Here is a 57,671-nt window from a genome sequence, read left to right as displayed (position 1 = left end):
GCCTGCATAGTCTTTGTAGTAACGCACACAACGATAACATGCGATACAACGGTTCATCTCATGCGCAATAAACGAACCTAACTCTTGGTTATGATGGGTACGTTTAGTAAAGCGATAGCGACGACGATCATGCTGTGTCATGACGGTCATATCTTGTAAATGACAGTGACCACCTTCTTCACAAACTGGACAGTCATGTGGGTGGTTCGTCATCAAGAATTCAACAATCGATGCACGAAACTCTGTTGCTTCTTTATCTTCAATCGAAATATAAGTATTGTCAGCGGCTGGTGTCATACAAGACATCACCAAACGCCCACGTGTGTCCTCAGGATTCGCGTATTGAGTTACCGCACATTGACGACAAGAACCAACAGAACCTAAGGATGGGTGCCAACAAAAATACGGGATATCGATGCCAAGGCTAAGACATGCTTGTAGCAAGTTTTCTGAGCCGTTGACTTCATACGATTTTCCATCGACATGAATTGTAGCCATAGTCGAATTCCTTAAACCTGTTCTACATCACGAGTTGCTGCATGGGTACTTACCTTTGCTTCAAACTCATGACGGAAATATTTTAATGCGCCCATCAGTGGCTCCATCGCACCAGGTGCGTGGGCACAGAAAGTCTTACCAATCCACAACTTTTTAGTAAGTTCAGAGAGATGTTGAATATCCTCCATCTTCCCTTCACCATTTTCGAGTGCTTTCAGTGCTTTAACAGCCCACGGTAAACCATCACGACATGGTGTGCAGAAACCACAAGACTCACGCGCAAAGAATTCTTCTAGATTACGGGTCGCTGAAACCATACATTGCGTTTCATCTACCACCATCAACAAACATGTTCCTAAACGAGAACCTGCCTTCATGATGCTTTCAGCATCCATTGGCAAGTCAATATGTTCAGCAGCCAAGAAATCTGTTGATGCGCCGCCCGGTAACCATGCTTTCAGTGTTAAACCATCACGCATACCACCCGCATGATCTTCAATTACTTCACGCGCTGTTGTACCAAATGGCAATTCCCAAAGCCCAGGGAACTTCACCTTACCTGATGCACCGTAAATTTTAGTTCCAGGATCTTTAGACTTGTGTGCAGACAAATTGATGTACCATTCAGGTCCACGCAACATAATCGCAGGCAAGTTATTGTAGGTTTCAACGTTGTTGACAATCGTCGGACGACCCCATGCACCCGCAACTTGTGGGAATGGTGGTTTAGTACGTGGATTGGCACGGCGACCTTCAAGTGAGTTAATCAATGCGGTTTCTTCACCACAGATATAACGACCTGCTCCTGTGTGAACATGCATTTCAAAGTTCCAGCCGGTACCAAGGATATTTTCACCTAAGTAACCTTTGGCACGGATTTGCTCTAATGCTTCATTTAAGTATTGAGCAGCTTCGATATATTCACCACGAATGAAGATATAACCATGCGTTGCTTCTAAGGTATAACCTGCAATCAACATCCCTTCGATCAATTGATGAGGAAGTTTTTCCATCAACAAACGGTCTTTGAAGGTACCTGGCTCCATTTCGTCGGCATTACAGATCAAATAACGAGGACCAGAATTATCATTTGGCGCCATCAATGACCATTTAATACCCGCAGGGAAACCTGCACCACCACGGCCTTTAACCGTCGCAGCTTTGATGATTTCAAGGACATCTTTTGGCGGCATGCTGAGTGCTTTTTTAAAGCCTGCATAACCCTCAAGTGCTTCGTAATCATCAGCATTGCGTACCGCATCTTGCTTACTCAAACGCCAAGTCAGCGGATGAGTTTCTGGATTACCGTCGCCATAAATTGGTTTTGGTTCAGTATTCATACATACTTCTCCAATAACTGTTTAACTGATGATACGTCCACTAAACCGTGGGTATCTTCATCAATCATTAACGTTGGACCTTTGTCACAATTACCTAAACAGCAAATTGGGAGCAAGGTAAAACGACCATCAACTGTAGTTTGCCCATACTGGATACCCAACTCACGTTGGAACGCTTCTGCAAGCGTTTCCGCACCCATCAAGAAACAAGCAATTGAGTCACACAATAAAATTACATGACGTCCCACAGGTTGGCGGTAGATACGGTTATAGAATGTTGCTACACCTTCCAAATCTGCCACGCTCATGCTAAGCAATTGTGCAATTGCATTCATTTGTGCATCATCTACCCAACCATTACGGCGTTGTACACACTTGAGCGCATCTAGTGATGCTGCACGTGGGTATGGGTAATGACCAATGTGATGTTCAATGTCATGGATTTCTTCAGCAGTCAAAATCCCTTCAACATTCACACGAGGTTTTTTATCAGTCAAAATCATCATAATCGTTTACCCCTAGCGATCCACGTCAGCCATAACCACATCAATGGTCGCCAAATAAATGATCAAGTCAGATACCAAGCTGCCGTTAATCACGGAAGGAATTTGCTGTAAGTGCGTGAACGTTGGTGTACGAATACGGGTACGGTAACTCATCGTCGACTTATCCGAAGTGAGGTAATAGGTACTCGCACCTTTCACCACTTCAGTCATAAAGGATGCTTCACCTGCAGGCATTACAGGACCCCATGACACGCTCAAGAAGTGCGTAATCAAGGTTTCAATATCTTGTAATGTCTTATCTTTCGGTGGTGGAACAGCCAATGGATGATCCGCTTTATATGGACCAGAAGGCATGTTATCCAAGCACTGTTGAATGATTTTCAAAGACTCAGTGATTTCACGGAAATGTACCAATACACGTGCATATGCATCGCCTTCATATTCCACTGGAATATCAAAGTCGAAGTTTTCATAACCACTGTATGGACGATATTTACGAACGTCAAAATCAATACCCGTCGCACGTAAACCTGTACCTGTCACACCCCAAGCCAACGCAGATTTAGCATCATATTGCGCAACGTTACGCGTACGACCGATAAATACTGAGTTTTTAAGTGCAGCTGTGTAGTACTCGTTCAAACGTTTCGGCATCCACTCCAACAATTCCTTAACTAGCTTTTGCCAATTGTTTGGAAGGTCGTGTGCTGTACCGCCGATGCGGAACCATGCTGGGTGCATACGGTAACCCGTAATCGCCTCAACGATGTCGTAAACTTTTTGACGGTCAGCGAACATATAAAATACTGGCGTCATACCACCCGCATCCTGAATCGCTGTACCACAGTAAAGTAAGTGGTTATTGATACGGAATAATTCGTTCAACATGACACGAATGACTTGCGCACGCTCAGGAACTTTAATCCCTGCAAGCTGCTCAACCGCCATCACATATGGCATGTTTTGCGCACAACCACCTAAGTAGTCAACACGATCCGTATAAGGGATGAATGAATGCCAAGTTTGACGTTCAGCCATCTTTTCCACACCACGGTGGTGATAACCAATATCTGGCACACAGTCTTTGACTTCTTCACCGTCCAACTGTAAAACCACACGGAAAGCACCATGCGCAGATGGATGGTTAGGACCCAAGTTCAAGAACATGAAGTCTTCGTCGTCATTGCCGCGTGTTAGACCCCAATCTTCTGGTACAAAACGCAAATGCTCTTGCTCGAAATCTTGCTTGGCTTGATCTTGCATATACGGCGTATATTCTGTCGCACGGGCAGAATATTCTTTACGTAATGGATGACCTTCCCAATAAGTCGGCAATAAGATACGACGAAGCATTGGATGCCCGGCGAAATCAATTCCAAACATATCGTAAGCTTCACGCTCGTACCAGTTGGCATTTGGCCAAATATTGGTTGCCGTTGGAATGCTTAAATCATTTTCATTCAACGCAACTTTGATACGAATATCACTATTACGCTCCAGCGATAATAAGTGATAGAACACAGTGAAGTCAGATGGTGGCAACCCATCACGGTGAACACGTAAACGCTCATCCACCGCAGATAAGTCAAACAACATCACATAAGGACGTTCCACTTTACGGAGGAACATAAGGACTTCTTGCACGCGTGCGCGCTCAACCCAGACTGTTGGAAACTCTTCACAAGTCGTCTGCACGTAAAAGTTCTCACCAAATTTGGTTTTGAGCTCTTCTACAATTGCAAATGCTGGGCGTGAATCGACTTGAGTCGATTCTGGCATAGCAATGTCAGTTTCAGCCATTGGCTTGGCTTCCTATTTAATACAAATTCTGGCAATTCTTTCCGATGACCATATCCATCAGGGATATGTCAAAAACTCATCGTTAAAATTATTTAATTTCATCCATAGAGCGTAAGTTTTTCACCGCAATACGTTCAGCATTTTTACGGTCACGTTCTGGCATCATCTTTGGCTTATACACAGGCTGAAGATCATCACCAATAACCGCTGAAAGTGGACGGCGCTCTAGTTGAATTTGGTCTTGAAGTAACATCAATGCTTGAATCAATGCTTCTGGACGTGGTGGGCAACCTGGGATGTACACATCAACAGGAATAATTTTGTCTACACCTTGAACCACTGAATAGATGTCGTACATACCACCTGAGTTAGCACAAGCACCCATTGAGATCACCCATTTTGGTTCCAACATTTGTTCGTACAAACGCTGAATAACAGGTGCCATTTTAACGAAGCAAGTCCCTGCAACAATCATCAAGTCAGCCTGACGTGGTGAAGCACGAATAACCTCAGCACCAAAACGTGATAAGTCATGTACGCCTGTCAAAGTTGTTGCATATTCAACGTAGCAGCATGATGTACCAAAGTTAAATGGCCATAATGAGTTTTTACGTCCCCAGTTGACTGCGGTATGCAACACATCTTCAAGACGTGTCATCATCACACTTTTATTCACTTCTTCCTCAAGTGGATCAGTGACGATTTGACGATCTTGCAATGGATATTGATCGGCATCTGGATTCGCACGGGTTAAAGTATATTTCATCCCGACTTACTCCTGTTCAAATGATGATGTAGTCGGTGTTTTAGATTTAACACGACCAGAAGACTGTGCTGGAATTTGACCAGTAGGATCGACAACGAGTTCTTCGATATTATTGAATCGAGTAATGTCAGCGATATTCATATTTGGTGAACCAATTTTTGTTTTGATCCCTGCTGCTTTACGACGATCCGAAGGTGCCCAATTCAGTCCACCAGTTGAAAGTTCGTAAATCAAACCAATCAATAAAATCAAAATAAAAATTGCAGCAGCTGCAAAGCCAACCCAACCTACTTCACGCACAGAAGTTGCCCACGCGTAGAGGTAAAGTGCTTCTAAATCAAAAACGACAAAGAAAATTGCAACTAAATAGAATTTGGCTGACAAGCGAATACGGGCACCACCCGCACTCACTACACCTGATTCAAACTGTTCTTGCTTGGCACGTCCCCATGCTTTACCCCCAAGGAGTAAAGGAACGGTCAGCATAAAAACGCAAAGAAATGTAACGCCGATCACGAAGGCAATAATCGCCCAATCGTATGGAGTAATGGCACTCATGCGGGGATAACTCCTGGCAGGCCTATTTTTAACAAAGAATGTATGTATTGGCCTTCAAATACACCAAACACAAAATTAATTCCGCCAATTGTACCTGATTTCTAATTTCTCATGCTAGTTGAAGCGCTTTAGTCTTTCGGATGATTTTGTCCTTAAATTTACAAATATATCCAATAACACGGTTAATTCACCCTCAAAAATCGAATTAACTAATCAAACACCAGAAGTTAATCATTTTTTTCTTTACTCGTGCGCCAAAAACATCCGCCTTTCGCACCCTATGCGCAAAAATATTGCAGCATGAACTAAATCATTGCATTGCGATAAATTTATGATGAAAATTTAAACAAAATTTATATAATAGCGCGACCCAATTCCCCCTTATGGAAACGCGTCAGAATGCCTCACCCCAAAGCAGCATTAAAACCCCACTCGCTCTTCCAACTCTTTCTACTTTTTGCTGGGGTTATTTTTCTGTGTTGCCTACTTGGGATTGCCACACGACACCTTACATTTCTTGCTTCTTTTTGGCCTGCAAATTCGGTGCTACTTGGCTTATTAATTCGCTTTCCACAAACACGCCACCCAATTAGTTTTATAGGGGCAATTGTTGGCTACCTGATTGCCGATACTACTCAAGATACTCCTTTTATATTAAATATTTGTTTAACAACCGCAAATCTACTTTATGTCATCACAACACTAGCCTTGTATGTTCGTTTTAGTCAAATTATTCGCTCAATGCATCATGGCTATTTTTATTTATTCTTATTTAGTTTTTGTTGTATTGGAGGGCTGGCTAGTGCCCTATTTGCAGCAATTTTACTGCCTTATTTAGACACGCCTTTTGCTTTAGGTTCATTTTGGGAGGACTTCGGCTATTGGTTTACATCCGAAATTCAAAATGCCTTACTGTTGCTACCTGCACTCATCAGCATGCCGAATCTAACCGCCTTCAAACAGTGTTTGAAAGAGCTAAAAGATACCGCTATTCAAACCGTTTTGCCTTTGGTTGCCGTAGTCGTTTCGATTGTGATCGCTTACTATGATGCGGGTCCCGGCTCTTTACTTTACCCAATTGCCCCCTTAATTTGGTGCGCACTGCGATATCAACATTTTTCCGTGACCATCATTAGCTCGATCAGTTGTGCCTTTATTATTTATCATGTGTCTCAAAACTATTTACTGCTTTATCCCGACAATTATTTAAACAACACGATCTCAACGCGTCTTGGGCTGATCATGATGACAATTGCCCCACTCACTGTTTCCAGTATTAATAAAGTTCGATCCAAACTCATTGAAGAACTACAACATACTATTGCTCACGATGAGTTGACCTCCAGCCTAACACGTCGTCAATTTCTTCAATCACTGCAAATTCTACAAGAACAAGCCCAAAATGCAGGCCATACAAGTGCTTTCTTGATGCTTGATATTGACCACTTTAAACACATTAACGACAGCTACGGCCATCAAATCGGTGACCGTGCCTTACAACACTTTGTTAAAACCACTCAAACGCTCTTAAACCCTCAAGACTTGTTTGGACGCTTGGGAGGTGAAGAGTTTGCAATTTTCATTGCTAACACCAATGAAAGTGTGGCCTATCAATGTGCCGAAAAAATCCGCCAACATGTAAGTGAATCTCCAATTCAACTAGAGCACGCACAAGTTTTCTCAATTCAAACTAGCATTGGTATCTGCACCAACACACCAGAAAAAAACTACTCGACTGAACAATTATTCAAACATGCCGATGATGCGCTTTACCGTGCCAAGCGGCAAGGACGAAACCAAGTGGTCATTTCGACATAATCTGTTGCAATTCAGCTAAATACTTTAATTATCTTTATACACAGCTTTAGCAATAGATCGGTATTCTAAAGATAGACAAGAAGGAGAATAAATATGCAGCTAAAATTCGCACATGACTCAGATTATTTCTTTTTTTTCACAACTCCTCATGCGCCATATTGAAAATTATGTTCGAAAGCATCCAGATGCGGATAATGCGATTTTTGATTTAAGAGATATTTATGACGTATTTCGAGAAGACTTTGCATCAACAACAACCAATCTTGAAGGTATTCTAAATATTGCTGATGCCTATCGAGTTGAGACATTGAATGGAGATGAACGACTGATTCAAAGCTATAAAATTGATGTCAAAAACAACTCTTTATTGATTGATTTCAATGCAGATGCATTACAAAGTTTGAGATCTGGTCGCCCATTAATCGAACCTGATTCTTCGCTACAAGAATAATCAACCTTGGTTGCATCGCTTTAAATATTCTTTCGCCAAAGCTCAACTACGCTTTGGCTTTTGTTATGATTTTTAAACTCTTTTACACATTGATAATATCTAGGAGGCTGCACCGAATTAAGCCCCCTAGGTTGCTATCATTTTTTGGTGGTTTGCTTATAACGCTTCGCTGGCCAAGTCATAATAAAACGCGCTCCACCCAAGTTTGGACTTTGATCGACCTGAATTGTCCCACCAAACCAATATGCAATACGACTCACAATAGATAAACCCAAACCATAGCCACCTGAAGCACGAGTACGACTGTCATCGAGACGAGCAAAGGCTTCAAAAATTCGAGAGCGATCTTCTTCTGGAATCCCTGGACCATCATCCTCAACACAGACATAAGCTTGACCATCTGCACGAACACCACCGCTGACACGTACCTTGTTATCGCAATAACGTACTGCATTACCCACAAGGTTTTGTACTACACGATGTAAATAGCGACGTTCTGCATCAACTTTCAATACCAACGAAGGTGCAATCAATTCTATTTCTTTTTGTGTTTTTAGCGCCTCAGTTTCCATTGCCACTTGATCAAGCACTTCAACCAATACAACTTCTTCAAAATCTAACGAAGGGGTTCCCTGCTCCAACTTGGCATAAGTCATGATTTCATCAATCAAGGTATTCAACGCCTCAATATCCTTATCAATCATATCGACCTGCTGAATACGATAATTATAATCATCTTCTTCAGCCAACATTTCCATGCCAAAACGGATTCGTGCCACTGGCGTTCTGAGTTCATGCGAAACAGCACGCATCAACTCTCGCTGCGCCTCGATCAAACGTTGAATATGATCCGACATATTGTTATAGCTTGAAGCTAGATTTGCCATTTCATCGCTACCTTCGATCGGTACACGCAGTGACAAATCACCAGACTTCATTTTATTTAAAGCATAACGAACCTGACGGATTTTTCGTTCTAATGGCAAGATCAGCCCATAGACACCTAAACTCAACAAGAACAAGCTAAATAAGGTAATGCCTGCGGAAAGCTGGAAAGGCATCCAGTTAAACATCGGCACAGGACCCAAGATCAAGACTCGTGCAGGATAGTTCGGCATCGGGGAAACAATCGAAATCGTGGTGCCGCGTATGGTCGCGCTATCTTTATATAGCAACACGCTTTGGTCTTGGCGTAGACGTCCTATTTGTTCTGAATCTAAATTCACATCTCGGATATCCATGATTTCAATAGGATAATAAAAATGTTGTTTGATTCGTTCCAAATACTCACTTTCTTGTCCCGGATAAAACATCAAATAATCCAAGACAAAAATTGGCAACGCCTTCATCTGGCGTTCACCTATCTTATCGACTTTGATATAGAGAAAATGCTGCGGATCATCTTTCAAACCGATGATGATATAGCCCACGCCATGATTCGCATCATATCGAACCACTGACTTTTGTTCAGCAATTCGCTTTTTTTCAGTCCGAGACAATTCAACTCGTGCCGCATCTACATAATAAATCGGCAACTCCAACAGATCAGAAGCATCAGAAATCCAATCTAATTTCTGCTGTTTCTCTGGTTGGCGAGATACCCCCTCACTAATAACGTAGGAAATACCATCTGTAAGAGACTCTCGATATTCTTGCGCACGCTGATAGTTAATGATTTGGACCAGCAAATAACAAAATGCGGCAACCACAACCACCAATACAACCAATCCAGCATAAATTCGCAAGAATATGCTGTTCTTCAGTACTCGACTCACCATAAGGGATATGATTCCAAATTATTCAACAGCTTCTCCTTTCCAAAAGAAGAAACCCTCCTTGTAAGAAGGAGGGGCTGAATTTTACATCCCATTGGTTTCTTTAACGAATAAGTAACCTTTACTGCGTACTGTTTTAATACGTTTCGGGTTTTCTGGATCATCACCAATTTTTGGACGAATACGAGAAATACGAACATCGATCGAACGGTCTTGACCGTCATATTCAATACCACGTAAACGCTCAAAAATATCTTCACGAGACAAGATACGACCCGCATTTGATGCTAATAGCCATAACAAGTCATATTCTGCACTGGTAAAGTCAACCAACTCACCATGCAAAGTGACTGAACGACCGCCATTATCAATCACAAGATCATCAAATTCGATACGTTGTGCCACTTCATCTTCAACGGTTTTGTCAGTACGACGTAACAAAGCACGGATACGCGCCAATAACACACGTGGTTGAACAGGTTTAGCAACATAGTCATCTGCCCCCATTTCCAAGCCAAGCACTTGATCCATATCTTCGGTACGCGCAGTAAGCATCAGAATCGGTTGGTGATAGTGTGGACGCACCTCACGGCAAACAGTCAAACCATCCGCACCAGGTAGCATCACATCTAATACCACTAAATCTGGTTGCTCACTAATGATTCGACGGATTGCGCGATTACCATCTGTTTCAACCCCAACTTCTAAACCGTTACGGATCAAATACTCTTGTGTTAATCGTGCTAAACGCTCGTCATCTTCTACGATTAGAATCTTCGGTAACTTTTCTTCTTGGCTCATTTATTTGCCCCTAATAATCTTACAGATACATTGGTTTATGTTTTGCAATATACACACGTTTACATTGTAAACAAGTGGCCGTCACCAAACTGATACACGCCTAGCCAGTTTTGTTATCTTTTTATTAAAATTATGAATTTTAATACCTTTTTCAGTTTTATCTGGGTTTTTTCAGCAAAATGAAAATTAAGTATATTTTTTGTGCCAATGTTAAACAATTTGTTTCTTCCTTCATCAAACAAAATTTAAGTGTTTGTTTTTTGAGTTATCCACAGAGTTATCTATACGTGTTTTTAAATCGCTTTGTTATGCTATGTCCCTGTGAAATCAGCAGTTAAGACATGAAAAAAAATTTAGTAAAATGTCAAGGATTGATCTGCTGGTAAAAATCCCGTATCTTGTGTTTAAAACAAACTTTAACCACTAAGTATTGTGTTTATCCCTCAAATATCGTGGCATACTTTTTGCTCGATTCAAACGGTCTATGAACATAAAAATAGATGATAATGGAGCTATGCTGACATGAGCATCATCACTTCTACTCCTGGCCAACTTCAGGTCATTAAACGCACCGGAGAGATTGCGACATTTAATGCCGAGAAAATTTCTGTTGCGATAGGGAAAGCATTTCTGGCAGTTGAAGGTCAACAAGGTGCAGACTCTAGTCGCATCCATGACCGTATTACGCAATTGACCGAAATGGTAATGAACACATTTAACCGTCGTTTACCTTCGGGCGGCACGATTCATATCGAAGAAATTCAAGACCAAGTTGAATTGGCTTTGATGCGCACTGGAGAACAAAAAGTTGCTCGTGCCTATGTGATTTATCGTGAACAACGTGCAACTGCTCGTCAGCAAACTGGTGCAAATCATCACCCGACCCTACAAATCACGGATGCCAAAGGACAGCTCCAACCTTTGGATCTCGATGCACTTACTGCGACAATTGAAACCGCAAGTGCAGGTTTAGAAGGCATTGATGTTCAAGCGATCGTGGATGAAACCGTTAAAAACTTATATAACGGCGTAAAAGAAAGCGATGTTGCAACCACCATGATGATGGCAACGCGTACCCGTATTGAGCAAGAACCAAACTATACCTATGTGACTGCACGTTTATTATGTAATGAACTGCTCAGCACTGGATTAGAGTTCTTGGGTCTACCAACAGACACTTTAGAAGGCGACGCATTAGAAACCTTCTTGAAAAAAGGGATCGAACTCGACCTTCTATCTCCTGACCTTCTGAATTTTGATCTTGCAAAATTGGCAGCAGCAATCCAACCAGAACGCTCAAACCAATTTACCTATTTAGGTCTTCAAACTTTATTCGATCGTTACTTCATTCACTCAAATGGCGTACGTTTTGAATTGCCACAACTTTTCTTTATGCGTGTGTCGATGGGTCTTTCACTCAACGAAGAAAATAAAGAAGAGCGCGCAATCGAGTTCTATAACTTATTATCTAGCTTCGATTACATGGCATCTACGCCTACCCTATTTAACTCAGGTACATTACGTCCACAATTATCAAGCTGTTATTTAACAACAATTGGTGATGACCTGTATGACATTTATGGTGCGATGCGTGACAACGCAATGCTTTCTAAATGGGCGGGTGGTTTAGGTAATGACTGGACACCAGTACGTGCTTTGAACTCTTATATCAAAGGCACCAACGGTAAGTCTCAAGGTGTTGTGCCATTCCTTAAAGTAGCGAATGATACCGCAGTTGCTGTTAACCAAGGTGGTAAACGTAAAGGTGCGGTTTGTGCGTACTTAGAAACTTGGCACTTGGACGTTGAAGAATTCCTAGAGCTACGTAAGAACACAGGTGATGACCGTCGTCGTACCCACGACATGAACACAGCAAACTGGGTTCCTGATTTATTCATGCAACGTGTATTTGAAGATGCTGAATGGACACTATTCACGCCTTCTGAAACACCAGACTTGCATGACTTAACAGGCGCTGAATTTGCTGAGCGTTATGCGCACTACGAAGCAGTCGCAAAAGAACAAAACATGCTCCACAAGAAAGTACGTGCGAAAGACTTATGGCGCAAGATGCTTTCGATGTTGTTTGAAACAGGTCACCCGTGGATCACATTCAAAGACGTATGTAACTTACGTTCACCGCAACAACATGTGGGCGTGGTGCACTCATCGAATTTATGTACAGAAATCACGTTAAACACCAACCAAGATGAAATCGCGGTATGTAACTTAGGTTCAATCAACCTTGTACAACACGTTCAAGGTGGTGTGTTAGATCGTGAGAAGTTAGCACGTACAATTAAAACAGCAGTTCGTATGCTCGATAACGTAATCGACATTAACTACTACGCTGTACCACAAGCGAAAAACTCAAACCTGAAGCACCGCCCTGTCGGTATGGGCATCATGGGCTTCCAAGATGCACTCTATGAAATGGGTATTGCTTACGGTTCGGATGCGGCAGTTGATTTTGCTGACGAATCAATGGAAGTGATCAGCTACTATGCGATTCAAACATCAAGCGATCTTGCGCTTGAGCGTGGTGCTTACTCAACATTTAAAGGTTCATTGTGGGATCAAGGCATCCTACCAATCGACTCTTTAGAAATCGTTGCGAAATCACGTCCAGAACGTATGTTCGAAGTTGACCGTACCCAACGTTTAGACTGGGACACTTTACGTGCCAAAGTTCAAAAAGACGGTATGCGTAACTCAAATGTGATGGCGATCGCTCCAACTGCAACTATTTCAAACATTTGCGGTGTTTCTCAGTCGATTGAGCCGACATTCCAGAACTTGTATGTGAAATCTAACCTTTCTGGTGAATTCACTGTGATTAACCCATACCTTGTGCGTGCATTAAAAGAACGTGGCCTATGGGATACAGTGATGGTGAATGATCTGAAACACTTTGAAGGTTCAGTTCAGAAGATTGCGCGTATTCCTGAAGAATTAAAAGCGATCTTCGCGACAGCGTTTGAAGTTGATACACGCTGGATCGTCGATGCTGCATCACGTCGTCAAAAATGGATTGATCAAGCACAGTCACTTAACCTTTACATCGCTGGTGCAAATGGTAAGAAGCTTGATATCACTTATAAGATGGCATGGTTACGTGGTCTTAAAACCACTTATTACCTCCGAGCATTAGGTGCAACTTCTGCTGAGAAGTCAACCATCAATACAGGCGCGCTCAATGCAGTAAAACCAGCATCAGTTGAAGCTCCTGTGGTTGCAGCTCAAGCAGTTGAAGACAAGAAACCAGAAGCTCAAGTTGAAGAGGATGGTTTCACTACTGCAGCTCCAGTACCAATGGCATGTTCAATTGACAATCCAGACTGTGAGGCTTGTCAGTAATTTAATCTAATAATGAACCCTTCTTTATAATAAGAAGGGTTCAAAGATTAAAATATATTGAGGCAAAGAGTGGGATGAATATGACTCATAACTATATGTTGGGATTAGCTGTTCTGATCTTTGCCTTTATTTTCTTTTATATACCAATGGTCTATGCATTTTTAGCCATTCGTAAACAACAGCGTAAGCAAAATAAGTCTTAAGGGTTGTGAATTTCGATCATCAAGAAATTGAAGCTCAATCAGTAAAACTTAATTTTGCTTACACAATATAAACGTATATTACAGATATCTTTGTTGAGAGATATCGATAACAGCTATATACAACGAAGAGAGAACGAAAATGTCTATCCTAAGTTGGGACGATTTTGAAGATGATACGCAAAAACCGACTACACCTGAACACAAGTCTGCGTCCCTCGACTCGCAAAAAACGGTTAATACGCAGATGGTACCTCCTACAGAGCCATCATCGCCGCGCGTGGCAGCTCCACAACCCGCTGGAACCAATACCAGCAGATCAACAAATCCAACCGATTCGTTGGCTCGAGCATCTGAAGCCTTAGAACATTTGGATGTTGCGCCTGGTTTAGAAGAGTTGGAAATGGGTGCTCAACGCGTACAAGTTGATGATAAAGCGATGATCAACTGTCGTGCGGACTTAAACCAACTTGTTCCATTTAAATATGAGTGGGCTTGGCAGAAGTATCTTGACGGGTGTGCAAACCACTGGATGCCGCAAGAAGTCAACATGAACCATGATATCGCGCTTTGGAAGTCTGAAAATGGCTTAACTGAAGATGAGCGTACCATCATCATGCGTTCTTTAGGTTTCTTCTCGACCGCAGATTCATTGGTTGCAAACAACTTAGTATTGGCGATCTACCGTCATATCACGAACCCTGAATGCCGCCAATACATTTTGCGTCAAGCATTTGAAGAAGCAATTCATACCCATGCATATCAATACTGTATTGAATCATTGGGCATGGATGAAGGTGAAGTCTTTAACATGTATCGTGAAGTTCCATCTGTTGCGCGTAAAGCAGCTTGGGGCTTGAAATATACACAGTCTTTGAGTGACCCTACTTTCCATACAGGCACTCCTGAAAACGATCAGATTTTACTTCGTAACTTGATCGCGTTCTATTGTGTACTTGAAGGCATCTTCTTCTACTGTGGTTTTACACAAATCTTGAGTATGGGTCGTCGTAACAAGATGAATGGTGTTGCTGAGCAATTCCAATACATCTTACGTGATGAATCAATGCACTTGAACTTTGGTATCGACATGATCAACCAGATCAAGATCGAGAACCCGCACTTGTGGACAGCGACTTTCCAACAAGAAGTGATTCAAATGATTCTTGAAGGTACGATGCTTGAGATCGAATATGCGCGTGACACGATGCCACGTGGTGTATTGGGCATGAATGCGAGCATGATGGAAGAATACTTGAAGTTCATCTGTAACCGTCGTTTAGCGCAACTTGGTTTACCTGAGCAGTTTGCTGGTGTGACCAATCCATTCCAGTGGATGTCAGAAATGATGGACTTGCGTAAAGAGAAGAATTTCTTCGAGACACGCGTAACAGACTATCAGACTGGCGGTGCTTTGAGCTGGTAAGCTAAATTAATCGCGTCACGCGACACATAAGTTGTCATTTGCGACACATAAAATGTCATTGCACGACACATAAGTTGTCATTGAGCATCATAAGAAAATATCACTGTAATTAAAATTAATTACTTTGACTAAGGCTGATATTACTTTCGTATATCAGCCTTTTTATTAAAAATAATCTCTGTACACGACAAATTTCATAGGATCCTTGTCCTATCAGGCTTTTTCTTTCTTAAAATTGCTAGCACTTTCTTAAATTCTTCTTTTTTTCCAAAACCAATCAAACGTAGAATAGCCATTTGAACATAGTCCAAACCGTAGCGAAATAAACTTACTGAAAGTCGTCCATGCTTCTTTATTTTTATCGCTTTTTTCCGATCATGTTGCCATTCACCTGTTAAATAGCACCAACAGAAACCGATAGCTAGCACTGCTATCAATTTCTTGACTCGTCTAGGGTCTGTTAAACGAGTATTTTCAAGATTGAATCCACGTCCTTTGAGACAACTAAATAACGTTTCGATTTCCCAGCGTAATGCATAATCACGAATAGCAGAAGCATTAAACATAGGAGAAACAACAAGTAAAAGCTCTCCATCTTCTAATCGTAGCGCACTAATATACAGTTTCACTCGACCAACCCAAATACGTCGTTTACGACATTCAGTTTGACCAACTTGAAGATGACGAAATAAATCACTAATTTTATGATTCTTGGCTAAGTGATTGGTCACAATAAAGTTTTTTTAACACGTATACAGAAGTTAATGTCATTTTCAATTAACCATGTAAACCATTTCTCACCGATAAATTCTCTGTCTGCAAACACATTCACAATACGATCTTTACCAAAAATGGAGATAAAGCGTTGAATCAAAGCAATACGCTCTTTTGTATCTGAATTTCCACGTTTATTGAGCAATGTCCAAACAATAGGTATCGCTATTCCACGATAGACGATGGCTAACATCAAGATATTAATATCTCGTTTTCCCCATTTCCAATTAGTTCTATCCAAAGTTAATTGGACTTTATCGAATGAAAATATATTGAAAATTAACTGAGAAATTTGACGATAATCGAAATACTGATCTGCAAAGAAGCGTTGTATACGTCGATAAAATGATTGTGGTAAGCACTTGATGGGTAAGGCTTTAGATGCAGAAGAAAGATTACATGTCTGTTTTACAATTAATGCAAGCATAATCAGTGTAAAACATTTTGCATGTGACTTGTTCCACTTTAGATATTTGTTTAAGATGAGATGTAACTCATTGAAATGTGTCATCATATTCGTCGTCAGAAAACAAGTATTATGCCATTATTTCAATGAGTTATCTTTTTTTGTCGTGTACAAAGAAAAATAATATTAGGGGGAACAAATTAAATGAAATTAGACACTTTAAGAATTAGCAACTTTCAATCATTTGGACAAGAGCCAACTGAAATTACATTTGAAGATATAACCTATTTAATAGGGCCAAATGGCTCTGGAAAAACTTCTACCTTGCAGGCTATTTCCAGATTATTCGGTTTTGATCCAAGCCTCAGACGAATTTTAAAATCTGATTTCCATATTAATCAAGATGAGGAAACTCCCCCGCTTGAAAGAAATCTTTGGATTGAGGCAAATTTTTTATTTCCCGAATTATTAGATGATGGTGAACACTCAACAATTCCAGAATTCTTTAACCAAATGAGATTAGATGTCGGAGAAGAAATTCCTAGAATCCGCTATCGCTTAACAGCCTCAATGGGAATTAATGGTGATATTGAAGAAAATCTTTACTATATTCTAGATGTTAATGAAAATAATGAACCTGTTACTAAAACATTAGTACCTCGTTCTGATCGAAATCAGATACAAGCTCACTATCTTCCCGCAAGACGTGATCCATCAAACCACATAGGCTTTGGTACGAATGCCTTACTAGGCAGATTATTACGCTCAATAAATTGGGATAATGAAAGAGAAAACATAAATTCATTATCTGAACAAATCAACTCATGTATTACAGGTAACTCCTCCATCTCGTCACTTTGTACAAAGTTAGATGAAAGTTGGGGTTACTTACATACTGGGAAATTCTTTACAAAGCCTCAACTCTCATTCGGTAATTCAGAGGTTGAAGCTTTGTTGAAATACATGTCTATTTCATTTTCACCAGGACACGGTGAGACAAATGTTGACTATTCCAGATTAAGTGATGGTCAAAAATCAATGCTTTATCTTTCCTTAGTAGTATCTTCCATAACACTAAATCGAGAGGTGATTTCTGGAGAAGAGACAGCTTTTGATATAGACAAATTAAATCCACCTGTATTTAGTCTAATTCTCATAGAAGAACCTGAGAATAGTTTATCTCCTCATTATTTAGGGAGAATAAGTAATGTACTTAAAAAATTATTAAGTAAAGATACACAGGCTCTAATTGCTACACATGCTCCATCCATATTAAGACGTGTCGCTCCAGAGAAAATTAGATATTTGTGTTTAAATTCCGAATCTCGTTCGACTAATATTAAGACTATAATACTTCCTGAAAAAACAGGTGAAGCACACAAATTTGTTCGAGAAGCGGTTCAAGCTTTCCCTGAAATATACTTTGCACGGGCTTTGTTGCACAAACCTATCTGTAAAAGCTTTTTCAGCGATATAATTTTCAAATGAAGAAGCCTACACACAAAATCTACCGCACAACCAATTGGCCCGCATATAACCGAGCACTCATGAGTCGCGGAAATATTGCCATTTGGTTTGATCCTGCTACGCAATGGTATGCTCCATCAAAAGGCAAACAAGGGCGAAATCAAACCTACTCCGACGCAGCTATCCAATGCTGCTTAATGATTAAATCCTTATTCCGTCTATCTTTACGTATGGTCACTGGCTTTGTGCAAAGTCTGATTAAACTTTGTGGATTAAATTGGACCGCACCAGATTACAGTACGCTTTGTAGAAGACAAAAGCATATTGATATTGCAATCAGCTACCAAAAAAGTAGCGATGGGCTGCATCTACTCATAGACTCTACAGGCATGAAGTTTCTAGGTGAGGGCGAATGGAAACGCAAGAAACATGGACCTGAATATCGTCGCCAATGGCGTAAACTACATATTGGTATAGATGCTGAAACCCTTCAAATACGCGCTATTCAACTCACTACAAATAATGTCAGTGATTCACAAGTGCTTGGTGATTTACTCGATCAGATTCCACAAGATGAGCAGATTGACTCTGTTTATACCGATGGAGCTTATGACACCAAGCAATGCCGTCAGGTCATTGCAGATCGGCAAGCGCATGCGGTGATTCCACCTAGAAAAAATGCGAAACCATGGAAAGATACAAAGATCAGCTCGCTAGAACGAAATGAATTACTTCGAACAGTTAAACGTTTAGGCAGGAGACTATGGAAAAAATGGTCAGGCTATCATCGACGAAGTTTGGTGGAAACCAAGATGCATTGCATTAAATTATTAGGCGATAAATTAATGGCAAGAAGCTTTCCTAGTCAGGTGAATGAAATTCATGCACGTGTAGCAGTCCTCAACAGGTTTACGGAATTAGGTCGACCACTTACCCAAGTTACGCCTTAAATTTGGCTCAATTAGGGGCGCTTTGCATTTCAAATCTTTGTGCAACAAAACCAGTAAAAGATCAATTCAGCGAAATCAGCAGACAATTTTGGTCAAAATAGCCCATGAAGAAACCAAACAAAGCTATGGCTATGTTCGATTAACCAAGCATTTACAAGCGCAAAGTATCAAAATAAGTATGTATGCTGTGCGCCAAATAAAAAAATCAAATCAGTTGTATTGTAAGCGCCATAAGCGTTTCAAAAGAACCACGGACAGTGATCACAACCGTTCTATTTATGACAATTTACTCAAGCAACAGTTTTCAATGACGAAGCCTAATCTTGCGTGGTCGAGTGACATTACCTACATTTGGACGGCTGAGGGCTGGTTGTACTTGGCAGCTGTCAAAGATCTTTACACGAAACAGGTTGTTGGCTATAGCTTAAATGAGCGCATGACAGCCAAGCTTGTTTGTGATGCATTGAATATGGCTATTCGCAATCAGAAACCTGCTAAAGATCTCATTGTACATTCAGACAGAGGCAGCCAATATTGCAGTAATGAATATCGAAACTTACTTGAGAAATTTGATTTTCAGGGTTCAATGAGCAAAAAAGGCGACTGCTTCGATAATGCACCGATAGAGAGTTTCTGGGGCATACTCAAAAATGAACTAGTCCATCATCGCAACTACAAAACAAGGGAAGAAGCCAAAGCGGATATTACAAAATATATAGAGTTATTTTATAATCAGCGAAGAATTCAAAAAGGCTTGGATTTTAAGACACCAAATCAAATGGCAGAAGACTTTTATCGGTTAGCTGCCTAGAATCTCCCAAGTGAAAGTCTCCTGCTAATTCAGCACACATCAGATTGTATTTGACTCGCTCCACTTGTATTACGAAAAGCATGAATCATGGCCAATTGTAATGGCACAATTAACCCACCTAAAAGACTAACAAAAACATAGTGAATATTTTGCACGTACCAACTCTCTTCTATTGCTTTCAATGCAAATTTATAATGAGCCAATCAAGAAATTTGATATTGGTTGTTCGATAAATATTTAGTGTTATAAACAGTTGAATAGTAGATTCATGATTTTATTTATGCAAACGATATAGATAGATGTTTAAGATGAAAAATGGGATACGAATTTAAAAAAAATGATTAATATATTAATAAATAAAATAAAATAGAAAACTTATGATAAAAATCCAGACATAAAAAAACCGCTAAACTAGCGGAATTTTATCTCATCTTTAAGATGATGGTCGGAGCAGTAGGATTCGAACCTACGACCCCCTGGTCCCAAACCAGGTGCACTACCAGGCTGTGCTATGCTCCGTTTGTGGGGTGAATGACGGGATTCGAACCCGCGACAACCGGAATCACAATCCGGGGCTCTACCAACTGAGCTACATCCACCATAACGTTTGATTCTATGTACCAAGCTACCCATAAATGGCGCGCCTGACAGGATTCGAACCTGTGACCATCCGCTTAGAAGGCGGATGCTCTATCCAACTGAGCTACAGGCGCATAACGATGATAATACTATCAAGCGATACTTCGCCGATCTTAAACCAATGTTTTACAACATTATTTAAATGGTCGGAGCAGTAGGATTCGAACCTACGACCCCCTGGTCCCAAACCAGGTGCACTACCAGGCTGTGCTATGCTCCGATTTCTCTCAGCTTTTATTGTATCGCACATCGTGCGGTACGGTGTGCATTCTAGGCTTGACGCCCTAGAACGTCAACACCTATTTTTCAAAAATATTAAAAACCCTTATCAAATGTATATTTAACAAGCATTTTGGTTGTTTTTAACGCTTCAATGAAGCACTAAAGTTCAACATACGATCTAATGGTAATTTGGCACGTTCAGACAAAGCAGGATCAACGTGTATTTCTTGATCAGCATGTTGTAATACATGCAAAATTCCATCTAGTTCGTTCATTGCCATCCAAGGACAATGCGCGCATGAACGGCAGGTTGCACCTTCGCCTGCTGTCGGAGCTTCAAATAACTCTTTATCTGGCGCCGCTTGTTGCATTTTATAAAAAATACCGCGATCTGTTGCCACGATCATTTGTTTATGAGGCAGAGTCTGTGCTGCTTTGATCAGTTGCGAAGTACTACCCACTGCGTCAGCAATATCAACCACAGATTCAGGAGATTCTGGATGCACTAACACAGCAGCATCAGGATAAAGCGCTTTCATTTGAGCAATACCACGCGCACGAAATTCTTCGTGTACGATACAAGCACCATCCCACAATAACATTTCAGCGCCCGTTTTCTTTTGAATATAACGCCCTAAATGCTGATCAGGTGCCCAAATAATTTTTTCACCCAAGCTATCCAAATGCTCAATGATTTCAACTGCACAGCTTGATGTCACCACCCAATCTGCACGTGCTTTTACTGCGGCTGAAGTATTCGCATAAACAACCACAGTATGATCAGGATGCTGATCACAGAACGCAGAAAACTCATCTACAGGACAACCAATATCTAGTGAACAGGTTGCTTCTAACGTTGGCATGAGAACCGTTTTTTCAGGCGATAAAATTTTTGAGGTTTCACCCATAAACTTCACTCCAGCAACCACAAGTGTTGTTGCTGGATGGTCACGACCAAAACGAGCCATTTCCAAAGAGTCTGAAACACAACCACCAGTTAGCTCTGCAAGCTCCTGTACGTCAGGATCACAGTAATAATGCGCGACAAGCACTGCATCTCGCTTTTTCAGCTCAGCTGCGATTTGAGCAAATTTTTCTTGTTTCACTTCTGGGCTGAGGCTATGGTCCTTTGGCTCACCCAAACGATCTAAATGCGCCTGCACAATGTTTTTGGCTTCGTTCGCAATTAAATTCGCATCATTCATAAAACGTCTTCTCTATCCTGCGTGCTTGCATCACTGCAAACTTATAACGTGGGTATCTGGTGATCATTTGGGATAAATCACATCGTCCACAAACAAGCGATATAAAAAAAGCCTCACTGTGGAGGCTGCATTATAACGCAAATTTACGAACGATAATCGGCATTAATTTTCACATAGTCATAAGATAAGTCACAGGTATACACTGTGTCTTTGGCCTGACCTCGACCTAAATCAACACGAATCGTAATTTCGGTTTTTGCCATAACCCCTGCACCAGCTTCTTCGGTATAGTCTTCGGCTGCACCACCATCTTTACAGATTTGCACATCATCTAGCCATACTTGAATTTTTGAGACATCTAAATCTTGGACGCCCGCATAACCAATCGCAGCCAGAATACGCCCCCAATTCGGGTCTGATGCAAAAAGCGCAGTTTTCACTAAGGGTGAATGGGCAATACTATAGGCAATATCACAACACTCTTGAGTATTTGCACCACCTTCAACGGCAACAGTAATAAACTTGGTTGCTCCCTCACCATCACGAACAATCAGTTGTGCTAAACGGTTCATGACACGTGCCAGTACCTCTAACACTTTGGCATATCGTGCATCATCTTTTGAGGTAATTTCAGTTCCACCTGCTTGACCCGTTGCTACAAGAATACAAGAGTCATTGGTTGAGGTATCACCGTCAATCGTAATTCGATTAAATGAATGTTCAACTGTGGTCTTTAATAAGCTTTGTACCAAATCACGACTAATCGGCGCATCTGTCGCAACGAAACTCAACATGGTGGCCATATTTGGACGGATCATTCCAGCGCCTTTACTGATCCCCGTCATGGTATAGGTGATCCCATCAATTTCAAATTGTTCAGATGCACCCTTTGGTACAGTATCTGTGGTCATAATGCCAGAAGCAGCATCCGCCCAAGCAGACGGTTGTAATGTATTTAGTGCGGGTTGAAGTCCAGCCAACAAGCGCTCCATCGGAAGCTGCTCACCAATAACGCCTGTAGAAAAAGGTAAAACCTCAAAACTGTTTACCCCAGTCAGTTCAGCCAACTGCGCACAAGTATCTTGAGCATTTTTCAAGCCCGTTGGTCCCGTACCTGCATTGGCGTTACCAGTATTAATCACTAAATAACGAGGATTTCCTTGCGCGAGATGAGCTTTGGAAACATGGACAGGTGCAGCACAAAATGCATTTTGGGTAAATACACCCGCAACATTTGAACCTTCTGCCAATTCAAAAATGACTAGGTCTCGTCGATTTGGATAACGTACATACGCCTCAGTTGAGCCAATTTTTACACCCTGCACCACATGCATAAGTGGCATCGTTACGTCACCAACAGCCATTTTTAAACTTCCATTCAATTTGTTATGAAAAAGTAAATGAATACATACCCTATATATGAGACTCGGAAAGGTCATCTACAACCTGCGTGGTGTTTGTAATATCCCGTTTCTGCGATAGATAAAACAAATGCAATAAGTGAACAGGTTTTGTAGATGACAATGCCTTTGGTTACTTTGGGCGAAACCAAAGTAACTCGAACCGAAGGTTATTCCTAACATTGGATTACGCTAAGCAAGACACCGCCCCGCTAATAACTGAGTTACGGTTCAAGTCATAAAATATGTTGATTCATATCTGCTTTGGTAGCTTATTCCAAAAAGAAATGAAAATCGAGTATTAACAATACAGATTATGGAATTTGGTTTTGCTCTAAACTCAGTAAAATCTGCTTCTTATCTAGACCACCTGCAAAACCCACTAATGCCCCACTCGAACCAATCACCCGATGACACGGCGCAATAATCGAAATTGGATTTTTCCCATTGGCAGCGCCCACGGCACGAACAGCTTTTACATTACCAATCTGAAGCGCAATATCCTTATAACTTCGAGTTTGCCCAAAAGGAATTGTCAGTAACGCTTGCCAAACTTGTTGTTGAAATGCAGTTCCTTGAAAATCTAAAGGCAAGTCAAATTGCTGACGTTGCCCTGCAAAATATTCATCTAACTGTTGCTTAACTTTAAGGAGAATGGGATGTTGATTATTTTCAATCAACTGAGCTAAACGTACACGCTTATGATCTTCATTGTCCCACATGACAGCTACTAAGGCCTGATCATGAGCAACCAGCTTTAATGCACCTACTGGAGATTCCATATACATATAAACCAGTTGCATCAACGATTTCCTTTGAGCTATTCCGCCTCTCTTGAAGAGAGCGTATTTTAATTTGAGGAGAGTTTCATCAATACCAAACCAGAAACAATCAACACGGCTGCAATCATCCGCATTGCCGTCATTGGTTCATTCAGTACCACAATTCCTATCACAAACGAACCAATTGCACCAATACCCGTCCAAACCGTATAAGCTGTACCTAGGGGTAAAGTTCTCATTGCAGTTGCAAGTAAGCCAAAGCTCAAAATCATAAAAACAAGGGTGATGACTGTCGGTGTTAAACGGGTAAATCCCTCTGACAGTTTCATTGAATACGCCCAAATAATTTCGAAAATACCTGCCAAAATTAAAATTGCCCACGCCATTTTTTCTCTCATACATAGCAAGGGTTGGGTCGTCCCAACATGATTCTTTAACGAGAGGTCGTCCTACTCGGTGAATTAGTGTAATTTAAAATACGATGATTATGTGAATTGTTATGTATCTAAAACAGGTGATGTTCAAGAATTTTTACACTCTCAATGCCAAACTACACGATCTACTCGCATTAACTCACAGGCGCCACTGCCCGTGTCCTCACGAGACAAGGAACTCCGCCATCGCCAACCATCTGGTGCCTGAATCTCAATTAATGCCCCTTTTAGGTAAACCAAATCATCTTGTTTGATCTGCTTAAGTTGCTTAGCAACCTCTTCAGTTGCAGGTACCAAATGCATATTGGCACTCTGCACAGCGATTTGCCGAAGTGCTATCGGTGGCTCAGAGTCGACTCGCCAGTAATACCAACGATTCCGCTGAGAAATTTCAACTTGCTTATAAATTTCTGGCTTTGCCATATCGCCCCATCCTACAGCTAAATCAATTGGGGAAAACTCTGACTCACGACCAACATGATAATCCTTACGAGCAAGTACCCGAAAAGCTCCCTCATAAGTTTCCAATTCTACAATCTGTACTCCCTGTGCAGTGACTTGAGTAAGATTTGGGACGGGTTTGAGCCAATTGGTCCAAACCAGCCATATTAAAGCAATCCCCATTAAGCCGTAGATCCATCTAGGCATGCTTATTTATCCTTGTTATTTCTGAGCAATATATCCAACCATTGTTTAAATCTGACAACAATAGTACGTATAATTTTTTGAACGATATGTAGATCATTTTCTTCAGACTGAGTCTGACTAGACCATTCTGGATCTGCTTTCGGTATAACAACTTCCAGCGGCTCATAATGCGTTGTTGTTTGTTGTAGTTCAGCACCTAAACTTAAACGTTGTAATGCAACTGTGACCACATCGATCGGATAGTGATGATAAACAGACAAATGTCGCGCTTCATAATCGATACTATGTTCCAATAACAAATCGGCAAATGGAACTAAAGCTGCTCTTACTCGTTGTGCCTCAACTGGACTCGACATGTGGGGAATATGATAAAAACTAACACTCATGCGACCATCAGTAGGAATCAACTCCAGTTGGGAACGATTCAAATGCTGGATATGTTCTTTTTGCAAATTAGGTCGTTTTGTTTTCGCTGTTATTTGATCATCTTGTTGTTCTAAAGCCATTGATGCACCATAAATGACTCAAAAAAGATACTGTTAGTATAAACCAACAGTATCTCGAAAAAATGACATTTCTTAAGATATTTTAGATAAAAATATCAGAACTTTAGCGACAGACCTGCACCATAGAACCAACCCGTTTTAGAATCACTGGCTGTTTGCCAATTGGTTTCTTTACGTCCTTTGCTATAACCATAACCGACATCGATGAAAGGCATCACTCGATTCTTAACAATTTCATAGCGGGTTTTAATCCCCACTTCTGCATCTGCAAGACCCGTTTTGGAAGCATATTTAGATTCATCTCGCAGTACCCATTCCATTTCTAGATAAGGCTGTAGGATTAACTTTTGAGTCAGCAACAAATCTCGTTCTGTTTCCAATACAAAACGCCATTGTTGATCTTGTCCAATATACATATGTGCATCGGTTTCAAAAAAATACTGAGCCATACCATGCAAACCGATGACACCCTCAAATTGTTCCTTATCAACCTTACGATCAGGGTTATATCGGTAATTTACCCCTGCTTGTATATCCCAAAAATCTGCAATATTCCGACTGTATAAGGCAGCCAAACTTTGCTCCGATTTTTCTGACTCAGCTTTGGCATAATCTGCAATGATAAATAATTTATTCTCATCCGTTCCCACCCAAGTTTTCAACTTGGATTTGAGGGTGCCCTGCCCATCCTCATCAAGCAGCCATTGAGTATCTAACTGCGTCGCTTGATAAATCTGTCCGCCATGTTCCTTGAAATGGTCAGCATGCTCAGCTTTCTTCTGCATCTGAGCGGAAATGTTTGGGCTTTGAAGCTGTGAGTGATCCTTCGTCTCTGATACATTCATCGTCAGGTTTTGCTGTGTCGACAGATCCATTTGCATCGAGTGATTATGTCCTTCATGTGCATAGCTCAATGCACTGAAAGTAGAGACGATCCCTCCTATTGCCAATAATTGGGAATAACGTTTCATCTCAGAAGCTCGCTTAATGATGTGCATGGCTTGCTCCTTGAGAAGATTGAATAGATGTTTTCTGTGGAGCTGCATTTGAATCATCGACATTTGCGACAATCAATTTACTCATCATGCCCGCTGACATATGAAACAGTAAATGACAATGTATCGCCCACTCTCCCAATTCATCTGCAGTCAACATTGCTGTGACTGTTTGTCCCGGTGGAACAACGATAGTATGTTTATTGGGCATGTTGGCCACTGTTTGCCCATTTTCAAATTGCATAAACATGCCATGTAAATGCATAGGGTGAGCCATCATGCTTTCGTTCACAAACTTCAAACGAATACGCTCACCATATTTCACTTTCATGGGTTCAAAATCTTTATCGCTAAATTTCTTACCATCAATTGTCCAAATATACCGCTCCATCGTACCGCCAAGACGAATAACTAACTCTCTTTCTGCTGGACGCGTATCGGGTTGAGACGTTAAAGATTTTAGATCAGCATACTGTAAAGCTTTGTGCCCGATTGGCGTTGCTGCATTCGCCCAACCATAAACCGTTTTAGGTTTTGCCTTTTGATTCTCAGTTGATGATTGATGCGACTGATGTGCACTATGATCCATTTGATTATGCTTACTGTGATCCATCTGCTGATGTGCACTATGGTCTATTTGGCCATGCTTACTGTGATCCATCTGTAGATGTGCGCTATGATCCATTTGACCATGCATACTGTGGTCCATCTGCTGATGTGCGCTATGATCCATTTGATCATGCATACTGTGGTCCATCTGCTGATGTGCGCTATGATCCATTTGATCATGCGATCCATGCCCCATATCTTCCATGGTCAATAAAGCACGTGGGCGAGCTGTGGGTATATGAATCTTGTGCTCTGATTGAGAATGCATTTCGTTGTGTAAAGATGCGATTGCAAAACCAGATCGATCGATCGACTCTGCTTCAATTTGATAATGTGCTTGTTGTGGCTCAACAATTACGTCATAAGTCTCCGCAGCGCCAATACGAAACTCATCTACAGATACAGGTTGCACAGGCTGACCATCCGCACTAACGACAGTCATTTTTAAATTTGGAATCCGAACATCAAAAAATGACATTGCTGATGCATTGATAAAACGCAAACGAACTTTTTCACCTGTCTTAAATGCACCAGTCCAATTCTGTTGCGGCGTTTTACCATTGACCAAGAAGGTATAACCAGTGACGTCCGATAAATCTGTTTTAAGCATCCGCATCTGATTCCACATCGAACGGTCTTGCCATGTCGTTTTTAAGCCTTGTTGCTTGATCTGTTTCCAGACATCTCCAACTGTTTCACGTTGATTTTGATAATACTCAGCAGACTTTTTAAGGTTTGCCATGATCTGATCACTTCCCGTTTCATGAAAGTCTGAAAGCATCACTACATAATCACGTTCAGCATTTTCATGTGCTGCAACAGGCTTTTTTCCTTTAGGATAAATGACAAATGCACCATACAAACCATCTTGTTCTTGTCCTTTACTGTGCGCATGATACCAATAAGTGCCATTCTGACGAACCTTAAAACGATACTCAAAACTCCCATTAGGTTTTATCCCTTGGAAGCCATTAAACCCTGGTACACCATCCATCAAACCCGGTAAAAGTAAGCCATGCCAATGCAATGACGTATCTTGATTTTTTAGTTGATTATGTACATGAATAACCGCCTCATCCCCTTCTTCAAACTCTAAAAGAGGCGCTACAAATTTGCCATTTACCGTGATTCTTTTGACAGGTTTACCTGTGATATTGACCATCTCTTGATTGATATTCAGATGATATTCTTTAATTGCAGCCAAACTATAGGGTGCAAACAATAAGCTGACGCTTGCGATAACGCTCGCATAAATTTTGGTAGACATGATCTTTTCCTAATCTGTTAAAAAAATGCTTCTCCTTTCTATGAAAGGGAAAAATTCAACAGATTAGGCTTTGGGTGGGCGTAGAATTTCCTGCCAGTAGCCCGCAAGGTGGCGAGCTTGATAGTCCGTTTTCTTATCTATACTTAACTCAAAAGACACCAATAACGATAAATCTGGAAGCTGTTGATCTAAAGCGAAACTGACAGATTGACAATGGGAGGGATGATTACAGTCCTGACAATGCTGTTGACTCTGCATTTTTTCATCATGGCATTCAAATAAATTACCCATGTCATGCTTTTGCAAATGATGATGTTGATCAATCATTTTTTGGTTATGACATGGCATGGTTGCCGTAGTTGAAACTGAGGATGCTTGATCAGAATGCAATGCTTGCGCTGCAGCAACAGCCACACTACTTCCCCCGATGAAAAATATCATCAGGAATACAAACCATACATGTTTGCATTTTTTCAGTAGTTGCACTGAGAGATCCTTTAGGAAGATTAAAATTTTAGATCAAGGTAGCATAAATTCTTTATTACTTATACACAATCCTCCTTATGTTCTGATTCTGCAATATAGAGTGACCTTATAGATATGAATGCTGATTTATTCAACAACAGCACTCAAACAAGGTCATGAATAAAAATAGAGCAAAATAAATAATTTAGCGCACAAAAAAAGGACAAAAACTTGTCCTTTTTTCATCAATTCGATGTATATATAAACAACTGAAATCATTTTGTTTATTTTAACAACATCTTATCCACGTGGTTATCAACACGGTTATCCACCGAGTTATAAACAAAGTTATCCACATGCAAGACCTTGCGAAACATGTTCCTCATACGCTCGAATGGCGAGTCAAAAAAGCACCCTCTTGCGGAATATTTCCTCATGCTTAAGACGAGAACTTTGCTCGACCAGCGTTTAAAATAGTGTCAAATTTCGATCTGACTCACTTTGGCTAACTCTGCACGCATCTGGTCAATCACCGTTTTGTAGTCAGGTTGACCAAAAATTGCAGAGCCCGCAACAAACATATCTGCACCAGCTTCTGCCACTTCGCGAATATTTGCAGGACCAACGCCACCATCGACTTCTAAACGAATATCACGACCACTCGCATCAATAATTTTACGAGCTTGACGCAGTTTATCTAAAGTCATTGGAATGAATTTTTGCCCACCAAAACCAGGGTTTACACTCATCAACAAGATTTGATCGACTTTATCTAAAACATAATCAAGATAATGCAATGGTGTTGCTGGATTAAATACCAATCCCGCTTTTGCTCCACCAGATTTGATCAATTGCAAAGAACGATCAATATGCTCAGTAGCCTCTGGATGGAAAGTAATAATATCTGCACCTGCTTCTAAAAAATCACCAATCATTCGATCAACAGGTGACACCATAAGATGAACATCAATCGGTGCTTTGATTCCATAACTCTTCAGTGCCTTACAAATATGTGCACCAAAAGTCAGGTTTGGCACATAATGATTGTCCATTACATCAAAATGTACAACGTCTGCACCTGCAGCTAGCACTTTTTCTACATCTTCTCCTAAACGTGCGAAATCAGCAGATAAAATCGAAGGTGCAATTAAATAAGGCTTGGACATGGATGACCTGGCAAACTCTGAAAAAATGATTGATCAAGTATAACAAATTCAACACAGTGAAGTCTGTTATAAAGTGATCAAGATAGCATTTCAAAGATGCAACATCCCGTTGCAGGAATACTATTTCTAAAGCGAAATCGATTTGTTATTTTTATTTGTCTGTCATCAAAAGATTTTAGATCATGAATAGTTCAACACAATTGACAACAAACGAAGGTAAACGTATCAGCAAACGTTTAATAAATCATTGGAAACATAAATTTGAGGTATCTGAAACCGAAGCATATTCGAAAATATTTATGCCAACTGCAACGGTGACATTAACACCTCAAGAACAGCATTTAGATGTACTGATTGAAAATCAACAAGATGATGTTACACATTTAGAGCAAGTGGTGATTGACCATTTAAACCGCATGGCTCAACAAGAATTTATTGTTGAATGGAAACATAACTAAAAAGGAACGCCCAAAACGTTCCTTTTAACCCTACGCTTTTTCTAGCTGTATTGCATGAAACTGCAAATGGTCATCAATAAAACTTTGGATAAAGTAATAACCGTGATCATAACCTTGGTGTAACCGTAAAGTCAGCGGTTGCCCTACATCCAAACATGTTTGTTTAAATTTTTCAGGGTTGAGTTGAGCATAGAACTGATCATCTTTACCCTGATCAATTAATATTTCATCAAACAATTTCCCTTTTTGCTGTACTAATGCCGTCGCATCATGTGCCAACCAAGAGTTTCGATCATCACCTAAATATTGACTAAAAGCCTTTTCTCCCCAAGCACATACGCTTGGAGCACAAATCGGTGCAAAAGCAGACACGGATTTAAATTTTTCAGGATACTTAAATGCTAAAGTCAATGCGCCATGACCACCCATCGAATGCCCGAAAATTCCCACTTGATTTTCGATAATTGGAAACTTTTGCAATACCTGTGCATATAACTCATCCACCAAATAGGACTCCATTTGGTAATGTTCCGCCCAAGGTTGTTGTGTTGCATTGATATAAAAGCCAGCCCCCTGGCCAATATCCCAATGATCGCCTTGTGCAACTTGGTCACCTCTAGGAGAGGTATCAGGCATGATCAAAATCAAACTTAAGCGAGCTGCCATACGTTGCGCATGAGCTTTAATTGCAAAAGTTTCTTCAGTACAGGTCAACCCCGCAAGATAAAATATTGCTGAACATGGTTTCCCTTCCAACGCTGCTGGCGGTAGGTAAACCCCAACTTTTGTCAAACCTTTAAGGTATTGAGACTGTAGTTGATAAATTTGTTGCTCACCGTCAAAACAACGATTTTTTTGCAGTAGTTGCATTTTCATTATCCTGTGTTTTTACTGGTTCAGATGCTACGCGTTGGTTAGGAAATAAGTATGGCTCTAATTGCGGTAACATTAACTCCATATTCCGACCAATTGACCATTGTGGCTCAGAAGGTTCAACGCCCTGTGCGATTTCCCATTTAGTCACTGTTTGCTTAGCTTGCTCAAATGCCATTTTCATTGAGTCTTGTTCACGCATGGCTAAATCAAAAAATGCACGACCAAAATAAGTATAATCCGCTTCGCTATTACAACCAAAAGAAGCCTTATCCGCAGCAGATGCGGTAATGATTAAGGTATCAGGTGACTGTAACGCAGGAATAAAACTGCCAGAATAACAAGCCGAGATCACAATAACACGCCAGCGAATACCAGCCTTATCTAGCGTCTCACGCAACCATTTCGGATCGATCTGCCCTAAATCCAATGGTGCATTTTCAAGCTCAAAATGGTTACGTTCCCCATGTGACGTCATATATAAAAATAAAACATCACTATCACGATTCATCTGCTGACCAATACGGCGCAAGGCCAACTCAATACTGGTTTTTGAAGCAATCGGGATATCTAAGCGTGTCGCTGGATTATTCACCAGCATAATCGAACGACCAAAAGTCCCAAAACGAGTATCAAACTGTTCTTTTATTCGTTCAATTTCAGAACGGAAAACATCAGCATAACTATCCCCTGCTACGCCTAAAAAATACCAATGGCTTGTCGCAAGATCACTAAACTGAATTTGGTCCAATGCATTATTTAACAAATGACTTTGAGCATAAAAAGCATCTTCAGCAAAACTTGCTGGTCTCTCTTCAACTTTCCAAATCGGTTGGTCTTTTACGGAAAGCTGCCAAACAACCAAGGTTGCAATCGTTGCCACAAAAACTAAGGCGCGTTCCCACCATGGCCAATTCAATGCCCGAGAAATCACCCAAATCACGGCTAAACTTTGCCAAACAAAAAGAGCGGCAAATAACGGAGGTAAAAAGCCGTTATATATACTATCTGGAATAAAGTTGAGATAGCCGTTTGAACCAAGATACTGAACGAGGCACTGTAAAAGTAAAATATTGGTATCAAGCACTAACCACAACAATGCAGGCACCAACATTAAACGAGGTTGATTCATCCGTTGAGATAAGAAAATCCCAACGATCAATGCAATAAAAGGCCAAAGCGCGTAACCAATTAAACCTTGAGAATTAAAGTCTCCAACCTGTCCTGCCACTAACCAGCTATAGAGTGAGTTGGTACAAGCCCCCAATATTCCCCATAGAATCAACTGAGCAATGGATGGATGAACCACTTGTAAAGAACGGCGCGAACCTAGAAATAACCACATTCCAGCAATTTGGTTACTTTTAAAATCATGCCAGATATTTATTGATGGTTTGAGGTCTATCATAGAATTCTTCGGGACTAAACTCAAAATATGTCATTCTTTTTATAGAATGAATCTCATTTTTCAGAAAGATATAATGTGCAATGCTAGTGTATGCTGGGGCAGATTTTTTTAGCAATTATGCTTTGGCACTATATCACAAATCTTTACGGAGCATTGACGTAAGCCACACAATCATTTGAACAAAATTTAAAACTAATCTTTTGAAAAATAAGCATCAAAACGACAAGCATCACCTAACCATTGATGATCTGGCATTTGGTCAGCTAGAAAAATTGCATGTCGCGGACGCTTCACAACAACACGTTTAGCGACTTGGCGAGCCAAAGCAAGTAACTCATCACCTAAATCCATTTCTCCATCTTCAGGTAACAATAAATGTAAAAGCTGCATTTGCTTTTTAACTTGGGCTTGTTTTTTGATTGCCTGTTGGTTTTGATCACGCTGTGGAAACATTGGATCTAAATACACAACATCAATAGATTGATCCTGCTGTTTGAGCTGTTGCAAATAACAAGCTGAATCTGAAAATACCAGTTGAATCCTTGACGCTGTTGCTTGCAAATATGTATCTTGCTGCGCCTGACGATGCGCATCTTCCAACAAACTAAATAAAATTGGATTTCGTTCGACCAATTGCACCGTCGCACCTAAGTGCGCCATCAACAAACTGTCATGCCCTAACCCAGCTGTTGCATCAAGCAAACTTGGTTTTTCAGACAACTGACATGCTCGTGCAAGCATTTCCGACTTCAAACTAGCACGCTTTAAACGAGGAATTTCTGCCTGCCAATCTGGTCGCATTTTCATGCCATTGGCACATAACCATAATCCAGATGCATCAACACACAGACCTAATTCAGGATTCAAACGTAAAAAACGAGCATTTAATTGCTCAGTCACACAAAGTTCGACCTGAACGCCACGTAAAGAAAGCACAGCATGATAATGCTGTGCTTTTTCAATATCTGTGGCTTGGTAAAATAAGCGAAACCCGCTTACCATAATTTCCAACCAGTAAAGAACAATAATAAAATCAATAAACCTGAAGCAATGCGGTACCACGCGAAAATCATAAAGTCACGCTTAGCCACATAGGCAACCAATGCACGAATCAGAAGTAAAGCAGAGATAAAGGAAACAACCAGACCTACCGCAATGACAGTCCAATCCTCTAGACCATCAAAGACATGGTAACTCTGATATAAATCTAATAAACCTGCGCCAATAATCACAGGAATACCCAAGAAGAATGAAAACTCTGTTGCCGCTTTACGAGACACCCCTAAATACATTGCACCGATAATCGTTGCACCAGAACGTGAAGTTCCCGGAATCAAAGCGAGCACTTGAATAAGACCAATCCAAACAGCTTGCTTAAAGGTAATATTCTCAACTTCTACTGCATTAATTTTAGGTGGATTCTTCTCAACCCAAATAATAATTAAACCACCAATAATTAAGCCTAAAGCGACAATAACATCATTAAAAAGTACTTCTTTAATGAATTGCCCGAAGGTTAAACCAACCAACACAATTGGAATCGACGCAAAAATAAGACTCAGCCCTAAACGACGACCTTTTTCCTCACCAGTCACCATCCCTGTCGCGGCATTCCACAAACGTGACCAGTATTCATAAATCACGGCTGCAATTGCACCAATCTGAATTGCGACAACGAAAACCGCACTTTTCTCAGTTGTCCAGAAATCCATCAATTCCGATGCCAAAATCAAGTGACCTGTACTTGAAATCGGTAAGAACTCAGTAATACCTTCGACAATACCCATGATCGCTGCTTTAAGCAGCAGTAACAAATCCATACCTAACCCGCTTTACCTTGTTCTGGAATCTTTTTCCATGCATCATCACGTAAATAAACAGGGAGTGCGTATTCTGCATCGACCCATTTCTGCTGTGTTGCATAAACTTTTGCAATACTGGCGATCTCTTGTGCGGTTGCCACAATTGTTTGCAAACTTTCCTGACCAGTTTGGATAAGTGCAGCACCAGAACCAACCGCTATAAATTTACAATACGCCGTCGCTTGCTCGTAATTTAATAGTTTCTCATCATCGATTGCCTGCATGACACCATGTTCATCAAGGCTAAAATTGGCAATATAAACTTCTTGCATACGCGCATCGAGTACAGCCGTAACTTGCTTAAGCCCAATATGGCGAAAAGCTGCTTGTGCTAAAGCCTGTAAACTAGAAACAGGAATTACAGGTAAGTCTTGTGACCATGCCAAAGCTTGTGTCACGGCAGCATTAATTCTTACTCCGCTAAAAGAACCTGGCCCACGGCTAAATGCAATTGCTGTAATATCTTTTAACTGTGTATTTGTTTGTAATAACGCATCTTCAATTAACGGTAAGATCGTTTGGGTTTGTGCTTTGGCACGCCCATCTAATTGAAAATAGAGTTCTTGAGTCATATCAACCAATGATACGGAACACTGCTCATTTGCAGTTTCCAACGCAAGCAACTTCATGCAAAACCTTAAGAGAAGTATGATGAAAAACGAGCGATATCATAACTCACTCCATTCTCATATTCGAGTTGTTCTCTCTATAGATACAAAAAAGCCAAACTTCTGTTTGGCACATTTTCATTGAAGAAAAATATCTATTAAAAGCTAAACGGCTCCAAATCTAAAAAGTTTTTATAATGCTCTGCATAATGCAATGCACTCAACCGTAAACGAGCTGCGCCTTGTTCATCTATGGTTTTTATCACTTTCCCAGGTGACCCCATTACGACAGAATTATCAGGAATGACTTTGCCTTCTGGGATCAACGCATTTGCCCCGATAATACAATTCTTACCAATAACGGCATTATTTAAAACAACTGCATTTATACCAATCAGTGAATTATCCCCGATCGTACAACCGTGTAACATTGCCTGATGCCCAATTGTCACGTATTCACCGATATTGAGTTCAATACCTGCATCGGTATGTAAAACAGCATTCTCTTGAATATTAGAAAAATGACCAATACGGATCACACTATTATCTGCGCGTACAACAGCGCCAAACCAGATACTGACTTGTCGCCCGAGCTCAACCTGTCCAATTACAGTTGTATTAGGCGCAGCCCAACCATCCCAAGGTTCATATAATGCTTTTGGACTCAATCCCTGATATTTATACATCATGATAAAAACTCGTTTGAATAGAAAAATTAGAACTTAGATAAACCAAAATCTGGTGGATTAACAAGAAAAGGCCAATTCTTTTGATATCCCAATCCATATTGAAATAAAGAAATCAACATCCGAGCGGTCAGTCCCCATACAATTTCACTTTCCACTTGCATACTCGGAAAATAAATCGATTGTCGAGCTAAACGCACCTCATAAGGTAGTGGTGGTGCTTCGATCAATGCTTTCAGATCCGCAAAGAAAATACGATCAATTTCAGAAGGCTGAGCTATTAGATCCACATGTGCAGGAATCAAACCAACAATCGGCTTCACAGATAGGCCGCTCCGTGCGCGCTGAATCGGAAGATCACCTAAAAGTTTTACATCAAATGGATTCAAAGCCGTTTCTTCTTGTGCTTCACGTAGTGCAACCACAATGTTACTGGTATCACTCGGATCACGCTTGCCACCAGGAAACGATACCTCACCCGCATGTTGTGATAACTGCATAGAACGGCGTGTCAACAACACACGAGGTTGTAGCTCCTGTGTAATTGCGATCAATACAGCTGCATCTGCTTGTTGGATTCGTTTGGAAAAACGCAACCGTTGTTCTAAAAGCTGTATTAACGATGCCTCTTCCATAGGACTCATCTCTTTTTTTCATTTTTGATTGTTCATCATCATAGCTGAATTTTTGACTGCAATCATAGATGATGATGCGAAGTCATCAAAATTCAGTTATGCTGAGCTATCTCTACCGCTGATGATAATTATGAGCTTTTGCGTTGCGTGTGGGCATCAAACCGAACAAAAAATTCCTGTAGGTGATCATAAATTAAGATGGGTCTGCACAAATTGTGGCAATATTCATTACGAAAATCCCAAAGTGATTTGTGGGGCTTTAGCCATTTGGGATGACAAGGTTTTATTATGCCGCAGAGCGATTGAACCGCGCTATGGATTGTGGACATTACCAGCGGGTTATATGGAACTTTTTGAGACCATGGAACAAGGTGCCGCCAGAGAAACACGTGAAGAAGCTGAAGCAGAAGTCGAAATTGAACAACTCTATTGTATGTACAATATTCCACGTATTGGACAAATCTACGTACTGTTCAAAGCACAATTAAAACAAGGTTTATTTGGTGCAGGCGAAGAAAGCCTCGAATGTCGTTTATTTGAAGAACATGAAATACCTTGGACCGAACTCGCGTTTCCAAGTGTAGAACAAACATTAAAACATTATTTTTCGGATCGAAAGCAAGGTTTATTTCCAACTCACCTAGAAACACTAGGCACACGTTTAGACCATACAGGCTAAATAAAAAAGACCGCAAATTGCGGTCTTTTTTATAGTATTTAAGCTTTAGTTTTTATTGCTTTACATGCAGGATTATTTTGATCTGCAATTTTGATCGTTACTGTACCTGTCCAACGTTTTGCTAACTCTCGCTCTTCTTCTGTTGGTGGGATGTATTTATCTTTGTCTTTCGTCAACCTATCATATAGACCAACATATGCCGCTTGATAAAATGCATATTGGTTAGACCAAACAACTGTGTTATTTGAAAAATTCGTTAAATTAATACCCGATGGCTGACCATTAAGTAAGTTATGAATATTAATCTTCGCGCCAGTTATCGTACTAAAGTTGATCCCGAACATCACACCATCAATTGTTTTAAATTTAGGATTTGATAGCAGCATACGAACAGTAATCGATTTATCATTCGTCGAGAATAATGTAGCTCCCGTCGTACCGATACGGTACTGGGTTTCATCATACTGATCTGTATAAGTACCATCTGAATTTGGCACTGCGCTGGCACAAAGTCCAGACATATCTGTTTCTGTTGCATCTTTTCGAATATCCGTGCGAATATTTCCATGCTCATCAATTACAATACCTAAATCTACAGGTGGTAGCTTTGCAGCCTCGTCAAATCTAAAGGTTAAAGTAGCATACAATGGAAATAGATAGGTTTGTCCTGACTCAACATTCAACTCAGTTTTAAAAGTATCCTTTGAAAGAAAACTTGCAGGATTTACTTTTACTATATCAATAACGCCTCTAATATTTTGATTTGAGATCGATTGTTGCCATTGCCCCAGATGAGAAGTATCAACTTTGTCACTATCTTTCATCTTTGTTAAACCACGATAGAATCCCTCAGTTCCAGCAATGGTACTTTGATTCATAAACTTACCTTGTTTAATGATCAAATCTTCAAGTGGGTCTGTACTCGCACTAAAAGATAAAGGCTTACTTGCATTAAGTTGATAGGTAAAAGGGTTCAACCAATCATTTTGAGTTTTTAATCGTATTTTTTGTGGTTTGACCAAGCTAGTTAAATAGTAAGGGGCGAGAACAGTATTGTTTGTTACTGTAGCAGCTCCAGTCCATTGTTGACCATAACCCAAGATATATCCCTGTCGATCAGTTAATAGTAAGAAATTTCCCATCGAATGTACTAAATTACTCACACTAGCATCAACGCACTTTGAATAGTCAGCTGTATTACAACCAAAGAAACCATCAGGAGAAGTCGTCTTACTCGTGCTACTTCCACCACCCAATTTAAAAACTGGTAAATCAGCAGTCCAAACCCCTGTATTTGAAAGATTTAATAACTGCTGTAATATTTCTAATGCTTGATCATCAGAAACAGCATTCACATCAACCCATGGTTTCAAAAGATCAACATATTCATCACTGATTAATTCAGAAACGCCAATAGGCCTACTCAGACTGGAAAGATTATTTTTCTTTTCTTGTGTGATTTCAGTAGGTTGAACGTCGCCAATAACATTGCTTTTGTTCTCTACCCCTAAACTTTGGAAAATCTTAATAAGTGCTAAAGCTACATGAATCGTTTCATCCTCCGGATCCAGTGCATTGGGTGTTTTTCCAGTCAAAGCAATTGCCATATCAATAACTCGAATACGAGCCAATGTTGGCATTTTCAACTTAGAAATCTCATCTAATTTAATATCCCCAAAACTAATCTTAGGCGATGCCTCACCTTGCACATAAAAAGAAACTGTATCACCTAATTTACAAGCACCTGTCACAGCATTACTATCAAATTTTGTTGCAAAATTATGGACTATGTCGCTACTACAATTAAAATTAACACCTGCGATAGGATAATCAAGAACAAACTGTAAACAATTAGAAGTATTGATATCGCAGCTGGTGTTAGAAGTAACACCAGTTGTCCCTTTGGTTGGGTCCTCATTAATTTTAGAGCTTTCACCACCACACCCACTTAACAACAAAGTTAAAGCAGAAAATGCAAATGGTACAATTATCCTTTTTTTCATAATTCATTTATCCTAAATTATTACTGTATTACCGATATCTTGATTTGGCCTTGATTCGAAAGTTCTTGTTCAGGAACATCTACTGCAGATGCTAGTGGTGTCACCATGACATACTGAGCATCAAGTGGCACTCTAATCACGCCATATATTGCAGCGTGTTGTAACAAATTCGCATTTGTGGTTCCACTTTTAAAACCACTCACCCCTTCTTTGATACACCCTTCTTTATCTAAAAATACCACCAAAGGCCAATAATATAGCGGTTTTTGATTACTTCCAGCATACGAGTCAATTTGTAAATACTGGACTGAATCGTCTAACTTCACTAAATCATATTCAAACTTTTCTTTTAATGGCTTTCGCGGCCATAATCCAATATCTTTTTGAGAAGTCACTGTTTTAATTGATTTAGAATAATCCTTTAAAAAACATTGATCATTTTCAAAGGCAAGCGCAAGATCTTGTGCAGACAAACGTATATAACTTTCAGACAATGCGATCGGTGCGGTAGATTGAACAGAACGATTTAACAATTTATCTAAAACAGAACGACTCACACCTTTTTTACGCTCAACAGTTTCAAGGCGACCACTTCCGTCTGGCATCATATAAAATCGTTTCTTTCCGTCTAAATTAAACTCCTGATCTTCTAGGTAATCGCTATTTACATATTCTATACCATCAATTTTTTCAAAAGCACTAGGAGACTTTTCTTTAACGATTGATTTATTCTGTGCAACTGCAACATCAGCAGTCTCTATAATGGGGGAAGTTTTTTGCTCTTGTACAATAGGAGCTTTAACTTCTTTTTCAACTTTGGAAGGTGGAGTATGTTTTTGCTGTGCGGCAGGATTTACTTGCTCAATCTGATTCAAGGTTTCTAATCGCTTTGAGCTAATATTGTCAACCTTAGATGGAGGTTCTACAGACAAAGTTTGAGGAGATTTCGGCTGTTTAATCGTAATTGAGTTTACTTCTAATGGTCGAGATGGCGAGGATTGTGCTGTATCAATACTTTTTACTTTTGTTTGATCAGGAACCTCTTTATCTACTTGTTTTTTTTCAACAACATCCTGTTTTGCATTACGTGTAGGAACAATCATTGGACGACCATCTAGCCCAATGATTGTATAAAAACCATCAGCGTAACTATTTGAGCCATTTGCACATGCGATAGCCAATATTAAAATCGCAAATTTGGACCCTTGTTTAATTATATTTTGCATTACCATCTTGTTCTATAGTTAATACCGAGTAGAGTCACTTTGGTATTGGTTTTAATATCAAGCCCTGCATATGGATTGAGTAAGATATTATCAACCCCCGTTTTGTTGGCTAGACTACTGGTATTCGCAGGAATATCATCACGACTACGCAAGAAGCCAATCGATAAATCTAGATCAGTGTCCTGATCAAACCGATAACCTAAACCTAAACCGAATAATTGAGCGTTGTTAATCGGAACCATCGTATTTCGCTTATCATCAGGAATAGAACTGGTTCGAGGTTCATATCCCATACGTAACTTTAAACGATCCGTTGCAGAATATTCAAAACCGATTCCCCATCGCCATGCGGACTGAAAGCGTAATGGCAATGCGAGTGATCGATCTGAAACATCCGCAGATAATAGTTTTGCAACTTTTAACAAGGAAATTTGACGATCAAATTCAAATTTGAATTTATCCCATGCCGAGAAATCCGTCCAACCAACATCAAAGTTCATTTGTAAATCTGGGAATATCTTGTATTTAATCCCAGCTTTAAAATGCTGCGGATATTTAAAATCCATCGCCACTAAGCCAGACTCAATATCAGGCACAAAACCAGGCAACCCCAAAATTGCGGCTAAAACTTGCCCCGTTGCAGAAGAGTTAAGGCCTGCAACTAACTGCTGCGGCGCAACAGCATTATTAATTAAATATTTGCCGCGCAAACGCATTTTTGCTTCACTTTGATAAACCATACCAAAGCTAAAGTCATCTGTTGGTTCCCATAAAATACCTAAGTTATAACTCGGGCTTAATGATTGCTCCATAGCAACATCAAGTGCTCCCATTTTATTAAATGGATTCATTGCCTCTTTAGAGTTACACATACCAAAAAGCAGTAAATCGGTAATAATATCGCCATTGCCTTTAAATGGAGCACAAACAACTTCATCAACCATCCGCAACACACCAATCATTTCATTGGGAAACCGCAGATCAGTTTTCATTGCAATCGCTTGATAAGACATACCAATCGATGCACCAATGGATAAATGGTCATTGACTTGATAACCAAAAGATGGAGACAAATAAGTAATACGCTCTAATGCAACTTGTTGTCCCATATAATTACTTGGATTACCATCTTCAGCACCAAAACCGGCAACCAAAGGTGCGTACACGGCCGTCGCATAAGTGACTTTTGATCCTGGTGGCTTATAAGATATCCCAGCAGTCGGAGCCGCTATCGGCATATTGGGACCTAAATCAACAATCTTTTTTAGGATTGGAACATAAATACTCGCATACTCCACATCCCCAGATACAGTTCCCTTAAAATCTGTACAAATCCGAGCATCGATCTCAGGACCATCATTACAAACAAGCGGGTCATCAGAATAGCCAAAAACGTTATAACCTGCAGGTGCTGTATAATCTCGTTTAATTGAAAAGTTAGCTAAAATCCCCTGAACATCGGTTTGTAAACCATCAAGTTTCGCCAGTGCTGCAGGGTTAAAATGAACCGCACTAATCCCTGGAGGGTCTGCTGTTACAGCATTCCCCAATGCCAAAGATCTGAGATCAACAGATAAGTCTTGCCCCAATTGAGCATGAGTAATGTTGGATAGTCCCACAATTAAAATACTAATCGTCAAGGGACATAATTTAGGGTATTTCACCTTCACATCTCCTTAACGCAGCTTCTTGCCGAAACCTATAATATCAAGCGGGAAAGACAAGCCCAAAGTAACGTCTGGTGCATCTTCGGTTAAGCCAATCCCAACTGTTCCATTAACAATTGTGGCTGGTGATACACGGACGCCTAAAGCAAAGGACAGCATGGAACTACTTTGATCAGCGGATTTAAAGCTTTCACCATTTTTAAAATAGAACTTGGCACCCGTATTGAAGCTTTGTTGATAGGACATCGTCAGTGAAACATCGTAGTTAAACGAATAAGCGAAACCAAACGCAAAACCACCACTTAGACCAGGATCAAAACTATCCAAAATACGTGGCCCATTCGCACCACCACCACGTAATTGATTTAAGCCCGTTTCTTTAAAACCATAACTTGCTGAAACAGAACTAAATAAAACCACTGGATCGATATATTTACGGGTACTTACACCACCACCGACTGAATAATAACCTTTACCAGTAGACAACTCATCAATCGCAATTTCATAAGGACTATCACCTGTTTTGGTTGATAAACTACCAAAAATGATTAAAGGAAGACGTCCTTGTTTTAGTGGAAATGGTTCCCAACGCGCTCCAAATGAAATATCCCCTAAACCCGCTGCAGTTTTATCATCTAGCAGCTGTTTCTTCGCCATAAAGGGCAAGGATGCCGATAAGGTAAGATTGTCTAATAGACCATATTGTAAGGTGAACGTATTGGTGAGTGTATGGTTTGCATCCTCTTCAACACGGAGATTTGTTAAGTCTCCATTCTCCATCGCTGCATCAATACGACTATCTCGATAGTAGGTATAATCAATATCATAATATGAGGAAATGACACCTTTTTTAATCAACGAATACTGACGCTCACTAGAAGTAAAGACTTCCTGTAAATTGGTCTCTTGTGATGCATCACCTTCTTGTTGTTGCAATGCGGTTGCAGCTTGATTTGCACTATTTTCAGTTGGAGATGACTGTACAGTAGTATCTATTGATTGATTTACCTCCTCAACCAATACTTGCTCCGTATTATCTTGTGGCTGATCTTCCGCATAAAGAGTTGTTGTGATTGCACTTAAACTTAGGGCAAGCACACTCATATTCATCCATTGATTATTCATTATAACATCCTACTTATGCATTAAATTTACTAAAACTTCTCTGTACACGACAAATTTCATAGGATCCTTGTCCTATCAGGCTTTTTCTTTCTTAAAATTGCTAGCACTTTCTTAAATTCTTCTTTTTTTCCAAAACCAATCAAACGTAGAATAGCCATTTGAACATAGTCCAAACCGTAGCGAAATAAACTTACTGAAAGTCGTCCATGCTTCTTTATTTTTATCGCTTTTTTCCGATCATGTTGCCATTCACCTGTTAAATAGCACCAACAGAAACCGATAGCTAGCACTGCTATCAATTTCTTGACTCGTCTAGGGTCTGTTAAACGAGTATTTTCAAGATTGAATCCACGTCCTTTGAGACAACTAAATAACGTTTCGATTTCCCAGCGTAATGCATAATCACGAATAGCAGAAGCATTAAACATAGGAGAAACAACAAGTAAAAGCTCTCCATCTTCTAATCGTAGCGCACTAATATACAGTTTCACTCGACCAACCCAAATACGTCGTTTACGACATTCAGTTTGACCAACTTGAAGATGACGAAATAAATCACTAATTTTATGATTCTTGGCTAAGTGATTGGTCACAATAAAGTTTTTTTAACACGTATACAGAAGTTAATGTCATTTTCAATTAACCATGTAAACCATTTCTCACCGATAAATTCTCTGTCTGCAAACACATTCACAATACGATCTTTACCAAAAATGGAGATAAAGCGTTGAATCAAAGCAATACGCTCTTTTGTATCTGAATTTCCACGTTTATTGAGCAATGTCCAAACAATAGGTATCGCTATTCCACGATAGACGATGGCTAACATCAAGATATTAATATCTCGTTTTCCCCATTTCCAATTAGTTCTATCCAAAGTTAATTGGACTTTATCGAATGAAAATATATTGAAAATTAACTGAGAAATTTGACGATAATCGAAATACTGATCTGCAAAGAAGCGTTGTATACGTCGATAAAATGATTGTGGTAAGCACTTGATGGGTAAGGCTTTAGATGCAGAAGAAAGATTACATGTCTGTTTTACAATTAATGCAAGCATAATCAGTGTAAAACATTTTGCATGTGACTTGTTCCACTTTAGATATTTGTTTAAGATGAGATGTAACTCATTGAAATGTGTCATCATATTCGTCGTCAGAAAACAAGTATTATGCCATTATTTCAATGAGTTATCTTTTTTTGTCGTGTACAAAGCTAAAACTTAAGAGCTATTTGCGTTTATAGTACATCCGCATATAAGTCGTAATCGGTTGATTATGGGTCGTTGAATTTGAATTTGTATCCAAAACTCGACGCATCGTCGAAGCACGATCTGCTAAACGCTCAAAACGCGGTGTTTGGAATTGAATATCGGCAAGCGCGTATTTATTGATTGTCGCATCTTCGACATGCCGCATATCTGCATCCTGTAAAGCCAAAAGATCCTTACGATAAGGCTCGGGTACATCAACCAAGAAAAGCGTATTATTATCCCAAACTTCTTTGAAACGTGTCTCGTCAAAACTGATATTTCCTAATGCTGGATCAGCTACATAAACACGTCCATCTTTATATGCCTTATAAACAACAAAATGTTTAAAACCAGCGTAAGTAATTGGAACAATTGCAGGTTGCTTTAATGCGATAAGATCAGAAAACTGTCCTCGATATCCCCCACTGTTTAATCCTAGTGCAGTCACGAAACGCTTCATATCTAATAAAGAAAAGCTACGACGTTCAATAATTCGCTGATATTCACCGTATTGTAGTAAACCAGACATTGTTTGCTGTTCTGTTAAACTTAAACCAGCATAACCATTTAATAATGTAGTTAATGCTGCTGAACCACAGCTATAGTCGTAAGCTTGACGTACAATACCGCGAAACTGATCTTCCACAGCTGGCTTAATAGTAACGGCTTCACGGTGATTCCGCGTAAAGGAAGGGTTACGAGAGTCCAATGTTTCTGTGTAATACACAGTCCCATCTGGTTTTTTTTCTATTTCAAAGGCTTGCGTTGTAAAGTAATACATCAATGCCGAGCCTAAAGCGATCTCTAACATAAGTCTCTTTTTCTAACCGTGGCAGCACTTGCCTTATTCATTTTATTTTTAGTGTTTCAATCATTAAAACACTACGTCCCTGCATGTTGAAGATACCTTTTTTTATGAAAAAATACAGCTTTTTTTTATTTTTTTTGACGAAATGTATATTTTCTTTAATAAGACCAGCTTTATGTATCCATAAAAATATCTGTAAGGTACTTTTAGTTCATAAAGATTATTTTCAATAAACAAAAAAAGCGCAAAATGCGCTTTTTTTGTTTGAAAATTGATTAGTGACCAGAAATCGTAATTGTTGATGAGCCAACATTTAAACCTTGGATTTCCACATCACCAATTGATGCCGCTGTATCACTACCTAAACGAACACCTTGGATATAAACATTCATACCCTGAGTACTGTTGTTTTTCAATTGAAGACCTGAAGTTGTCACAGAAATATCAGTATTGATATCTAAATCACCATTTGCATTACCCGTACCACGTACATAGATATTATCTAGATAGATTTGACCACCGCCCGCAGCATCATTAATACCAAGGTCACTAATCGTCAAACCACCTTGTAGAGTAGAGTCTAATTTAATCATTGCACCTTGAGGTGTAGCACCTAGTTGAACATTAGCAGAGATCGCACCTAAAGATAGGTCTAGGCCAGTAAGAATTTCAGAAGTTGTACCTGTTACACCACGAACAGCAGTTGTAGTATCGGTTAATGTTGAACCATTTGATGCAGCAACACCAATCGAACCAATACTAATATCTACAGCACCAACGTTTGCTGCGATATTCAGGAATGCGCCTGAAGTACCCGCATCAGTATCAATCACTAAATCAAGTAAATTGCCAGTACCACTTTGAGTGATAGAAAGACCATCAATTGAAATAGCACCTGCTACACCAGTTGCACCAGTAATACCTGTTGATGTTTGCAAACCATCGTTATCGTGAATATATAATTTGTCGATAGAGATACCACCAGCATCTAAAGCAATACCGATATTGATCCCATCTTGACCTGTTGCAGCGCTTAGTGCAGCATCATCCATTGACTGCATAGCCATTGCATTTGCGCTAATCGCCATTGAAGAAACTAAAACTAGTTTAGTAAACATTTTCATTGAGCACTCTCCCAAGAGCATTTATTTTTTTGACTTTCACTACTCTAAACTGTCCACTGTCGTTTTTCTTTAATGACAACCTGAACTTCCAATCCTTGAGTAGTTCGCTTAGCAAGTACTAAATTACTCGTTTGTTATTTTATGTTCAACTCCTGTTAAATGTTTTTTACCAATAAACCGATAAACGGCTGAATCATTAAAAAGTCAACTAACAGCCACAGAAAAACAATAAACATATAAAATATATAATAATTTAAAGAAATATATGCTTGTTTTTAAGTGCGCATTTTCAAGAGATGCCGCTTTATTCTACTGACAGAAGCTCAATATCAGGGATGTAACAAAATACAAATGAGCATCAACAATATGCAGAAAAATCAGTTTGATTAAAATTTATTTTTCGATATTCATTCAAACAAATATTCGATGTTTTTTTAATCTGACGTATCAGTAGATTTTTATTGATTGTAGTACAATTTGATATCTCAAATACAGATGAAGTCATTGTTGTTTTATGTCTTATTTTAATCGCAAGCTTAATACGCAACTCACATCTGCATTTGACCTGCTATTGCAATTAGATGGTTTGACTGGTTTAACCTATTTGTATGATCAAAACAATCCAATTATCGCATTTGCACCTAAAGCATTCTTAATTATAGAGCGTTCGACACTACAACAATTTGATCGTATTGAATTTGATCAATATCAGAAGAGCACCACGACATCAATTTTAGAATTCACCAATTTAGACCCAACCTCGCCTCCAAAGGCAAACAATGTCAGTTTCCAAGGGGGCTATATTGGATTTTTTAGTTATGACTATGCAGCACAACTCAATATTAACAATACTATCCGCTCACAACCTTGTTTTTTCTTAGGCAAATATCAAACGTTCTTAAAGTTCCAAAATAATGCTTGGTATTTCCATAGCGATGAAGACGAAGCGCAATACATTTATGATCAAATCTGTCATCGATTAGAACAGCCCAAAAAAAATGTGAAACTTAACTTAGTTTCAAAATGCCATCCGCGCTGGTCAAAACAACAATATATGGATGCTTTTGATGAGATCCAAGAATATATTAAAGCTGGGGATTGCTATCAAATCAATCTAACGCAAGAATTTAAAGCGAAAGTCGAGGGATCATTATTGAGTCAGACCCAAGCTTTGTGGGATCTCACACATGCACCTTATGCAGGGTATCTTAATATTAGTAATTTTGAGTTACTAAGCTGCTCTCCTGAACTATTTATTGAGTTTCAGGCCGAACGAAAAATCAAAACACGTCCAATCAAAGGCACCATGCCGCGCTTTAATGATCCTGAACAGGATCAAATCTCTAAGAACAAGCTAAGTCAATCTGAAAAAGATCAAGCTGAAAATGTGATGATCGTAGATTTGCTGCGAAATGATTTAAGCGTTTATGCAGAAATAGGATCTGTAGAAACAACAAAACTGTTTGAAATAGAAAGCTTTAACCAAGTTCATCATATGGTCAGTGAAATTACAGCAACACTACAAGAGGAAATTAACCCAATGCAAGTGTTGTTGTCCGCCCTTCCTGGTGGATCAATCACGGGTGCACCGAAAATCCGTGCTATGCAAATCATTGAGCAGTTAGAAGGCGCTCCACGTGGTGCATATTGCGGTAGTCTCGGTTATTTTAATTTTGATGGGACGGGCCGTTGGAATATTTTGATCCGCAGTATTCAAAAATATCAAAATGAATTATCGATGTGGGCTGGAGGCGGTATTACGATCGCATCAGATGCGGAAGCAGAGTATCAAGAATGTTTTGATAAAATTTCTGCCATGATTGATTTACTCAATACATGGCAGCAATCCGAAAAATAAATATCGGTTTATAATATCTTTGTTTTGAGCGTCTCAACCAAACGTTGATTTTGCTCATCCGTACCGATCGTGATACGCAAGAATTGATTAATTCTTGGTTTATTAAAATAACGAACAATAATTCCCTGTTCACGAAGCTGCTGAGCAAGCTGTGCTGCATCATGTTGAGGGTGCGTAGCAAAAATAAAATTTGCCTTTGACGGTAAAATGTTGAAGCCAAGCGTATTTAAATCATTAACCAATTTCTCTCGACTTTGAATCACTTTTTGGCATTGTGCTTCAAAATAACTTTGATCTTCAAATGAAGCCACTGCTGCTGCAATCGCGAAACGATCAATTGGATAAGAGTTAAAACTATTTTTTACCGCTTCAAGTGCAGCAATTAAATGACTTTGTGCAATCGCGAAACCCACACGCAGACCCGCAAGCGAACGTGACTTAGATGTCGTTTGGCAAACGACGAGATTGTCATAACGACTGACTAATTGAACAGCTGTCTCAGCACCAAAATCGACATAAGCTTCATCTATCACAACCACACGATTTGGATTTGCCTGTAATACTTTTTCTATCTCTGCCAATCCTAACGCAATACTTGTAGGCGCATTGGGGTTGGTAATAATGATGCCGCCATTTTCTTGTTGATAATCTGAAACATCTATTTCAAACATTTCATTCAATGGAATTTGCTTCGTTTCAATCCCGAAGAACTGACTATAAACAGGATAAAAACTATAAGTAATATCAGGATAAAGGATCGGTTCTTTTTGAATAAAGAATGCTTTAAAGATATGAGCCAACACTTCATCAGAACCATTACCAACAAAAACTTGCTCAACATCCACATTTTGCTGTTTTGCAATCGCTTGTTTTAAGGCAGTTGCATCTGGATCAGGATATAGACGTAAAGCATCGGCTTGATTGGATAATACAGCTTGAACAGCTTCCACCACCTTTGGTGAAGGCGGATAGGGATTTTCATTGGTATTAAGTTTAAGTAAATTCTGAATTTTTGGTTGTTCACCAGGCACATACGGCTCTAGTTCACGAACCTCAGGACTCCAAAAACGCATTTGTTCTGTTGTAAACGTCATTTTCTATTCTCTTGTTACCCCCTCCTAACCTCGCCCCAAGGGAGAGGAGTCTTCAAACCTATTTCACATGTATCGTGACAAGTCCCCTCTCATTTTAGGAGAGGGTCAGGGAGAGGTTTATATTTTTTATAGTGCTAGGCTACAGCACTCACTTCTAGTTCAAACTTCATAACGGTAACGTGCTGAACGTGCGTGAGCATCAAGATTTTCTTGCACTGCGAGTACATCAGCAGTTTTCGCTAGGGTTTTAACCCCATCTTTTGAGCACATAATCAAACTTGAGCGCTTTTGAAAATCATATACACCTAATGGCGATGAGAAACGTGCAGTGCCCGATGTTGGCAAGACGTGGTTTGGTCCTGCACAATAGTCTCCGATTGCTTCTGGTGTATAACGTCCCATAAAGATCGCACCAGCATGACGAATGTCTTGACTCATTTTTTCAGCATCATCCAAACAAAGTTCCAAATGCTCAGGAGCCACTTGGTTGATCAACTCAACCGCTTCTGCTCGGTCTTTGACCAGTACCAATGCACCACGATTTTGAATTGAGGTTCGCGCAATTTCTGCTTTCGGCAATTCACTTAAATGTTTTTCAATCGCAGCTTCAACGGCATTGAGAAGCGCTTCATCAGGTGTAATGAAAATCGCTTGAGCAACTGTATCGTGTTCGGCTTGAGATAACACATCCATTGCTAACCAATCGGCATTATTTTCACCTTCAGCATAGACCAAAATTTCAGAAGGCCCTGCGATCATATCAATACCGACTTGACCAAATACGGCACGTTTCGCTGCTGCTACAAATCGATTGCCTGGTCCAGTAATTTTGTCTACAGGAGGAATGGTCTGTGTGCCATACGCCAACGCAGCAACAGCCTGCGCACCACCAATGGTAAAAACTCGACTAACACCAGCCAAATATGCTGCGGCTAAAACCAATGGATTCAGTTCACCATTCGGTGCCGGAACCACCATAATAATTTCAGGTACACCCGCTACATGTGCAGGTAAAGCATTCATCAGCACAGAGGATGGGTAAGAAGCTAACCCACCTGGCACATAGATTCCCACTCGATCAAGCGGAGTAACCTTCTGTCCTAAGGTATTACCTAGTTCATCTACGTAAGTCCAACCCTCTTGCTTCTGCGCCTGATGGAATGAACGAATACGTTTTGCTGCCAACTCTAAGGCTTCACGGATTTCAGTACTTAAACCGTCAAAGGCAGTCTTAAGTTGTGCTTGTGTCAGTTCTAAATCAGAAAATTGATGCGCTGGATGTCGATCGAACTGCTGCGTTAACTTAAGTACATGATCATCGCCATGCTGACGAACATCGGCAATAATCTGGTCTACAGTTTGAATTAGTTGAGGATCATTCACAGTTTCAAATGCCAAAAGCTCAGCAAATGTTTGTTTAAAATTCTGATCCTGAGTCGATAAACGTCGCATCAATTTACCTACAAGGTGAAAAAGAGAACGCTAAGTTTACTCTTTTTAATCAGATTTGTGGGGGCAATATCTGCTTAAAAAATCAATAGTAAAGAGCGAATTCTTCAATAAACCATGAATACCGCTTCATCAAGACAAAACCCTAATAAACAATAATAAAATTTATTAAATATAAAACAATAACTTATAAAATATTTTAAATTTTCTGTCACAACTTTACTTTCTGAATCGTCAATTTAGTAACGCTATTGATTTAAACGAGGAATATTAAAAATGGCACAGCTAAATACTCATCCGAAAACACATTTACCAGAAGCAATTCGGTCTCTCTATCAAGTACATCAAAATATTGACGACTCTGCTTTACTGGAACGATCGCTCTATCATCTTGTTCTGCTACAAGCCTCGCAAATCAACCAATGTGCTTTCTGTGTCAAGATGCACATTGCTGAAGCGCTAGCCGACGGGGAAACCCAAACACGTTTAGATCGCTTGATTGTTTGGCGTCACTGTTCGGATTTTAGTGCGCAAGAAAAAGCTGCATTTGCTTGGGTAGAAGCACTCACCCATTTACAATCGCAAACAGATTACCAACCACTTCGTGTCGAGTTACTTAAATACTTCAATGAACAGCAAATCTCTGCTTTAACTTTATTGATTGGCATGATTAATTTGTGGAATCGTATCGGCATTTCGCAACACTAAAATTAAATGAATAAATCAACCAATTTTAGTCAAGACGACTTAAATCTATTTCAGGCAAGCCGAACATTTCTGTTTGGTCTTGCCTATCGACTTTTAGGTTCAACAAGTGATGCAGAGGATGCATTACAGGATATTTTTATCAAATGGCAACAACAACCCAAACATGAAATTATCCATCCACAAGCTTGGCTTACCACCATATGCACAAGACATTGTATTGATCTATTGCGCTCTCATCACAAATCTCGGACAGATTATATCGGAACATGGTTGCCTGAACCCTATCATCATACTGAAGAGTTATTGGCCGAATCAGATTACACCCTTTCCACTGCCTTTCTGCTCATCTTAGAAAAACTGTCTGTCAAAGAGCGTGCCGCTTATATATTGCATGAGATATTCAATCTTGATTACGCTGAAATTGCAGACATACTTTTAGAACAGCAAAATTATTGTCGCCAATTGGTGACTCGCAGTAAGAAACGGATTGCAGAGCAGCCCAAAGTACTTTCGACCATACCGACTTCTCATCAGATAACTTTGCTGAATGCATTCAAAGATGCGATTCATTCACACAATCTAGAGCAACTTAAAGCACTTTTAAGTGAAGATATTTTATTTGCAGCCGATGGCGGTGGTAAAGTTTCCGCAATTCGGCAACCCTTTACAGATCTGAACAGTGTATTACGCTTTTTTGAACGTTTACTCTTTCAAGCATGGACTGAGTTATCTTGGGAAATGTGTTATTTGAATGGCAATATCGGTTTCAAACTATTTGATCAGCAACATCATTGTGTGATCGTACTAACTTTTCATTTTGATCAACAGCACATCTCCGACATTTATGTTTTGCGCAACCCTGAAAAACTCTAATAAAAAAGGCCAACCTTAGTTGACCTTCAATATTTATTCGAGATTTTAGCGATTATTAATCGCCTGCTCAAGTTGCGTCAGAATCGGATTGAGTAAAGCTTGTTTACGCTTAAAACTTGCTTTGTTGACGATCAAGCGAGATGATACTTTGCAAATTTCTTCCAAAGGCTCCAAACCATTGGCACGTAAAGTATTACCTGTATCTACCACGTCAACAATGTAATCACCTAAACCAACCAAAGGTGCAAGCTCCATTGATCCGTAAAGTTTAATCACATCAACCTGCTCACCTAAGCTTGCATAGTATTGACGGGTTAGATTGACATATTTAGTCGCGATCTTTAAACGACCTTTCGGACGTTCCATACCTACTTTACCTGCAGTCATTAACTTACAGTTTGCAATTTTTAGATCAAGCAACTCATAAACATGTTGTGCACCATGTTCCATCAATACATCTTTGCCAGCCACACCAAAATCAGCTGCACCATTTTCAACATAAGTCGGCACATCAGAAGCACGTAAAATTAAAATACGAACTTTTTTATGGGTGGTTGGAAAAATTAATTTACGAGATTTATCAGGATCTTCAAGTAAATTGATACCTGCATTTTCTAGTAACGGTAATGTTTCCTTTAAGATACGACCTTTACTGAGTGCTAAAGTTAAACCATGATCAAAATTGCCCATCACATCAAAATTTGGATCATCGTTTCTTAAGTCATTCATCCTTTTACTCGCTTAATCTGAGCACCTAAACTTTGCAACTTTTCTTCCACGTGTTCATAACCACGATCTATATGATAGATACGATCAACTAGTGTTTCTCCCTCTGCAACCAATGCAGCAAGAACTAAAGAGAAAGAAGCTCGTAAATCAGTTGCCATAACAGGTGCTGCTTGAAGTTTTTCGACGCCTGTTACAACCGCATCATGTCCTTCGACTTGAATGTTAGCACCCATACGTGAAAGTTCAGGGACATGCATAAAACGGTTTTCGAAAATCGTTTCTGAAATCGTTGCAAAACCGCGACCAATCGCATTGACAGCCATAATTTGTGCTTGCATATCGGTCGGAAATTCAGGGTGTGGTAAGGTTCTAAAACTCACAGCTTTAGGACGCTTGCCCTGCATATCTAATTCGATCCAGTCATCACCACGAGTGACTTCTGCACCCATTTCTTCAAACTTATCCAAGACTGCTTCAAGTAAGCTAGGATCAGTATGTGTCGTTTTGACTCGACCCCCCGTAATCGCAGCTGCAGCCAAATATGAACCTGTTTCAATACGATCAGCGACCACAGCATATTCACAGCCATGTAAACTTTCTACACCCGTTACCACAAGCGTATCCGTATCTAAACCTTCAATCTTGGCACCCATCTTGATCAGCATTTGCGCAAGATCAGTAATTTCAGGCTCACGTGCTGCATTACGAATCGTGGTTACCCCCTCTGCTAATGCTGCTGCCATCAAGATATTTTCGGTACCACCCACGGTCACCATATCAAAAATGACTTCACCACCCTTCAAGCGACCATCAACTGATGCATGCACATAACCATTTTCAACTTCAATCTGTGCACCTAAAGCCTCTAACGCTTTTAAATGCTGATCAACTGGACGTGAGCCGATTGCACAACCACCTGGTAATGATACTTTTGCATTTCCATAGCGCGCCAATAATGGTCCAAGCACCAAAATAGATGCACGCATGGTTTTTACCAGTTCATAAGGTGCAAACTGATTGTCTAATGTCGAAGCATCAGCACACACCGTTTCACCTTCATAACTCATGGTCACACCGAGACCAGCAATTAATTTTACTAATGTATTTACATCTTTTAGATTTGGAACATTGGTAAGCGTAATCGGAGAATCAGCTAGAATCATCGCTGCAAGTAAAGGTAAAGCTGCATTTTTAGCACCAGAAATGCGCACTTCACCCTCGAGCTTAACACCGCCCGTAATTAAAAATTTATCCATTAATATTTAAGCTCCGAAAAGGCTTGCTTTGCGCCATTCGTCTTTTGTCATTGCACGAATCGTTACAGCATGGACTGCACCGCTCGCAATATAAGAATTTAAAGGTGCATAAACCGCTTGTTGACGACTAACGGTACGTTTACCTTCAAACTGATCATCAACAATACGTAGGTCAAATTTTCCAGCTTGTCCACTCACTGCTACTTCTGCTTCAGGGAAAGCTTCTTTTAAAATTTGCGTGAGCTGCTCACTATTCATTACCAAGACCTCTTATACAACCATTGGTGTAAAACGCGTTATTTTACTATAACTTTTTCACATAATTCAGTATACAGCTTCTTTTTTATCAATAAAAAAAAGAGGCTCAACAAAAAGCCTCTTTTATAAAATAAAAATCAACTTATAAGAGCCAGCTCATGTTGATAAGAACATTGTATTTTTCTATGTTTTGCAAGTTGTCTTTTTAATTTTTCTGTTAATTTTTTAATCGAAGTATACATATCATCAGCTGTTGCTTGTGCAAACAATTCTACCCCTGGAAGGCGAATAATCGCCTCTGCAATATGGTTTGCACTCCCCTTATGTGACCGTTTATCTACTTGATGATCCTTAGCCAACTTGATTTGCATACTGTTCACCTGATCCAGATGCTTGGTCATTTGACTAAACTTCTCTTTTATATTTTCTTCAATTGCTGGTGTAATGGTTAAATGGTGTCCACGAATTGTTATTTGCATAATTCTATCCCTCACCTTTTTCTCAGGATTCAAGAACGTCGCTTAAGCAAATTTAATGCACATTTTGTGGTTCAATATCCATTAAATCATTTTCAGCGACTCCTCTAGTGATCATTAAAAGATTCATTATTTCGTAATAATGACCCCCTAGAATAGTCACACCTTGAAATTCAGATCAAGACTTTTCTTTCAGAAGAAGATGGAATATGTAACGATTCACGATATTTTGCCACCGTGCGTCGCGCGACCTCAATCCCTTCCACCTTCAACATTTCAGCAATTGCGTTATCTGACAACGGCTTACATGGATTCTCATTTGAAACTAGCTTTTTGATCATAGCGCGGATTGCAGTAGAAGACGCTTCCCCACCTGTGGTTGTTCCCACATGACTAGAAAAAAAGTATTTCAACTCGAATAGACCACGCGGTGTGAGCATATATTTATTGGTCGTCACACGAGACACAGTCGATTCATGTAGCTCAACTTCTTCAGCAACATCACGCAACACCAAAGGTTTCATCGCTTCAGGACCTTGCTCTAAAAATGCTCGTTGATGTTCAACAATACAGGTCGCAACCTTTAGTAACGTTTTATGGCGCTCATCGATGCTTTTTATAAAATTCTTGGCCTCAAGCATTTGATTACGCAAATAGACATTATCATCACTTTGATCCGCACGACGAATCATTCCAGAATAAAAGGAGTTAATACGCAGTTTTGGCATAACATCAGGATTGAGCTGAACCTGCCAATGTTGATCTTTTTTCGCAACAACCACATCGGGAACTTGATACTCAGATTCTTGTTGATTGAATTCCAGCCCTGGATAAGGCTTTAATGTTCTTAATAGATCAACTGCTGACTTTAATTGTTCTTTTGACAAGCCAGTTTGTTTCAATAATTTATTCAAATCATTTGAAATAAGTAACTCGTAATATTTAAGAAGATTCTTCGCCTCACTCACATAAGGTGCATGCTCATTCAATGCTTCAAGTTGAATTCTTAAGCATTCGGCCAAATTTCTCGAACCTACCCCAATCGGATCTAAGTGTTGAATATGTTTAAGAACAACGATAATTTCATCCAATTCAACCTCTTCATCGCTGTCCATCTCCTCTAAAAAGCGTGTAGTTGCCAATTGAATATCTTCAAGTTCAGCATCTAAAAAGCCCTTTTCATCAAGAGAGTCAACAATGCAATAAGCGATTAACTTATCAATAGAGGAAAAATGCAATAAATTAACTTGTTCTAAAATATGTTCTTTTAAATTATGTTGAACCTGTCGATTATCTTCTCGTTCTTCATACTCAGGAGATCCCAATGCTGTTGATTGGTGTGTATAAACATCATCCCACTCTGTATCAACAGGCAAATCATTTGGTAAATGATCAGCATTTAACTCCGTCGTCAAATCAGCATTTTCTTTACTTTCCAGTGCAGAAAGACTTTCTGTTGTTCCTGATTCTTCTATTTTTTCCAGTAAGGGGTTACTATCAAGCTGAATTTGAATTTCTTGTTCCAGCTCTAAGCTTGATAACTGTAGAAGACGAATCGCCTGCTGTAATTGAGGAGTTAACGACAAACTATTCGCAACTTTCAATCCAACAGATAATTTCATAGAGCCTTCCTTTTAATTAAACAAGCAAAAAACATGCCCATAAAAATATTTATAACATAAAGCAATGTTTCCGCATACAAGGAAAATTCTTTTCTACTGACTAATTTGTTCAAAAAACTAGCGAAAGTATAAATATTTATGCAATACGGAGTCTACTTTAACCTCAACGCTCTCTGGAAAATGATAGTTCAAGTTAAATGGGAACACTTATCAGAGCAGATTGAATCTTTTTATGATGAGGAAATATCAGCTACTTTATATTTTGCTGCTTTAGGCATTCAATCATTTCATCCAATACTTTCTGCCCCATGGTTGTTCGCACAAGCTCATTTAAATCCCCTAAGAGAAAATCAGATCAAGTCGTACTTGCTGAACCAGAAGAATGTGTATAACGTCCACAAGCAGACCAGACCTTTTGATCTGATGTAATATACGCTACATATAGCTCACCCTCAGGATCATCCAATATCCATTCGCGAATAACTCGAGGTGCTTGATATTTTTTCTTAGGTTTTTCTAACAACCTCCATACTAAAAAACCTAAATAGACAATTCCAATAGCAGATAAAAGTTCATAGAGAATCATATCACTCCTAATAACATTTCTTATTTAGCATCTAATTAGGATAAAAACAGCACGACTCGTTAAATATTGGCTTCATAGGCAGTATATAAAATTCCGCCCAATAAAAAACACCCCTAACCTGACGGTTAGGGGTGTTTGAATTTAAAAGCTGGCGATGACTTACTCTCACATGGCAAGTGCCACACTACCATCAGCGCGAAGAGGTTTCACTTCTGAGTTCGGGAAGGGATCAGGTGGTTCACTCTTGCTATTGTCGCCAGCAAACTGTTTTGGCTTTGGGTGGTCTTACTTTTGAACTTATTA

The 57,671-nt window shown here is 39.8% G+C and carries 51 protein-coding genes, 4 tRNA genes, 1 rRNA gene and 4 pseudogenes (1 of these 60 running past the window's edge); 13 read left to right on the top strand and 47 right to left on the bottom strand.

Going from position 1 to position 57,671, the window contains the following annotated elements; translation table 11 throughout:
• The 6 genes from nuoG to ndhC form a co-directional block, all read right to left on the bottom strand.
• Window positions 1-498: the start of an NADH-quinone oxidoreductase subunit NuoG gene (gene nuoG, locus F927_RS02980; RefSeq protein WP_005081339.1), read on the bottom strand. Its footprint begins 2,187 nt before the window's first position; 498 of the gene's 2,685 nt are visible here — the first part of the coding sequence; it begins with the start codon at window positions 496-498; its stop codon lies beyond the left edge, outside the window.
• Window positions 499-509: 11 nt separating this feature from the next.
• Window positions 510-1,838: an NADH-quinone oxidoreductase subunit NuoF gene (gene nuoF, locus F927_RS02975; protein WP_005081338.1), complete on the bottom strand. Its 1,329-nt coding sequence runs from the start codon at window positions 1,836-1,838 to the stop codon at window positions 510-512.
• Complete coding sequence (gene nuoE / locus F927_RS02970; RefSeq protein ID WP_005081335.1) at window positions 1,835-2,344, bottom strand: NADH-quinone oxidoreductase subunit NuoE; 510 nt, start codon at window positions 2,342-2,344, stop codon at window positions 1,835-1,837. Before nuoE ends, nuoF begins: the two co-directional genes overlap by 4 nt.
• A 12-nt stretch (window positions 2,345-2,356) precedes the next feature.
• Window positions 2,357-4,144 carry an NADH-quinone oxidoreductase subunit C/D gene (gene nuoC, locus F927_RS02965; RefSeq protein WP_004638050.1) on the bottom strand — a complete coding sequence of 596 codons (1,788 nt, stop codon included), beginning with the start codon at window positions 4,142-4,144 and terminating at the stop codon, window positions 2,357-2,359.
• Between the two features lie 88 nt (window positions 4,145-4,232).
• Window positions 4,233-4,910, bottom strand: coding sequence for a NuoB/complex I 20 kDa subunit family protein (locus F927_RS02960; RefSeq protein WP_004638049.1), 678 nt, complete (start codon window positions 4,908-4,910; stop codon window positions 4,233-4,235).
• A 6-nt stretch (window positions 4,911-4,916) separates the two neighbouring features.
• Entirely contained in the window at window positions 4,917-5,468 is a 552-nt protein-coding gene (ndhC, locus tag F927_RS02955) for an NADH-quinone oxidoreductase subunit A (protein WP_004638048.1), read from the bottom strand.
• Window positions 5,469-5,867: 399 nt separating this feature from the next.
• On the opposite strand from ndhC, the gene F927_RS02950 reads away from it, so the two are divergent.
• Window positions 5,868-7,286, top strand: a complete 1,419-nt coding sequence (locus tag F927_RS02950) for a sensor domain-containing diguanylate cyclase (protein ID WP_005081333.1) — start codon at window positions 5,868-5,870, stop codon at window positions 7,284-7,286.
• Window positions 7,287-7,379: 93 nt separating this feature from the next.
• Window positions 7,380-7,737 (top strand): annotated as a pseudogene (locus F927_RS02945) (hypothetical protein).
• A 137-nt stretch (window positions 7,738-7,874) separates the two neighbouring features.
• Here F927_RS02945 and bfmS read toward each other — a convergent pair.
• Window positions 7,875-9,515, bottom strand: a complete 1,641-nt coding sequence (gene bfmS / locus F927_RS02940) for a sensor histidine kinase BfmS (RefSeq protein ID WP_005081329.1) — start codon at window positions 9,513-9,515, stop codon at window positions 7,875-7,877.
• An 81-nt stretch (window positions 9,516-9,596) separates the two neighbouring features.
• Window positions 9,597-10,313 carry a response regulator transcription factor BfmR gene (bfmR, locus tag F927_RS02935; protein WP_005081325.1) on the bottom strand — a complete coding sequence of 239 codons (717 nt, stop codon included), beginning with the start codon at window positions 10,311-10,313 and terminating at the stop codon, window positions 9,597-9,599.
• A gap of 522 nt (window positions 10,314-10,835) precedes the next feature.
• On the opposite strand from bfmR, the gene F927_RS02930 reads away from it, so the two are divergent.
• The 3 genes from F927_RS02930 (at window position 10,836) to F927_RS02925 (ending at window position 15,296) form a co-directional block, all read left to right on the top strand.
• On the top strand, window positions 10,836-13,670 hold the full coding sequence (locus tag F927_RS02930) for a ribonucleoside-diphosphate reductase subunit alpha (RefSeq protein WP_005081324.1): 2,835 nt from the start codon (window positions 10,836-10,838) through the stop codon (window positions 13,668-13,670).
• Between the two features lie 74 nt (window positions 13,671-13,744).
• Window positions 13,745-13,873 carry a hypothetical protein gene (locus F927_RS16755; protein ID WP_005081321.1) on the top strand — a complete coding sequence of 43 codons (129 nt, stop codon included), beginning with the start codon at window positions 13,745-13,747 and terminating at the stop codon, window positions 13,871-13,873.
• Between the two features lie 139 nt (window positions 13,874-14,012).
• Entirely contained in the window at window positions 14,013-15,296 is a 1,284-nt protein-coding gene (locus tag F927_RS02925) for a ribonucleotide-diphosphate reductase subunit beta (RefSeq protein ID WP_004638040.1), read from the top strand.
• Window positions 15,297-15,490: 194 nt separating this feature from the next.
• Here the strand turns inward: F927_RS02925 and F927_RS17045 are convergent.
• Window positions 15,491-16,581 (bottom strand): IS4-like element ISAba33 family transposase gene (locus F927_RS17045; protein WP_107010211.1). Its coding sequence is split into 2 segments (ribosomal slippage): window positions 15,491-16,041 and window positions 16,041-16,581, totalling 1,092 coding nucleotides; the frame shifts between segments, so codons are not numbered across the junction.
• A 99-nt stretch (window positions 16,582-16,680) separates the two neighbouring features.
• On the opposite strand from F927_RS17045, the gene F927_RS02910 reads away from it, so the two are divergent.
• The 3 genes and pseudogenes from F927_RS02910 to F927_RS02900 all read left to right on the top strand — a co-directional run.
• Window positions 16,681-17,964 (top strand): ATP-dependent nuclease, encoded by a 1,284-nt coding sequence (locus F927_RS02910; protein ID WP_005081317.1) that lies wholly within the window; start codon window positions 16,681-16,683, stop codon window positions 17,962-17,964.
• The gene (locus F927_RS02905) at window positions 17,961-18,893 is read left to right on the top strand and encodes an IS5-like element IS17 family transposase (protein WP_020846310.1); all 933 of its coding nucleotides are present in this window, start codon (window positions 17,961-17,963) and stop codon (window positions 18,891-18,893) included. Before F927_RS02910 ends, F927_RS02905 begins: the two co-directional genes overlap by 4 nt.
• 52 nt (window positions 18,894-18,945) lie before the next feature.
• Window positions 18,946-19,704: pseudogene (locus F927_RS02900) on the top strand (IS3 family transposase); the annotation flags it as partial.
• Window positions 19,705-19,745: 41 nt separating this feature from the next.
• On the opposite strand, the pseudogene F927_RS17340 reads toward F927_RS02900, so the two are convergent.
• From F927_RS17340 to rpe, 15 genes and pseudogenes are all read right to left on the bottom strand, one after another.
• Window positions 19,746-19,859, bottom strand: a pseudogene (locus F927_RS17340) (DMT family transporter); the annotation flags it as partial.
• 287 nt (window positions 19,860-20,146) lie between these two features.
• Window positions 20,147-20,223: transfer RNA gene (locus tag F927_RS02895), tRNA-Pro, on the bottom strand.
• Between the two features lie 4 nt (window positions 20,224-20,227).
• A tRNA-His gene (locus tag F927_RS02890) sits at window positions 20,228-20,303 on the bottom strand.
• Window positions 20,304-20,340: 37 nt separating this feature from the next.
• Window positions 20,341-20,417: transfer RNA gene (locus tag F927_RS02885), tRNA-Arg, on the bottom strand.
• Window positions 20,418-20,486: 69 nt separating this feature from the next.
• Window positions 20,487-20,563, bottom strand: a tRNA-Pro gene (locus F927_RS02880).
• Between the two features lie 142 nt (window positions 20,564-20,705).
• Window positions 20,706-21,770, bottom strand: coding sequence for a quinolinate synthase NadA (gene nadA / locus F927_RS02875; RefSeq protein WP_004638029.1), 1,065 nt, complete (start codon window positions 21,768-21,770; stop codon window positions 20,706-20,708).
• Between the two features lie 143 nt (window positions 21,771-21,913).
• Window positions 21,914-23,134 (bottom strand): bifunctional glutamate N-acetyltransferase/amino-acid acetyltransferase ArgJ, encoded by a 1,221-nt coding sequence (argJ, locus tag F927_RS02870; protein ID WP_005081308.1) that lies wholly within the window; start codon window positions 23,132-23,134, stop codon window positions 21,914-21,916.
• A gap of 350 nt (window positions 23,135-23,484) precedes the next feature.
• Complete coding sequence (locus F927_RS02865) at window positions 23,485-23,973, bottom strand: methylated-DNA--[protein]-cysteine S-methyltransferase (RefSeq protein WP_005081307.1); 489 nt, start codon at window positions 23,971-23,973, stop codon at window positions 23,485-23,487.
• A 47-nt stretch (window positions 23,974-24,020) separates the two neighbouring features.
• Complete coding sequence (locus F927_RS02860) at window positions 24,021-24,338, bottom strand: DMT family transporter (RefSeq protein ID WP_005081305.1); 318 nt, start codon at window positions 24,336-24,338, stop codon at window positions 24,021-24,023.
• Between the two features lie 153 nt (window positions 24,339-24,491).
• Window positions 24,492-25,034, bottom strand: a complete 543-nt coding sequence (locus tag F927_RS02855; protein ID WP_004638025.1) for a hypothetical protein — start codon at window positions 25,032-25,034, stop codon at window positions 24,492-24,494.
• A gap of 2 nt (window positions 25,035-25,036) precedes the next feature.
• Entirely contained in the window at window positions 25,037-25,540 is a 504-nt protein-coding gene (locus F927_RS02850; protein ID WP_005081303.1) for a hypothetical protein, read from the bottom strand.
• A gap of 95 nt (window positions 25,541-25,635) precedes the next feature.
• Window positions 25,636-26,538, bottom strand: coding sequence for a copper resistance protein B (locus tag F927_RS02845; RefSeq protein ID WP_005081302.1), 903 nt, complete (start codon window positions 26,536-26,538; stop codon window positions 25,636-25,638).
• The gene (locus F927_RS02840) at window positions 26,525-28,411 is read right to left on the bottom strand and encodes a copper resistance system multicopper oxidase (protein WP_005081299.1); all 1,887 of its coding nucleotides are present in this window, start codon (window positions 28,409-28,411) and stop codon (window positions 26,525-26,527) included. Before F927_RS02840 ends, F927_RS02845 begins: the two co-directional genes overlap by 14 nt.
• A gap of 63 nt (window positions 28,412-28,474) precedes the next feature.
• Window positions 28,475-28,897, bottom strand: coding sequence for a hypothetical protein (locus tag F927_RS02835; protein ID WP_005081298.1), 423 nt, complete (start codon window positions 28,895-28,897; stop codon window positions 28,475-28,477).
• A 458-nt stretch (window positions 28,898-29,355) separates the two neighbouring features.
• Window positions 29,356-30,042 carry a ribulose-phosphate 3-epimerase gene (gene rpe, locus F927_RS02830; protein WP_005081297.1) on the bottom strand — a complete coding sequence of 229 codons (687 nt, stop codon included), beginning with the start codon at window positions 30,040-30,042 and terminating at the stop codon, window positions 29,356-29,358.
• Between the two features lie 182 nt (window positions 30,043-30,224).
• Between rpe and F927_RS02825 the strand changes: the two genes are divergently transcribed.
• Window positions 30,225-30,500, top strand: a complete 276-nt coding sequence (locus tag F927_RS02825) for a DUF2218 domain-containing protein (RefSeq protein ID WP_004638019.1) — start codon at window positions 30,225-30,227, stop codon at window positions 30,498-30,500.
• A 30-nt stretch (window positions 30,501-30,530) separates the two neighbouring features.
• Here the strand turns inward: F927_RS02825 and fghA are convergent, their stop codons facing one another.
• The 7 genes from fghA to F927_RS02790 form a co-directional block, all read right to left on the bottom strand.
• The gene (fghA, locus tag F927_RS02820) at window positions 30,531-31,370 is read right to left on the bottom strand and encodes an S-formylglutathione hydrolase (RefSeq protein WP_005081296.1); all 840 of its coding nucleotides are present in this window, start codon (window positions 31,368-31,370) and stop codon (window positions 30,531-30,533) included.
• Window positions 31,339-32,781: a C13 family peptidase gene (locus tag F927_RS02815; RefSeq protein WP_005081295.1), complete on the bottom strand. Its 1,443-nt coding sequence runs from the start codon at window positions 32,779-32,781 to the stop codon at window positions 31,339-31,341. The genes fghA and F927_RS02815 overlap by 32 nt, the downstream gene beginning before the upstream one ends.
• A gap of 192 nt (window positions 32,782-32,973) precedes the next feature.
• A complete protein-coding gene (locus F927_RS02810) occupies window positions 32,974-33,783 on the bottom strand; it encodes a class I SAM-dependent methyltransferase (RefSeq protein ID WP_005081294.1) in 810 nt (269 codons plus the stop codon).
• Window positions 33,777-34,601 (bottom strand): undecaprenyl-diphosphate phosphatase, encoded by an 825-nt coding sequence (locus tag F927_RS02805; protein WP_005081292.1) that lies wholly within the window; start codon window positions 34,599-34,601, stop codon window positions 33,777-33,779. Before F927_RS02805 ends, F927_RS02810 begins: the two co-directional genes overlap by 7 nt.
• A 2-nt stretch (window positions 34,602-34,603) precedes the next feature.
• A complete protein-coding gene (gene tsaB / locus F927_RS02800) occupies window positions 34,604-35,272 on the bottom strand; it encodes a tRNA (adenosine(37)-N6)-threonylcarbamoyltransferase complex dimerization subunit type 1 TsaB (protein WP_005081286.1) in 669 nt (222 codons plus the stop codon).
• A gap of 137 nt (window positions 35,273-35,409) precedes the next feature.
• Entirely contained in the window at window positions 35,410-35,937 is a 528-nt protein-coding gene (locus F927_RS02795) for a gamma carbonic anhydrase family protein (RefSeq protein WP_171057133.1), read from the bottom strand.
• A gap of 29 nt (window positions 35,938-35,966) precedes the next feature.
• A complete protein-coding gene (locus F927_RS02790; RefSeq protein ID WP_004638012.1) occupies window positions 35,967-36,581 on the bottom strand; it encodes an NUDIX hydrolase in 615 nt (204 codons plus the stop codon).
• Between the two features lie 121 nt (window positions 36,582-36,702).
• Here F927_RS02790 and F927_RS02785 point away from each other — a divergent pair, with 121 nt between their 5' ends.
• Complete coding sequence (locus F927_RS02785; RefSeq protein ID WP_005081281.1) at window positions 36,703-37,251, top strand: NUDIX hydrolase; 549 nt, start codon at window positions 36,703-36,705, stop codon at window positions 37,249-37,251.
• A 38-nt stretch (window positions 37,252-37,289) separates the two neighbouring features.
• Here F927_RS02785 and filF read toward each other — a convergent pair whose 3' ends face one another.
• From filF to filA, 7 genes are all read right to left on the bottom strand, one after another.
• Complete coding sequence (gene filF / locus F927_RS02780) at window positions 37,290-39,254, bottom strand: putative pilus system protein FilF (protein ID WP_005081280.1); 1,965 nt, start codon at window positions 39,252-39,254, stop codon at window positions 37,290-37,292.
• 20 nt (window positions 39,255-39,274) lie between these two features.
• Complete coding sequence (gene filE, locus F927_RS02775) at window positions 39,275-40,480, bottom strand: putative pilus assembly protein FilE (RefSeq protein ID WP_005081279.1); 1,206 nt, start codon at window positions 40,478-40,480, stop codon at window positions 39,275-39,277.
• Window positions 40,480-42,144, bottom strand: coding sequence for a putative pilus system OmpP1/FadL family transporter FilD (gene filD / locus F927_RS02770; RefSeq protein WP_005081277.1), 1,665 nt, complete (start codon window positions 42,142-42,144; stop codon window positions 40,480-40,482). Before filD ends, filE begins: the two co-directional genes overlap by 1 nt.
• A 12-nt stretch (window positions 42,145-42,156) precedes the next feature.
• The gene (gene filC / locus F927_RS02765) at window positions 42,157-43,272 is read right to left on the bottom strand and encodes a putative pilus system protein FilC (RefSeq protein ID WP_005081275.1); all 1,116 of its coding nucleotides are present in this window, start codon (window positions 43,270-43,272) and stop codon (window positions 42,157-42,159) included.
• 56 nt (window positions 43,273-43,328) lie between these two features.
• A protein-coding gene (locus F927_RS17035) for an IS4-like element ISAba33 family transposase (protein WP_107010211.1) occupies window positions 43,329-44,419 on the bottom strand; the annotation gives its coding sequence in 2 pieces (ribosomal slippage) (window positions 43,329-43,879 and window positions 43,879-44,419; 1,092 coding nt in all).
• Between the two features lie 85 nt (window positions 44,420-44,504).
• The gene (gene filB / locus F927_RS02750) at window positions 44,505-45,338 is read right to left on the bottom strand and encodes a putative pilus system C39 family peptidase FilB (RefSeq protein WP_005081270.1); all 834 of its coding nucleotides are present in this window, start codon (window positions 45,336-45,338) and stop codon (window positions 44,505-44,507) included.
• Between the two features lie 272 nt (window positions 45,339-45,610).
• Complete coding sequence (gene filA / locus F927_RS02745) at window positions 45,611-46,459, bottom strand: putative pilus system protein FilA (protein ID WP_005081268.1); 849 nt, start codon at window positions 46,457-46,459, stop codon at window positions 45,611-45,613.
• Between the two features lie 514 nt (window positions 46,460-46,973).
• Between filA and F927_RS02740 the strand changes: the two genes are divergently transcribed.
• On the top strand, window positions 46,974-48,317 hold the full coding sequence (locus F927_RS02740) for an anthranilate synthase component I family protein (RefSeq protein ID WP_005081267.1): 1,344 nt from the start codon (window positions 46,974-46,976) through the stop codon (window positions 48,315-48,317).
• An 8-nt stretch (window positions 48,318-48,325) separates the two neighbouring features.
• Here the strand turns inward: F927_RS02740 and hisC are convergent, their stop codons facing one another.
• Window positions 48,326-49,411, bottom strand: a complete 1,086-nt coding sequence (gene hisC / locus F927_RS02735; RefSeq protein WP_005081264.1) for a histidinol-phosphate transaminase — start codon at window positions 49,409-49,411, stop codon at window positions 48,326-48,328.
• A gap of 159 nt (window positions 49,412-49,570) precedes the next feature.
• Entirely contained in the window at window positions 49,571-50,863 is a 1,293-nt protein-coding gene (hisD, locus tag F927_RS02730; protein ID WP_005081262.1) for a histidinol dehydrogenase, read from the bottom strand.
• A 273-nt stretch (window positions 50,864-51,136) separates the two neighbouring features.
• Here hisD and F927_RS02725 point away from each other — a divergent pair, with 273 nt between their 5' ends.
• Window positions 51,137-51,568: a carboxymuconolactone decarboxylase family protein gene (locus tag F927_RS02725; RefSeq protein WP_005081260.1), complete on the top strand. Its 432-nt coding sequence runs from the start codon at window positions 51,137-51,139 to the stop codon at window positions 51,566-51,568.
• Between the two features lie 6 nt (window positions 51,569-51,574).
• Window positions 51,575-52,441 carry a sigma-70 family RNA polymerase sigma factor gene (locus F927_RS02720; protein WP_005081256.1) on the top strand — a complete coding sequence of 289 codons (867 nt, stop codon included), beginning with the start codon at window positions 51,575-51,577 and terminating at the stop codon, window positions 52,439-52,441.
• 45 nt (window positions 52,442-52,486) lie between these two features.
• Here the strand turns inward: F927_RS02720 and hisG are convergent, their stop codons facing one another.
• The 7 genes and pseudogenes from hisG to rrf all read right to left on the bottom strand — a co-directional run bounded on the left by hisG (window position 52,487) and on the right by rrf (window position 57,629).
• Window positions 52,487-53,170: an ATP phosphoribosyltransferase gene (gene hisG, locus F927_RS02715; protein ID WP_004799890.1), complete on the bottom strand. Its 684-nt coding sequence runs from the start codon at window positions 53,168-53,170 to the stop codon at window positions 52,487-52,489.
• Window positions 53,167-54,426 (bottom strand): UDP-N-acetylglucosamine 1-carboxyvinyltransferase, encoded by a 1,260-nt coding sequence (murA, locus tag F927_RS02710; RefSeq protein ID WP_004637998.1) that lies wholly within the window; start codon window positions 54,424-54,426, stop codon window positions 53,167-53,169. Before murA ends, hisG begins: the two co-directional genes overlap by 4 nt.
• A 6-nt stretch (window positions 54,427-54,432) precedes the next feature.
• Window positions 54,433-54,684 (bottom strand): BolA family iron metabolism protein IbaG, encoded by a 252-nt coding sequence (gene ibaG / locus F927_RS02705; RefSeq protein ID WP_004637997.1) that lies wholly within the window; start codon window positions 54,682-54,684, stop codon window positions 54,433-54,435.
• Between the two features lie 137 nt (window positions 54,685-54,821).
• On the bottom strand, window positions 54,822-55,163 hold the full coding sequence (gene hpf, locus F927_RS02700; RefSeq protein WP_004637996.1) for a ribosome hibernation-promoting factor, HPF/YfiA family: 342 nt from the start codon (window positions 55,161-55,163) through the stop codon (window positions 54,822-54,824).
• 170 nt (window positions 55,164-55,333) lie between these two features.
• Window positions 55,334-56,782 (bottom strand): RNA polymerase factor sigma-54, encoded by a 1,449-nt coding sequence (locus tag F927_RS02695; protein WP_005081255.1) that lies wholly within the window; start codon window positions 56,780-56,782, stop codon window positions 55,334-55,336.
• 250 nt (window positions 56,783-57,032) lie between these two features.
• Window positions 57,033-57,368: pseudogene (locus F927_RS02690) on the bottom strand (hypothetical protein).
• 146 nt (window positions 57,369-57,514) lie between these two features.
• A 5S ribosomal RNA gene (gene rrf / locus F927_RS02685) occupies window positions 57,515-57,629 on the bottom strand.
• Between the last annotated feature and the right edge of the window lie 42 nt (window positions 57,630-57,671).

Source organism: Acinetobacter haemolyticus CIP 64.3 = MTCC 9819, from assembly GCF_000369065.1.
In the GTDB taxonomy this organism is placed as follows: domain Bacteria; phylum Pseudomonadota; class Gammaproteobacteria; order Pseudomonadales; family Moraxellaceae; genus Acinetobacter; species Acinetobacter haemolyticus.
This window is presented reverse-complemented; position numbering and strand designations above follow the sequence as displayed.

Bases quoted from the DNA above. Each gene is read 5' to 3' on its own strand.
- nuoF (WP_005081338.1), bottom strand. From the start codon at position 1,838: ATGAATACTGAACCAAAACCAATTTATGGCGACGGTAATCCAGAAACT.
- nuoE (WP_005081335.1), bottom strand. From the start codon at position 2,344: ATGATGATTTTGACTGATAAAAAACCTCGTGTGAATGTTGAAGGGATT.
- nuoC (WP_004638050.1), bottom strand. From the start codon at position 4,144: ATGGCTGAAACTGACATTGCTATGCCAGAATCGACTCAAGTCGATTCA.
- F927_RS02960 (WP_004638049.1), bottom strand. From the start codon at position 4,910: ATGAAATATACTTTAACCCGTGCGAATCCAGATGCCGATCAATATCCA.
- ndhC (WP_004638048.1), bottom strand. From the start codon at position 5,468: ATGAGTGCCATTACTCCATACGATTGGGCGATTATTGCCTTCGTGATC.
- F927_RS02950 (WP_005081333.1), top strand. From the start codon at position 5,868: ATGCCTCACCCCAAAGCAGCATTAAAACCCCACTCGCTCTTCCAACTC.
- bfmS (WP_005081329.1), bottom strand. From the start codon at position 9,515: ATGGTGAGTCGAGTACTGAAGAACAGCATATTCTTGCGAATTTATGCT.
- bfmR (WP_005081325.1), bottom strand. From the start codon at position 10,313: ATGAGCCAAGAAGAAAAGTTACCGAAGATTCTAATCGTAGAAGATGAC.
- F927_RS02930 (WP_005081324.1), top strand. From the start codon at position 10,836: ATGAGCATCATCACTTCTACTCCTGGCCAACTTCAGGTCATTAAACGC.
- F927_RS16755 (WP_005081321.1), top strand. From the start codon at position 13,745: ATGAATATGACTCATAACTATATGTTGGGATTAGCTGTTCTGATCTTT.
- F927_RS02925 (WP_004638040.1), top strand. From the start codon at position 14,013: ATGTCTATCCTAAGTTGGGACGATTTTGAAGATGATACGCAAAAACCG.
- F927_RS02910 (WP_005081317.1), top strand. From the start codon at position 16,681: ATGAAATTAGACACTTTAAGAATTAGCAACTTTCAATCATTTGGACAA.
- F927_RS02905 (WP_020846310.1), top strand. From the start codon at position 17,961: ATGAAGAAGCCTACACACAAAATCTACCGCACAACCAATTGGCCCGCA.
- nadA (WP_004638029.1), bottom strand. From the start codon at position 21,770: ATGAATGATGCGAATTTAATTGCGAACGAAGCCAAAAACATTGTGCAG.
- argJ (WP_005081308.1), bottom strand. From the start codon at position 23,134: ATGGCTGTTGGTGACGTAACGATGCCACTTATGCATGTGGTGCAGGGT.
- F927_RS02865 (WP_005081307.1), bottom strand. From the start codon at position 23,973: ATGCAACTGGTTTATATGTATATGGAATCTCCAGTAGGTGCATTAAAG.
- F927_RS02860 (WP_005081305.1), bottom strand. From the start codon at position 24,338: ATGGCGTGGGCAATTTTAATTTTGGCAGGTATTTTCGAAATTATTTGG.
- F927_RS02855 (WP_004638025.1), bottom strand. From the start codon at position 25,034: ATGCCTAGATGGATCTACGGCTTAATGGGGATTGCTTTAATATGGCTG.
- F927_RS02850 (WP_005081303.1), bottom strand. From the start codon at position 25,540: ATGGCTTTAGAACAACAAGATGATCAAATAACAGCGAAAACAAAACGA.
- F927_RS02845 (WP_005081302.1), bottom strand. From the start codon at position 26,538: ATGCACATCATTAAGCGAGCTTCTGAGATGAAACGTTATTCCCAATTA.
- F927_RS02840 (WP_005081299.1), bottom strand. From the start codon at position 28,411: ATGTCTACCAAAATTTATGCGAGCGTTATCGCAAGCGTCAGCTTATTG.
- rpe (WP_005081297.1), bottom strand. From the start codon at position 30,042: ATGTCCAAGCCTTATTTAATTGCACCTTCGATTTTATCTGCTGATTTC.
- F927_RS02825 (WP_004638019.1), top strand. From the start codon at position 30,225: ATGAATAGTTCAACACAATTGACAACAAACGAAGGTAAACGTATCAGC.
- fghA (WP_005081296.1), bottom strand. From the start codon at position 31,370: ATGCAACTACTGCAAAAAAATCGTTGTTTTGACGGTGAGCAACAAATT.
- F927_RS02815 (WP_005081295.1), bottom strand. From the start codon at position 32,781: ATGATAGACCTCAAACCATCAATAAATATCTGGCATGATTTTAAAAGT.
- F927_RS02810 (WP_005081294.1), bottom strand. From the start codon at position 33,783: ATGGTAAGCGGGTTTCGCTTATTTTACCAAGCCACAGATATTGAAAAA.
- F927_RS02805 (WP_005081292.1), bottom strand. From the start codon at position 34,601: ATGGATTTGTTACTGCTGCTTAAAGCAGCGATCATGGGTATTGTCGAA.
- tsaB (WP_005081286.1), bottom strand. From the start codon at position 35,272: ATGAAGTTGCTTGCGTTGGAAACTGCAAATGAGCAGTGTTCCGTATCA.
- F927_RS02795 (WP_171057133.1), bottom strand. From the start codon at position 35,937: ATGTATAAATATCAGGGATTGAGTCCAAAAGCATTATATGAACCTTGG.
- F927_RS02790 (WP_004638012.1), bottom strand. From the start codon at position 36,581: ATGAGTCCTATGGAAGAGGCATCGTTAATACAGCTTTTAGAACAACGG.
- F927_RS02785 (WP_005081281.1), top strand. From the start codon at position 36,703: ATGAGCTTTTGCGTTGCGTGTGGGCATCAAACCGAACAAAAAATTCCT.
- filF (WP_005081280.1), bottom strand. From the start codon at position 39,254: ATGAAAAAAAGGATAATTGTACCATTTGCATTTTCTGCTTTAACTTTG.
- filE (WP_005081279.1), bottom strand. From the start codon at position 40,480: ATGCAAAATATAATTAAACAAGGGTCCAAATTTGCGATTTTAATATTG.
- filC (WP_005081275.1), bottom strand. From the start codon at position 43,272: ATGAATAATCAATGGATGAATATGAGTGTGCTTGCCCTAAGTTTAAGT.
- filB (WP_005081270.1), bottom strand. From the start codon at position 45,338: ATGTTAGAGATCGCTTTAGGCTCGGCATTGATGTATTACTTTACAACG.
- filA (WP_005081268.1), bottom strand. From the start codon at position 46,459: ATGAAAATGTTTACTAAACTAGTTTTAGTTTCTTCAATGGCGATTAGC.
- F927_RS02740 (WP_005081267.1), top strand. From the start codon at position 46,974: ATGTCTTATTTTAATCGCAAGCTTAATACGCAACTCACATCTGCATTT.
- hisC (WP_005081264.1), bottom strand. From the start codon at position 49,411: ATGACGTTTACAACAGAACAAATGCGTTTTTGGAGTCCTGAGGTTCGT.
- hisD (WP_005081262.1), bottom strand. From the start codon at position 50,863: ATGCGACGTTTATCGACTCAGGATCAGAATTTTAAACAAACATTTGCT.
- F927_RS02725 (WP_005081260.1), top strand. From the start codon at position 51,137: ATGGCACAGCTAAATACTCATCCGAAAACACATTTACCAGAAGCAATT.
- F927_RS02720 (WP_005081256.1), top strand. From the start codon at position 51,575: ATGAATAAATCAACCAATTTTAGTCAAGACGACTTAAATCTATTTCAG.
- hisG (WP_004799890.1), bottom strand. From the start codon at position 53,170: ATGAATGACTTAAGAAACGATGATCCAAATTTTGATGTGATGGGCAAT.
- murA (WP_004637998.1), bottom strand. From the start codon at position 54,426: ATGGATAAATTTTTAATTACGGGCGGTGTTAAGCTCGAGGGTGAAGTG.
- ibaG (WP_004637997.1), bottom strand. From the start codon at position 54,684: ATGAATAGTGAGCAGCTCACGCAAATTTTAAAAGAAGCTTTCCCTGAA.
- hpf (WP_004637996.1), bottom strand. From the start codon at position 55,163: ATGCAAATAACAATTCGTGGACACCATTTAACCATTACACCAGCAATT.
- F927_RS02695 (WP_005081255.1), bottom strand. From the start codon at position 56,782: ATGAAATTATCTGTTGGATTGAAAGTTGCGAATAGTTTGTCGTTAACT.